The sequence below is a fragment of the Pseudoalteromonas sp. TB64 genome, from assembly GCF_000498095.1.
Lineage (GTDB): Bacteria > Pseudomonadota > Gammaproteobacteria > Enterobacterales > Alteromonadaceae > Pseudoalteromonas.
On sequence record NZ_AUTQ01000209.1, the window covers coordinates 1 to 44,171 of the forward strand.

The window sequence follows — 44,171 nt, forward strand, 5'->3', positions numbered from 1 at the left end:
CCTGCCTATATTGCAAGGTGTTTTACTGGGCGCTATTGTCGGCTCTACAGATGCCGCCGCAGTGTTTGCACTTTTACGAAGTGCGGGTATTCACTTAAATAAAAAGCTTAAATCTACTCTTGAAATTGAAAGTGCATCTAACGATCCAATGGCTATTTTTCTAACGGTTGGCTTGTTAGAAATGCTTGTTAATGACATGCCAATAGGGCTGGGTTTACTACAATTATTTGCTCAACAAATGGGTGTGGGCGCTATTTGTGGTCTTTTAATTGGTAAGGTATCTGTTTGGTTTATTAATCGAATTAAGCTAAATGCATCGGGCTTATATTTAGTGATGGTAACAGCATTTGGACTGCTTTCTTTTGGTCTTTCAGCAACGCTTGGCGGTAGTGGGTTTTTAGCTGTTTTTATAACGGGCGTAATTTTAGGTAACAGTAAGTTTGTATATAAACGCGGTATTTTTCTTTTTCATGACGGTTTAGCATGGCTTGGGCAAATAACCATGTTTGTTGTATTAGGACTTCTTATTAATCCGTCGTCGTTGGTTGATGTATGGCTAGAAGGATTGCTTATTGCACTGGCACTTATTTTTGTTGCTCGCCCATTAGCTGTAGCGCCTATTTTAAAACTATTTGGTTTTAACAATCGCGAAACCTTGTTTGTATCTTGGGTTGGTCTTAGGGGCTCAGTGCCCATTATTTTAGCTATATTTCCATTACTATTTGGCCTTTCAGGGGCTGAGCTTATTTTTAATGTTGTTTTTTTCGTGGTATTAATTTCAGCAACGTTACAGGGCTCAACAATGTCTTGGATGGCTAAAAAACTAAATTTAGTAGAGTCGCCACCTGATTTAGCTGCTGCAACACTCGAAATTACAGCGCTAAACGATATTGATATAGAGATTGTAGAATACACATTAAGTGACGTTTCCCGCGTTTCTGAGCGCAGCTTGTCACATGCGGCACTTCCTGAGAGTGTGGTTGTTGCTATGATTACACGGGGTCCGTCAATCATACCGCCACGAGGCTCAACTAAATTAAAAGCAAACGATCACTTATTTGTTGTTTTAAAACCAGATAACAGACCTTTTGTTGATTTAGTTTTTACAGCAACCGATAAAACAAACCATCAAGATAGCCACTTAGCCCACAACGAGCTTAAAGTGAAAGGGGTAACGTTGGTAGGCGATATATTTTACTCTTATCACATGCAAATAGACGCCCCAGAAGAGATAAGCTTAGAAGAAGTGATTAACCAAAAGCTTTCAGGAGAAGTCAGTAAAGGCTCTATTGTTGTTATTGGTAATGTGCAAATACGCGTTATAACAATGGTACATACGCGCATAGTTACCATTGGCTTAAAGTACTTAAATAAGCCTGAAAAGCGGCTTTTAAAGCAGTAATCATTAACAATGATTTATTTAGCGCTAAGATCACGTTTATAGCTTACGTAGGTTGGGTTGAGTGACACGAAACCCAACGTATCTCCAAAGTAATAAGCACACCCAAAGCTAAGTATGTGTAGTGTTTATTGTAGGCGTACAGCTTGCTGGCGCGTCAGGCGTTAGCCTGAAAAGTTAGGTTCAGCATAGGAACAGTATTCAATGTTTTTTTGCGCTAGCGGCAGCCTCTAAAAATTATATCTCAGGGCGCGCTGGCATATTAATAACCATGCGATTCCTCCGAACATCAATTGACTACTTTTGGGCTAAGGTTTTTCTGCTTTAGGTGGTTTCAGGTAAACTAACTATATGAAATACGCAAAGGAATGTTTATGAGCCAGATTTTTGGTGATACAGATGATAAAAGGGCTTTATATGAAGCTCTAACTAGATACAACTATTTTCCAAATCAACGAGCAAATATAGGTGAGTTACCACCGAGTCTAGATACAAGGCAATTTACACCAGAGGTGGCAGAGGCTATTTCTAAGCTTGAAGAGACTAAAGGTAGATCTGGTTACGACTTAGTTGAATATAAGGCTACAAGATATAATAACGTGCCTAGAGTATTGGGACTTGTTCATCCCAGAGCTTACTCATCACTAGCCAAGTGTATACATGATAATTGGGGTGAGCTGAAATGTGTTACCGAGAACGCAAATAGTATAATTAAGCCTGAGTTTCATCACAGTGAAAAGCGATTGGTTGTAATGAATTATGAAGATCCATTCGTAAAAATTAGCCGCTCCCATAGCTCTTCTTTTGCAAAACGATTTCGAGTTCATACTGATATAGCAAACTGTTTCAATAGTATTTATTCTCATGCTATTGCATGGGCTGCTGTTGGAATTAAAGAGGCTAAAGATCAGCAAGATAATAAACGTACTTGGTTTAACCGTTTAGATACCTACCAGCGAAAAACTAAGCGTAATGAAACTCAAGGAATACCAATAGGTTCGGCAGCCTCTAGTATTGTGAGCGAGTTAATTTTAGGTAAAATTGACGAAGCCTTAATAAGTAAAAATTATGAGTTCCATAGATACATTGATGATTATACTTGCTACTGCGTGACTAGCGAAGACGCTCAAAATTTCATTCAAGATTTATCCAACTCTCTCGCTATTTATAAGCTAACACTAAACTTAAAGAAAACATCAATAATAGAATTACCAGCAGCTTTTGAAGATGAGTGGGTGTTAGATTTAAGAAGTGCATTACCAAGCCGTTTAGGTAACGCAGGAGAAAACGAGCCAAAAATTTCTGCTGACGAAGCACTTACGTTTTTAAATAAAGCTATTGGGATAAATAAAAGTACGCCTGATGGAAGTGTATTAAAGTATGCAATATCATTAATCATTAACTACTTAGATGAAGATGCTAATGTAAGTTTATTGGAAGCTCTTTTGAACCTTGCTTGGCATTATCCAGTTTTACTTCCGCTATTCGATAAGTTATTAGGAAAAGCAGAAATAAATGCAGGAATTTTTGAACAGCAATTAAATGTAATAATAAAAGAAAATGCTGATAAGTTCAGGTCTGATGGAATGTCTTGGTCTCTTCATACAATGCTAAATAATAATGTTATTCCAATGAATAAAACAGCGGAGAAAGTAATTGCTAGTCGAGACTGCATTGCAATTACTTTGTTATTAGAAATGCATGATTTCAACGAAATGGTAATTAAATTTGCGCAAAGCATAATTAATGACGGTGACAATTACGGAAAAGATAATTATTGGTTATTACTTTACCAGCTATACCTAAAGGGTCTAATTGATAATCCGTATGATGATAAAGTGTTTGAGTGTTTGAAAAAATACAAGGTTAATTTTATACCTCGAAATACGCTTACTAAAGCTGAAAAAAATGTGATGAAATTCATAGTGAAATGGGAACTAACGCATTAAAAAAAGTATTCTCAGAAATTAAGGGGATACCGGTTAATGAAAAACCTAATGAGGACTCACCTGCTTTTTAGTTTCTAATAATCAGTTACGATCTAATTCTATTAGGTCGTAAAATTAATTTACCACCTAAGCCCCGCACTGCCTTACCCCAGCGCCCGCATGTTTAAGCGCTATAATTTGCCCTTTACCGTTATGCGCCATAGCGAGCATGTCGCCGGTGTTTATATTACTTTCAATCGCATGTTTACCCTTTAAATCACTCAACAGCGAATGCTTAATTTGCACTAGCACCTCGTCATTACAGCTGGCTATGTACCAGTCGTTATCTACCTTTACGAGCGTGCCGTATTCTATGTGGCGTTGTTGGTGGCGGTGTAAATCGTTAGCTAATTGACTATCAAGCGCATGTTTTTGCTCTGTAATAGCGCTTGCGTAGCTGCCTGCTTGATTTATTTCGTGGGTTTTTATAAATGAATAGTCGTGAATGTCTATGGTGTTAAGTACGGTGTTAAGCGCGGTTTTAGGCGCTGTATTTATTACGTTGTTATTATCAAACACAATAAAGGCAAACACACCAAGCGCGCAGGCTAGGCTCGTTAGTTGTAGCGTAAAGCCTAGCTTTTTAGGCTTTGTTTGCGTGGACTTTTTAAGTAACACTTTTTGCTGATCGCTTGTAAGTGTTGTGCGCGCTTTTCGCTCTTTGTAGTGTTGTGTAAGCTTTTGCTCAAATAGCTCATCAGGCTTATTCATTGTTTGCTCCTAATAAACGTTTAAGATTTTGCTTGGCATAACGCAGCCTTGTTTTAATGGTCTCAAGGCTGCTTTGCGTTATAAGTTCTATGTCGGCGAGCGAAAAGCCTTCTTGTTGCAAAGTAATGGCTTCGCGCTGTACAAAGCTAAGTTGTTTTAGGGCGATGTTGAATGCTTCATAACTTATGTTTGAGCTGCCTATATTTAAGTTATCTATATGCGAGTCTCCACTAGTTAAGCCACCACTATTTAAGTCGCTTTCGCTTTTGTCATTTTGTGCTGATAAGTGCGTGTTTTCGTCAAACTCTACAAAGCGCTGTTGTTTGCGGTATTCGTCAATTAGTGTGTTGCGGGCAAGTTTAAATAACCACGCTTTGGGTGTGGTTTGTGCTTGGTAAAGGTGGCGTTTTTCGATTACTTTTAGCCATGTTTGTTGGCTTACGTCGTATGCTAAATGCGTATTAGATTGCGTAACAAGGTAGTGGTATAAGTCGTTACTGTAGAGGGCAATAAGCTGCTCCAAGTAACGATTGTCGCCACTTTTTTCGTAACTTGCCATGCAGTCCTTGCTTGGCGTTTCAAATAACCATGACTTAATACTTAGTAGCATAGGCGTTTAGTCCGTTAAATAGAGTTATCTAATTTAAAATCGAGCTGTACGGTTTGACCTGTTTGTAATTGTGCCACACCTTCAATTACTTTGGGGCGATATTTCCAGCGTTTAATGGCTCTTATTGCTTCGCGGTCAAAGGTACGTTTTGGCTCGGCGTTAATGACTACAGGGTCGATTACTTCCCCCGTTGGCGAAATGCTAAAGCTTAGTTGCACCCAACCTTCAATACCATCGCGCGCGGCTGTAGTTGGGTATTTGGGGTTTATGCGCACTATGGGTGTTGCATCTCCCGTTGGGCGATTAATGGTGTTGTTAATGTCGCCATCAAAATCATCAATTGTAACCGGCGTAAAGTCGCTAATTGCTAGAACAGGATCGGGCGATGAATCGAGTGGTGGTGCTTTAGGCGGCACTTTAGGCATTGGCGGTGGCGGCTGTATTTTTTGTATATGCCTTAGCTTTGAATCCTCAGGCGCCTGAAAAATCTCTACTATAATATCGTCCACTGGTTTAGCCGGTGCGCGTTGCTCGCCACTTATTAAATATTGCATAAACGCAAAAGCTGTAAAGGTCATAGCGGCGCCGCCAATTATTGCGGTCGATGTTTTAATAAATACTGGGTTGTTAGGTACTTCAAGTGTGTGCATAAGCCGCTCCGAATTTATTGACCACTACAATTAGGGTGTTTTCAAAGCTATAACGGGTGGCAAATAAAAAAGGGGTGAAATATTTTTATAGTGCGAGAGGCTAAATAAGCCTCCCGCTTGTTATTGGTTTAAAAAGCGAATGATACCGAAGCAAATACAGATCTAGGTGTGCCTATATTAATTCTTAAGTCGCCACCACTTGCTGAATAGTACTCTTCGTCTAATAAGTTTTTAACGGCTAATTGAAATCTCACTGTGCCATCGTTTCCCAAACCTGGGGTAGCTAGCGTATACCAAACAGATAAGTCCACTAAGCCATAACTATCTAGCGTATAGCTATTGTCGTCATTACCAAATCGGTCATCAACAAAAAAGTAACCGCCACCTACACCAAAACCTTCTAAGCTACCTTTTTGAAATTCATATGAAGCCCAAAGGTTAAATGTGTTGTCGGCAACATTACGAGGTTTATTACCTGTTACTCCATCAACTTCTATTTCTGCATCGGTATAAGCATATCCAGCAATAAGGTTCATGCCTTCGGTTGGTTGCCCTGAAATTGAAAATTCAATACCTTCAGATGTTTGCCCGTCTCTTAACGTTGTTATACCGTCTTCGGTGCTTAATACATTCGTTTTTTCAATATTGTAAATTGATACGCTTGACTGTAAACGACCGCCAAAAAACTCCGCTTTAATACCTAGCTCTATTTGTTCTGAATCTTCAGGATCAAACTGTTCGCTATTACTCACTTCAGTATTGGCTGTATCAGTATTAGGCGCAAAAGACTCGGAGTAACTTGCAAATAATGATGAGTTTGACGTCATTTTATAGTTAACAGCTACTTGAGGCGAAAACTCTGAAATAGAATCTAACTTAAGATCTGTTCCTGTAGTCTCGCCATTAGTGAATGCGGTTACACCATCATTAAAGCCACTTTTAACTGAATCTAAGCGTCCACCAATTAATACACCAAGATCATCGGTTAACACAATATAATCATTAATGAAAAACCCGTAATCTTCAGAGCTAAATGTACGTCTTGCAAAGTCGTCTGTATTTAAGCCAGTTGGTAAATTTCCGTAAACAGGATTACTAACATCAAATAAAGGGATACCACTAAAACCAAATGCGGCTGGTAAACCATCAGAGTTTGCTGAGTTAACAAAATTGTCTTTGCGTTCAAAATCGCGGTAACTGCCTCCAATAGCTATTTTATGTGTGATATTTCCGGTTTGTACTTCACCTGTGACAATTGCATTTAAATATAAAACATCAACATCGGCATTTTGGTTACCGTCTGTTCTGCGAATAAGAAACACTTGATCTGTTGGATCGTCAAATACACCGGTTAAACCTTCATTTATATTTGCTGAAATATCGGCAGGGCTTTGAAACTCTATAAAGCCGTCTTCGCTAATTGGTCCATCGGCATCAAAAATGGCAACGGCAAGCGGTCTAGCTTGAAGGTCATTTGCTGAACTTACTTCGTAAGCAGTGCTAAAGCGTAGGTTCCAATTATCTCCTAGTTCTTGCTCTAACGTTGCATCAAAAAAGTTAAAGTTACTTTCAAATACTTCGTATTGCTCGCCAAAACGAGTTGATAAAGGTATATCAAGTACTTCGTTAAGCACAGCACGACCATCTGGAGTAGGTACTGTGATAGTTCCTCGGTCAAGCGGTCTTGATTCATCACGGTATTCGTACGATAAATTTAAACGTGTAGTAGGAGCAAGATCAAACGTACCAGAGATTGAAAGTGTGTCTCTATCAATATCGCTAAAGTCACGAAACGATTCGGCATCTTGTATTGAGCCCACAACACGAATAGCGGAACTATCGTTAATAGGCGTTGACCAATCGAGCAGTGCAAATTGGTCATTAAACGATCCTACACGTGCTTCACCAGCAAATCGTTTTTCAGCTAACGGTTTTTTAGTGGCTATATCTACAAGCCCACCAGGCTCAACTTGACCATAAGTTATTGACGCAGGACCTTTAACAACTTGGGTGTATTCTACATTTGATAGATTAGTTTTGAAGTTAGTAGCACGGCGAAAGCCATCTCGGTAAACGGCATTGCGTCTAAACCCGCGAATTAAAAAGTCGTCGTTAGTACCACCAAAACCATCACCTAATGATACTCCAGGGGTGTTGCGTAACGCTTCTGATAAATCGGTAATTTTTTGATCGAGTATTAACTGCTCTGGAATAATATTAACGACACGTGGCAACTCTAAAAAATCTAAAGGAAACCCAGTTAACGATGATGATTCTTTAATTACGTAACGAGATTGAGCTGTGCCTGTCACGCTGATTCTTTCTATTGAGTCTTCTTTTGTTTTACTATTTATTTCATTTTGTGCGTAGGCTAATTGACAGCTACACATAAGTGCAGTTAGTACGAATGTTTTTTGAATGGTTTTCATAAATCTTCCCAGAGATTATTGTTGAGTCGTTTTTGCAGTATTGTTAGTTAAATTAACGATTTGATTTTGTTCTCACGTAAAGCAAACTGTTTTTCCTCACCAGTTAAAAGCGTGACTTTTAAAGTAAGTATTTTATATTGCTCTGTATTTTCACTCGGTAATGGGGTGGTGAAAATGGTTGTTGATGAGAACGTTTTAGGCTTTAATTTGTATGCATTATTTAGCGTATCTACCACGCTTATAGAGTCTATTATTGAGTATCCATTTGGGTGGGTAATATTTACTTGTAGATTGTATTTACCGCTATCCACTTTTTTATATAATGTATTTTTAAAAGTGTAATTTTTATATGATTCAACACTTTGTGTTATTTTTTGAACCGGTTCTGAGTCGCCATTTTGTTTCTTAATATAAAAGAACCCAGCGATCATTACGGCTACAATAATTGGAAATGTTTTAATTTGAGCGGGCGATAAACGTGAAGTTTTTAGCCTACGGTAGGTCATTAACACACCTGTTACTGACATTCCCGTGAGAATAATGCCAAAAATAAACCATATAATTTTTGTGGTGAAATTTCCGATCGTTCCAAAATGAATCGGATCTGCTGTTTCATTTAAGTAGGCAACGGTGCCTATATTTTTGGATTTTTGAACTTTAATAATAGAGCCGTCAACGGGATCAACAAATACCCTGTTGGCTCTAGAACGAACTAATATATCGTTCGTGTAGCCAAGAACTGTTATTGCTTGTGATGCAGACCTAGGGTATTGAATTTGAGCAGGTTCCCAGTTAGGGAAAGCTAATTTTGAATTTTTTATTATTATATCGGCTGGGATTATATTCATTGCATCCCCAAACTCTTGAATTCGTTCAACACTAGGACCCGGTCGAGGGGGCTCGAAGCTATGCTTTGCAACAGCAAAACCAAATTCAATGAGATACCACATTGCCGTTATTACAATAAGAGCAATAAACCAGATTGCCCATATACCAAAAACCTTATGCAAATCGCTTAACATAACGCGAGTGCCTTTATTTTTTCGTAAGCGAAATGCTGATTTTTTTAATCTTCCAGTTGTTTTTAACCCTGTATATAAAGAAATAATAAGCACAATGGCTAAAGAACTCGTGATTGGTAAGCCAACAAAACTAGGCATAAAGAAGTAGCGGTGTAGGTCTCTAAAAAAGCGCTGAACCGTTAAAAATGGAGTTGTACCAGTGACCTCACCGGTCCATTGATTGATATGAATAAAGTAACGAGTTCCATCGGCTCGTAAAAAGGTAGCTCGGTATGCAAAATAATCACTTTCGCCTTGGCTAAATGTTGTCAGCATATCTTGTGCTGGAGCTGCTTTTTTTACGGTAGTTTCTAGCTCACCCCAAGGTACTTTAACCTCAGCAGGCGTTACTCGCATATCGTCTTGTATAAGCCAATCTATTTCGTTTGATAAAGTTGCAATAGTGCCGGTTGCTAATAATAACGTCATTAAAAAAGCAAGGTTGAAACCTAGCCAAATATGTAAATCGTAAAGTTGACGCTTCTTATTTTTTGGCTTGGTGAGGGTGTCTGTTTGAGTAACACTACTGCTAGTATCGTGCATTTTTTACCTTCAGTTAAAACAAAGTGGCTATTGGTTACTTTGGATTAGAGATATCAATAGATTACAGATGTTAATACAAATCTATATCATTATCAATTGTAAAAAATAGAATAGTTCTAATTTAAGAAGACGTTAGTGATGTGTTAATTTTACTTTTTAAAATATAAAGTGTGGAAAATGAAAATGAGTGAAATTTTATAAAAAAGTGCGGGATTTAGTTACATTAGCAAGATCACGAATATTAAAATTTAACTTTTTAAGTTGTTGTGCAACGAATGATATTTGTAAATTACGTTTGTTTAAATGAGCCGGTTTTGACAATAATAAAAGTATTGTTATTTAGCAGAACGATAAAATAAATATAAATTTTAAATATAACGTTTAGATTATATAAGGCTTATAAATGAATTTATTTTTTAATAATATCTACCTTTGCCCTCTTTTTAAGTTTGTGTAATAGCTTAGTTACCCGTAATACATCTTTTGAAAAGGAGGGGATTTTCTTAAAGTTATATAAAAAATCACATTGAGTATTATTTGATTCTTAATAGAAATATTCCGTTTTTATAAAGCTTTGAGGTTTCGATATAGCTCTATTCCCCCTCAATTTAACGTTAAGCGCATTAAAGCCAAATCAAAAAGAGGTGAAATAGTTTTATAAAAAATGCGGGGTTTAGTTACAATAGCCATTCGAAAATATTAAAACTCAAATTTTTAGGCTGTTATGCAACTCATTGAAATAAATAAAGCACGTTACCGTAAACATTTAAACCGTGTTATTGCAGGTTGTGGTGTAGGTTTGGCTGTAGGCAGCTTGGCTATATCGCAAACGTTGATTGCTTTATTTCCTGATGAAAGTGGTAGCCATTTTCATTGGAACTTAATAGGTGTTGCTATTACTAGCGTTGGACTTGCATGGTTACTTCATAAATACCGTACTCATACGTTTATGACTGAAGTTGTTTATGTGTGGGAGCTTAAAAAAGCACTTAATAAAATAACTCGTAAAATGGCTAAGTTAAAAGCCGCTGGTCGTGAAGGTAATGCCGATGCGTTATTAGCGATTCATTATAGCTACGCGGGCTCTCGGTTATTGTGGCAGCTAGACGATAACCTAATCACTATGGACGATTTAGCCATTAAACAAGCTGAGCTTGAATCTGTTGCAGCGCAGCATAACGTAACGCTTAACGTTGAAGATTACGACGCAAGTATTTTAAAACAGTTTTAAAGCTTAGGTTTTTAAATTAGTTAGAGGAGCCTTAATGAAAAAAGTACTCATAGTTTGTTTAGGTAACATTTGCCGCTCGCCTACGGCAGAGGCTGTATTAAAAGCCCGTGCTAAAAAGCTAGGCGTTAACGTTAAAGTCGATTCGGCAGGGACTATTGGTTACCACGAAGGTAAAGCGCCTGATAGTCGCTCAATGGCTGCTGGCGAAAAACGTGGTTATAGTTTTAAAGGTATTTATTCGCGCAAAGTACGCACCAGCGACTTTACTGAGTTTGATTTAATTTTAGCCGCCGATAAGCAAAACTTAACTGATTTAAAAGAGCGTTGCCCAGTGCATTTACAGTATAAATTAGCGTTGTTTTTAGAGTTTGGCGAACAAAGCGTTAGTGCAATTCCTGACCCTTATTACGGCGGAGATGACGGCTTTGAAAATGTACTCAATTTAATTGAAGCGGCGAGTGATAAAATTCTGTCAAAAATTTAATCACCAATAACGGCTAGTTTAAAATATAACTAGGCTTTTTTCGTATTGTATCAAGTTCCTAAAGTGAGTACATTTTATGCTTACTCAAAGGGAACTTAATGAAAACAAAAATATTACTACTCACTTTATCTATTGCTTCTTACTCTAGTGCTGCCAACGATGTTAGTTTTTCGATTGGGGGTGGCTACCCTTATTTGGTTATTCCTGAAGTGTCTTTATCGGCTAACGACGACACACAACGCTGGTATGCAAACTATAAACTAGGCCTTGATGATGGATTTTCTGCGGGTTTTGAACAAGCAGTTAGCGATAATAAAAAGCATGCTTTTGGCGCGCTTTTGGGCGCTATTGGCGCAAGAGATACAGACCAAGAGTGTGAAAGTTTAACAAATGATGTAGCAACTGACTTTGCTAATACGCTAGGTTGTGTAATTGGCGGTATTTTTGATGAAGAAACAACAAACGGCATAGGGCTTACTTACAGCTATAACTTTAATGGATTGAACAGCGCTGGTTTCAGATTAGAGCTAGATGTGGGCTATGGTAAAGCAAGCGACAGCAACGAAAAAAGAGCCGATGGCGGTATTAGCGTAAGTTATGAATTTTAACTACGTAGGATTTGTATTAGTTGGTATTAAAAAAGGCGCATAAAGCGCCTTTTTTAATGAGCCGCTTTTAGTGGCGGTTAATTTTAAAGTCGAGTTTTACCTGAGAAATAGCGCTAACGGGTTTGCCATTTTCAAACTTTGGCGCGTAACGCCATTGCTCAAGCGCTGCTTTGGCTGACTTTTCAAATGCGCTGCCGCCTTCAGAGCTAAGTACTTTTGGGTTTTTTACAAAGCCAGCTGCGTCTACCTCAAACTCCATAACAACGCTACCATCGGTACTAAATCTGGCTTTTTGCACTGGGTATCTAGGATTAACACGATAGAGTGGTGTTTGCTCTTGCGATTCTTTCCACGGCATCATTTTAGCTATAGCTAGGCAGTGCTTTGTTGCTTCTTCGCTTTTACCTTGTTTTTCGTAAAGTTCTATAAGCTTAGAATGTGCACTTAGTTCTGCGCTATGATCAAAATCAAAATTGTTATCAAACACACTAACAACGCGGTTTAATCGGCTAATTGCTTCGTCGTACTTTTTACGACCTTGTGCAAATGAAGCCATTAAAAAATCTGCTTTTATGCGATCCAGTGAGTTTTCGGGTAAGTTTTTTTGATAATACTCGTCGGCTTCTTCCAAGTAGCTTTTAGCTTGGCGGTACTTTTTGCTTACAAATTTTTGAGTCAGTAACGATGCAGCTTCAAATTTCATATCTGCAACAAATTTTGGCTTGTCTTGCTCAAGGGCTATTTCAATCACCTGTTTTAAATGATTATGGGCTGTTCGGGCTGATTGAGTGTTATTTGCCATGCCAAATATTGCATCAATTGTTTCTACTGATTTTTTACCATTGTTTTTAACTAAAATATCGTATGCTTGTTTGTAAAGAGCGTAGCGTTGATCGTAGTTATCACTGATTGCATCAATAGACTTTGCATAGTTAATAGCAAGGCTTGCGATGTTATCGGAGTCTTTTTCGTAATTATCTAAGCCTGTTGTATAAGCAAGTTTAGCTGCTTGTTTTACGTTTTCGTTTGCTTTTACTGCAGCTAAATAATCTTGGTATGCCTGTGAAAAAATAGCTTGAGAGTCTGTTGATTGGCTTGCAAATGTTGTAGTACTGAGAATAGATAAGCTCATACCTACAATTAAGGCGAGTTGTTTGCGTTTCATAATGATCCCTATTATTTATAATTATACTTTTAGGTACATTAGCAAATAGCATTGATTTTGTCATGAAATTGGGTAAATAAAAGTGAGTATAAAGCTGCTTTTATAGACTTATTTATTCGTTATAAGCATTGAAAATAGGGGCTGCCGTCGCCATATATTTGGCATAAATAGTGTTGTACTACGGTGTATTAATCCTATTTTGTGATATTATCACTTTATTGACGTGTCGTAGTTACTTAAATATTTGGATTTGTCGTGGCGCAAGTAAGAGCAAGAGTCCAGCTTAATGTTGGCAAAAATAGTGATATTCCTGCAGAAATAATCTCGTTTAGTGATTTAAAAGATGGCAAAGAACATGTTGCTATGGTGTTTAACAACGCCGATACAGAACAGGATGTTCCACTTATTCGTATGCATTCAGAGTGTTTAACAGGTGATGTGTTTTACTCATCGCGTTGTGATTGCGGCGAGCAGCTAAATGAATGTATTGAAATGATGCACGAGCAAGGCGGTGTTTTGTTGTATTTGCGCCAAGAAGGTCGCGGCATTGGTTTGTACAATAAAATTGACGCTTACGTATTGCAATCGCAAGGGATGAATACTTACGAGGCTAATAATCATTTAGGCTTTGCTGATGATTTGCGCGATTTTTCGGATGCGGTATTAATGCTTAATGCGCTAAATTTAAACCACGTTAAACTAATGACCAATAATCCTAAAAAGCTCAACGCACTAAGAGATGCCGGTATTACGGTTAACTCAGTTGTGGGCACTCATGCGCACATAAAAGCGGGCGTTGCGGGTAATAAAGCGTATTTAGAAACCAAAATTAAGCATGGTGCGCACATGTTAGATATTAAAAAGATTAAAAAACCTTAATATTAATACTCCAACCCTGTGATCCCACTCAGCGCCAAGTTATACTTGGCGTGTTTCGTTATAAATTAAGAGTTAGTATGTCTACACAATTACGCGTTTTTAAAGCCGATGCCGGACTAAAGTGGTTTAAAGCAGGGTGGCTTATTTTTAAAACTCAGCCAGCAACCTTTATTTTTATGCACTTGTTTATTGGCATTGTAGGACTACTGTCGTTATTTTTACCGCTGCTACAAGTGGTTGCGGCTCTTGCGACACCATTTTTAACCGCAGGGTTTTATCAGGCGGTGCTTACAAAGCAGCAAGGCGGAAAAATTATGCTTGCTGATATTCTCAAGCCGTTTACGGCAAAGGGAAATAGATTAGGGCTGTTACGCTTAGCTCTGTATCAAATGGGTGCGGGTATTTTAATGGCGTTACTCGCCAATGGCTTATTTGCCGATGCAGTGGCTATTATGACTCAACCAAATGTTGACCCTAATGTAGCCCTTGAGCAAATGGTTGAGAGTATTTCGGGTGCTAACGTAATTTTATTTTTAATGGCAATGTCGATTTACTTTACGGCGTTTGCTTATGCGGTTCCTCTTGTTTATTTTAATAAAGAGAAACGTATATTAAATGCGCTTAAAGACTCATTTATGGTGTTTTATTATAATATTTTACCACTGAGCGTTTACTGTGTTATTTGCGCAATATTTATGTCGCTTTCGATGTTCTTATCGTTCTTACCACTGTTGATTTTAATGCCGATTTGCTACATTAGCTTTTTTGTATCTTATCAAGCCATTTTTATGCCTGTTGTGCCACCAAGTGACGATAGTAATGTTAAGCCTCTTAGCAGTGAAGAAAGCGGACGTTTTGACGCTTAATGGATGATAAATTAAAGCAAAAACTAAAAAACTATGTACTTTGGTTACTAGGGCGCCAAGAATATTCGCGTCGTGAGTTAACGCTCAAATTACAGCAAAAAGAAGCCACAGAAGAGTTTATTGAAAACTTGCTTGATTGGTGTGAAAAACACAATTTTATTAATGAGCAACGTTACTGTGAAGGCTTTGTAAGAAAGCACATATTTAAATGCCACGGGCTTAAGCGAATACAAAGCGAGGCTATGGGCAAAGGGATTGACCGTTCGCTACTAGGAATAGTAGTTGAAGAGCTTGAAGTAGATTGGTTTGAGCTTGCGCAGGATGCGTACAACAAAAAATATTCGAATACACCGGCCGATCTCGATTACAAAGATAAAGCTAAGCGCGTGCGCTACTTAATGTATCGGGGTTTTAGCTACGATGAAATTAATTTTGCAATGCAAGCACAGTAAATACAGGTGAGACTTTCAAATGCAGCACATGACTACCGCACAAATTAGGCAACAGTTTTTAGACTTTTTTGCCAGTAAACAACATCAAATAGTACCTTCTAGCTCGCTTATTCCGGGTAACGATGCCACGTTGTTATTTAATAACGCCGGCATGGTGCAATTTAAAGATGTATTTTTAGGCGCAGAAAGCCGCCCTTATACACGTGCGACAAGCTCGCAGCGCTGTGTACGTGCTGGTGGTAAGCATAACGATTTAGAAAACGTAGGCTACACTGCTCGCCACCATACATTTTTTGAAATGTTGGGTAACTTCAGCTTTGGTGATTACTTTAAGCAAGACGCGATTAAGTTTGCATGGGAGTTTTTAACTGAGGTAGTAAGCCTACCTAAAGAAAAACTTTTAGTAACTATTTATCACGATGACGAAGAAGCGTTTGGTTACTGGGCTAACGAAATTGGTTTGCCAGAGGATCGTATTATTCGTATTGCGACTTCAGATAACTTTTGGTCTATGGGCGATACTGGTCCGTGTGGTCCTTGCTCTGAAATATTTTATGACCATGGCGAGCATATTTGGGGCGGACCTCCTGGTTCACCTGAAGAAGATGGTGACCGTTTTATCGAAATTTGGAACCTTGTATTTATGCAGTACAACCGTCAAAGCGACGGTACAATGGAACCATTACCTAAGCAGTCTGTTGATACGGGCATGGGTCTTGAACGTATTTCTGCTATTTTGCAGGGCGTGCATTCAAACTACGAAATCGACTTATTTCAAGGCTTAATTGCCGCTGCTGCAAGTGTTACAAATGCACAAGACATGGACGACAAGTCGCTACGCGTAGTGGCGGATCATATTCGTTCGTGTGCGTTTTTAATCTCAGACGGTGTTATGCCATCTAACGAAGGCCGCGGTTATGTATTACGCCGTATTATTCGTCGTGCTGTGCGCCACGGTAACAAGTTAGGTGCACAAGGTTCGTTTTTCTATAAATTAGTTGCTGCGCTAATTGAGCAAATGGGTCAAGCGTACCCAGAGCTTGCTAAGCAACAAGAAATTATCGAAAAAGTATTACGCATTGAAGAAGAACAGTTTGGTAAAACACTTGAACGTGGCTTAGCTATTTTAGAAGAAAGCTTAAGTGACCTTAAAGGCGATATTATACCAGGCGACTTAGTATTTAAACTTTACGATACGTACGGTTTCCCAGCTGATTTAACGGCCGATGTTGCGCGTGAGCGCCAGATGACGATTGATCATCAGGGCTTTGAAGAATGCATGGCTGTACAACGTAAAACAGCGCAGCAAGCAGGTAAATTTGGCGCTGATTACAATGACCAATTAAAATCTGATAAACACACTGACTTTAAAGGTTACGACAGCACACATTACAGCGCGACCGTTATTGAAATTTTTGCCGGTGGCGAAGCTGTACAATTATTAGAAGATGGTCAACAAGGTATTGTAGTACTAGACCGCACACCGTTTTACGCTGAATCAGGTGGTCAAACGGGTGATACTGGTACTATTACGGTTGCTGGTGGCGAATTTAATGTTACTAATACAACTAAGCTTGGTAATGCTTTTGCTCATCACGGTACTGTACAAGGTCGTATTGGTGTTAACGATAAAGTTGACGCAACTATTGATGATACGCGCCGCGATAGTATTAAGAAAAACCACACAGCTACGCATATTTTACACGAAGCATTACGCCAGTTATTGGGCGACCATGTAGGTCAAAAAGGCTCACTTGTTCAACCTGATCGTTTACGTTTTGACTTTTCGCATTTTGAAGCGGTTACAAAAGATGAATTACGTGAAATTGAGCGTGTAGTTAATGACGAAATTCGTCGTAACTTTGCACTTAATACTGAGCTTATGGCTATTGATGATGCTAAAGCGAAAGGTGCTATGGCGTTGTTTGGCGAAAAGTACGATGACGAAGTACGTGTAGTAACCATTGGCGACTACTCTATTGAGCTTTGTGGTGGTACTCACGTTGAGCGCGCAGGCGATATTGGTTTATTCAAAATTGTATCTGAAAGCGGTATTGCCGCTGGCGTTCGCCGTATTGAAGCCGTAACAGGCGCAGATGCAGTTGCTTATGTTAGCGAGCAAGAGCAACAATTACATGATGTAGCTGCTTTAGTTAAAGGCGATAGCGCATCGGTACTTGAAAAAGTAACTGCGTTACTTGAAAAGTCTAAAGGTCTTGAAAAGCAAATTGCGCAACTTAACGATAAGTTAGCAAGTGCAGCGGGTGCGTCTTTACTTGACTCAGTAGTAGAAATTAACGGCGTTAAGCTACTTGTAGCAAACGTTGAAGGTACTGAATCTAAAGCGCTTCGCGGTATGGTTGACGACCTTAAAAACAAAATTGGCTCAGGTGTTATTGCACTGGGTGTTGCCAGTGGCGACAAAGTAAGCCTAATTGCCGGTGTAACTAAAGACTTAACAGGCAAAGTAAAAGCCGGTGAGTTAGTTAACCATATGGCAGGTCAAGTAGGTGGTAAAGGTGGCGGTCGTCCAGATATGGCACAAGCTGGTGGTAGTGAGCCACAAAACCTTGTTGCTGCACTAGATAGCGTAACAGCTTGGTTAACTGAGCGTACTTAAGTTTAAGTGGCACTCATTGTTCAAAAGTTCGGTGGCACTTCGGTTGGCTCAATAGAGCGAATTGAAGCAGTCGCCGACCTTGTTGTTAAAACCAGACAACAAGGACATCAAGTGGTTGTAGTGCTTTCGGCTATGTCGGGAGAAACCAACCGCTTAATTAATCTCGCCAAGCAAATCGATACTCGCCCGAGTAACCGTGAACTAGATGTACTAATTAGCACCGGAGAACAGGTTTCTATTTCTCTATTGGCTATGGCTATTATTAAACGTGGGCATTCAGCTGTAAGCCTATTAGCCGATCAAGTAAATATTCTTACCGACAACATGTTTGGTAAAGCCCGCATAGAAGATGTTGCCGCAACACGTTTAAAGCATGAACTCGAACATAATCGCATTGCTATTATTGCAGGGTTTCAGGGGCGTGATGTAGAAGGTAACATTACAACGCTTGGACGCGGTGGTACTGATACATCGGCTGNGTAGAAATTGCAGCAGCTATAAAAGCTGACGAGTGCCAGATCTACACAGACGTTGACGGCGTATATACTACAGACCCTCGTGTTGAACCTAATGCAAGACGATTAAGCCAGGTTACATTTGCTGAAATGTTAGAGCTGGCAAGTTTAGGGGCAAAAGTTTTGCATATTCGTTCAGTAGAAGCTGCAGGAAAGCATAATATGCCACTTAGGGTACTTTCTAGTTTTAGTCCTGACGATGGCACGTTAATAAGTTTTGAGGAAAGCGATATGCCAAGCAATGTAGTATCAGGAATTGCATTTAATCGTGATGAATGTTTAATTGAAGTAAAAGGTGTGCCAAGTGGTACACAATATATTGCAAAAATTTTGAAACTTTTTGCCGAAAATGGCATCGAAATAGATATGATTAATCAAGTTAATCATAACTTTGAAAAAATAGACTATGCTTTCACTGTGCACCTGAACGATTATCTGCAAGCGCTTGACTTAGTAACTGAGCAAAAAGCTCAGTTAAGTGCTCAACATGTTAGTGGATCAACAACGGTGGCAAAAGTGTCTGCCGTTGGTATGGGTATGAAATCGCATTCTGGTGTCGCTAGTTTATTTTTTGATGCATTAGCGCAAGAAAATATTAACGTAGTTTTGGTTTCTACTTCAGAGATTAAAATTTCAGTTTTGATAGACGAAAAGTACCTAGAGTTGGCAGTTCGTGCATTACATAAGGCATTTTTAACAGAAAATAGATAGTTTGGGAGTTTTTACTTACTTTTCAGTCTAATTTTCATTAAAATGTTTAGCGGAATCTTATAATTTTTACTAGAACATTGGAGCAATAGAATGCTAATACTAACTCGACGAGTAGGTGAAACCCTAATGATTGGTGACGAAGTAACCGTTACTGTTTTAGGCGTAAAAGGAAATCAAGTTCGAATCGGTGTTAATGCACCAAAAGACGTATCAGTGCATCGTGAAGAGATTTATATGCGTATACAAGCTGAAAAGTCTAACCCTAATCCGGGCAATGCTTAATCAACAAGTATAAATAACTGAGTAATTTACTGAGTTATATCAAAAAACCACTCATTGAGTGGTTTTTTTGTTTATAAAAGCGAGTGTTTCTGGACTAAGTATTTGTTTTGAAATGTACTGCATACCACTTTTATTTTTAATAATAATACCTTGCTGCGTATTTATTACTTCGCTTATGTCTTGCCATGTTAATTGAAAGCTTTTGTAATGATTAGCAGACTTAATACCGTCTTCATCAAAAGTAAGTGTTACCTCAGAGCCAGATGCTCTGCTAAGCATTTGCCTAGTTACCCACCAAGGTCTGCGATAGTAAAAAGCGACGCACTCAAGTACACCCAGCATGATCATAAAAGATCCTAAGTAATGATCGTTTAAACCATAAATGCCAAATAAACCAAGCGCAACGAGTAGTACAAGTAAAAAGTACTTAGGTTTTGCGCGCTTACTGTAAGGGAGTGACTCATCAAAGCACTCGTAAAAGTAGGGTTTATCAAGTGTGTAGGTTGTTGTAAATGCCATATTGCCTTACTTTAGGTATCGTTTTTTTTATTTTAACAAGCTAATCTCTAAATGAGCAGCTTTATAGTCAGTGATTTTATTACAGGCACAAAAAAACGGCCCGAAAGCCGTTTTTTTAGCGATACCAGAAGAATTAACAGTTAGTTTCTTCAGCGTTTACGCCTTCTTTAACATTTTCACACGTGTCTTCTACTTTATTTTGCACGTCTGTTACTGCTTCATCAATACGCTCACCTGCATCTTCTGCATGGTTGTCTTCACAACCCATGATGAAAAAACTTGCGAATAGACCGATTAGTGCTGCTTTTACAGTTGTTGAATTCATAATGTGATTCCTTGTAAGTGTTTATTAAATTTCAGTGTTTGTTAGTTGAATGCTTTATCTACCTGGGTGATTTACCACGTAGTGCACCTGAAACTAATGAGATCACTAAAAGTACTATAAAGATAAAAAATATAATTTTTGCTATACCAGCTGCGGCACCTGCGATGCCACCAAAACCTAACACTGCAGCGATTAAAGCAATAACTAAAAATGTAATTGTCCAGCGTAACATTGTTTTCTCCTTGGTTTATCAAATTTGCTCAAATTTATTAATGCGAGTTACATGCCATATTTTATTTTTCTTTTATATCAATTACTTATTCGTTTTAACTGTGTTTTAAGTTAGTGGCTAGTTAGTAACTTTTACGCTTTGTTATGTAAGTTATTCACACTGTTGCAAATTATTGGTAAATATTCATTGAGAATAATATTCTTGGTAAGACCAATTAACAATTGATGTGTGTTTTTATGTTTATTTTGAAGTTTGACGTTTATTTTAATTAAGCTGAATAGTTAATTAACAACTTCCATATAACTAATAGCTATAGTCGTTATTTCTTGTATGTATTGTAGAGCGCATGATTGCTGGGTTATGGCATGTAAATTAGTTGAGTGTTATGTTGTTTATAGTTTAATTGGTTTTACCAATTTACAAGATGTAGACAAAGCGACTAGTTTTGTTATTATTCAGTGAATAAATATTTAATTAAATCGATTTTTTATTTTCGATATGGGTTTCAAGGGGGAGAAAAATGGATATAGGTGCTCTACTCACAACGGCTGGTAGCTTAATGCTAACTGGTATGGTTGGGGTGTTTGTATTTCTGTCGATATTAATTGGTGCAGTAACGCTTATGTCTAATTTGGTGACGCGCTATAGCGAACCAGAGGCATCACCAGCTAAATCACCGTCTTTTAAATCTCAAGGTGTGCCAAATGAGCACATCGCTGCTATTAGTGCTGCCATTGCTCAGTACAAATCAAATAATAAATAAGGGGCACACACATGGCTAAATTAAAATTAACAGAATTGGTATTACGCGATGCGCACCAATCATTACTCGCAACACGTATGCGCCTAGACGATATGCTACCTATTGCTAGCAAGTTAGACGATGCAGGTTATTGGTCTATTGAATCGTGGGGTGGTGCTACATTCGATTCGTGTATTCGTTATTTAGGTGAAGATCCTTGGGAGCGTATTCGTGCGCTTAAAAAAGCGATGCCTAATACTAAACAACAAATGCTATTACGCGGTCAAAACCTATTGGGTTACCGCCATTACGCAGATGACGTAGTTGAAAAATTTGTAGAACGCGCACATAAAAATGGCGTTGACGTATTTCGTATATTCGATGCAATGAACGATGTGCGTAACCTAGAAACAGCGATTAAAGCGGCTATAAAAGTAGGCGCACATGCTCAAGGTACTATTTCGTACACAGTCAGTCCTGTTCATACACTTGATATGTGGCTAACTCTTGCAAAACAGCTTGAGGATTTAGGTTGTCACTCAATTTGTATTAAAGACATGGCGGGTTTATTAAAGCCGTACGATGCTGAAAAACTAATTAAAGCACTTAAAGAAACCGTATCGGTTCCTATTGCTATGCAGTGCCACGCTACAACTGGTTTAAGTACTGCGACTTATCAAAAAGCGATTGATGCAGGCATTGATATGCTTGATACCGCTATTTCATCTATGAGTATGACTTACGGACACACAGCAACTGAAACGATTGTATCGATAGTTGAAGGGACTGAGCGCGATACTGACCTTGATTTAAATCACCTAGAAGAAATTGCGGCTTACTTTAGAGATGTACGTAAAAAATATGCGGCATTTGAAGGTAGCTTAAAAGGGGTTGATGGTCGTATTTTACTCGCTCAAGTACCTGGTGGCATGCTTACAAATATGGAAAACCAGCTTAAAGAGCAGGGCGCAGCCGATAAGCTTAATGAGGTTTTACTTGAGATCCCTCGTGTACGTGAAGATCTTGGCTTTTTACCTTTAGTAACACCCACGTCGCAAATTGTAGGCACTCAAGCTGTACTTAATGTACTTACGGGCGAGCGCTATAAAACAATTACTAAAGAAACTGCTGGCGTATTAAAAGGTGAATATGGCTTAACACCAGCACCAATGAATAAAGAGCTACAAGAGCGTGTGCTTGATGGAGCAGAGGTTATTACTTGTCGCCCTGCAGATAACATTGCACCAGAGCTTGCAACGCTTGAAGCTGAATTATTAAAAGAAGCGCAAGAGCAAGGTTTAACACTTGCTGATGAGCAAATTGATGACGTACTAACTTATGCATTATTTCCACAAGTTGGTTTGAAGTTTATTAAAAATCGTAATAACCCTGATGCATTTGAGCCTATTCCTACTGTTGAAGATAAGAGCAATAAGGTAGCACCAAAATCAGGCTCAAATAATAGTAGCGTTAAAGCTGAGCAATACAGCGTAAAAGTAGACGGTAAAGTTTACGATGTAGTAGTAGCGCAAGGTGGTGAACTCAAAGAAGTAACTTTAAAGGATTCTGAGCACATTCCTCAGTCTGCATCGGTTGCATCGGGCGAAACACTTAATGCGCCGTTAGCAGGTAATATTTTTAAAATTAAAGTAAAAGCTGGGCAAGTTGTTAACGAAGGTGATGTAGTGATTATTATGGAAGCCATGAAAATGGAAACTGAAATACGCGCAATGCATACCGGAACAGTTGCTGAAGTGTTAGTTGGTGAAGGCGATGCTGTATCTACTGGCGACGCTATGATTGCATTAGCTTAGGAGTAAATAGAGGATGGAAGGTATTTTAAACCTCTGGAATGCTACTGGCATTGCTAACTTTACAATCCCATCGTTAATAATGATTGCGGTAGGGTGTTTATTACTGTTTTTAGCGATAGCTAAAGGCTTTGAACCACTATTATTATTACCAATTGGTTTTGGTGCAATTTTAACAAATGTACCTGTGGCAGGATTGTCAGACCCAGGTGGGCTTTTGTATTACGTTTATTACGTGGGTATTGATACGGGGATTTTTCCGCTGCTGATATTTATGGGAGTAGGGGCGCTAACCGACTTTAGCGCACTTATTGCAAACCCACGTATGTTGTTATTAGGTGCGGCCGCACAGTTTGGTATTTTTGCTACACTGTTTGGCGCAATATTATTAAATTATGTACCAGGTTTTGAGTTTACTCTACAGGATGCATCGGCTATTGCCATTATAGGTGGTGCAGATGGACCTACTGCAATATTTTTAGCGTCAAAACTGGCACCCGATTTACTTGGTGCAATAGCGGTAGCTGCATATTCATACATGGCACTTGTGCCAATTATTCAGCCGCCAATTATGCGTGCATTAACAACCCCAGAAGAACGTAAAATAAAGATGCCAGAGCTTCGCAAAGTATCTAAAAAGGAAAAGATTATTTTCCCTCTTATGGTGCTTAGTTTAACGGCTATGTTTTTACCGGCTGCTATACCGCTTGTAGGTATGTTTTGTTTAGGTAACTTAATGCGAGAGTCGGGTGTTGTTGATAGATTAAGTAACAGTGCTCAAAACGAAATCATCAATGTTACAACTATATTTTTAGGTTTAGCTGTAGGTTCAAAGCTTGCTGCAGATAAGTTTTTAACTGTTGAGACGATTGGTATTTTAGTACTTGGCGCACTTGCGTTTGCAATTGGTACGGCATCGGGCGTATTTATGGCAAAAGGGCTTAATCGCATATCTAAAACACCTATAAATCCATTAATTGGTGCGGCGGGTGTGTCTGCTGTGCCAATGGCGGCACGAGTAGTAAATAAAGTAGGCCTTGAAAGTAATCCTCATAACTTTTTACTTATGCATGCAATGGGACCAAATGTTGCCGGCGTCCTTGGTAGTGCCGTAGCTGCAGGTATTTTATTAGCACTTGTTGGCTAATAATTAACTTGGTAGTTTATAAATGATTTAGCGCAGTTTACTGCGCTTTTTTTTGCTTTTTATTTCCATCGCTTAATGGTTTCTTGTTTAGTACTTTTTGTTTACAGTAACAACTCTTCGCAATTTTAAGGATAGTCATAATGCTTCATACACCTTTGGCAAAATATTTACCAAATGTTAGTAAACTAGTATTTGGTTGCATGGGGTTAGGCGGCGGTTGGAATAAAGATGCTATTAATAGCTCTTATATTAAGCAAGCACACGACTGTATAGATCATGCTATTGAAGGCGGTATTAACTTTTTTGATCACGCTGATATTTATACATTTGGCAAAGCCGAACAAGTATTTGGTAAAGCATTAAGTGAGCGACCAGATCTTAGAGAGCATATGTATATTCAATCTAAGTGCGGAATTAAATTTGAAGATGAGCATGGTCCAAAGCGTTATGATTTTTCGGCTGACTGGATTGAGCAATCAGTGGAGGCGTCTCTAAAGCGGTTAAATACAGAGTACTTAGATATACTTATGCTGCACAGACCCGATCCGCTAATGGAAGTAGATGAAATAGCTCAAGTATTTAGCTGCTTAAAAGAAAGCGGTAAAGTGCGTCACTTTGCAGTGTCTAATATGCAGCAACATCAAATGAACTTTTTACAGCACGCACTTGATATGCCAATAGTCGCTAATCAAATTGAAGCGAGCTTACAAAAACATCAGTTTGTTGATGAAGGTGTTTATGCTGGAAATGTCGATGGCAAAAACATTAACTTTACACCAGGTAGTATTGAGTATTGTCGCCACTTTGATATTCAAATTCAAAGCTGGGGGAGTTTATGCCAAGGGCTTTATACTGGTAGTGATTTATCTAATGCGTCGCAGGCAGATATAAATACCAGCCTTTTAGTTAATAAGCTGGCTGCGCTTTATGGCACCTCTGCTGAAGCTATTGTAATTGCTTGGTTGCTTCGCCATCCAGCTTCTATTCAACCAATTATAGGAACGACTAATGCTAAGCGCATTAAAGCCTCTTGTGATGCTGTTAACGTAGAGCTAACTCGTGAGCATTGGTATGCACTTTATGTAAGCGCTAAAGGTCATGAATTACCATAAGTAGGGTATTGATATGAATATATTTGTTATTTTAATAAGCTTGTTTGTAGCACTGGTTATACTTATACCGTTACTTGAAAAGTATCAAAGTAAAATAGGGCTTGATGGGGCAGCTAAATATAGTAAATATATTTGGCCCTTAGTGATGGTGTCTTTAGTGATTCAGCTTATCTATGTACTGTATTAACCCATATAAATTAAAATAATTTAACGGGTTAAGCCGTTACTATATTTAAGCTTATGGGTATTAATAAAGTAGCTAAATAATATATACAAAAAAAGCCTTTGCAGATTAACTCCGCAAAGGCTTTTTTATTTTTTATAAGTGAGCTTTACTTAAGTGCTAATTGTAGCTCGCGATTACGTTCAAGCTGAGCAATAAAGTTATCAGCAATTGGCTTAAACTTAGCAAGTTCTGAGCGCGGTAATGGCTCTGACTTAGGTAGTTTTACTGTTTTAGGGTTGCGATGAACGCCATTTACTAAAAATTCGTAGTGTAAATGTGCGCCTGTAACTCTACCCGTAGATCCTACAGTACCAATTTGTTGACCTTGTTTAACTTTTTGACCTGTTTTAACTAGCTTTTTATTTAAGTGCAAGTACTTAGTTACATACTGCGTACCATGGCTGATAAATACATAGTTGCCATTATATTTACTGTAACCTGCTTTAATTACTTTACCATTTCCCGATGCAACAACTGGTGTGCCTGTGCGAGCTGCAAAATCGATACCACGGTGAGCTCTAACTTGTCCTGTAACTGGATGTAAACGTTTAGGATTAAAGCTTGAGCTTATATATTTAAAATTAACCGGGGCGCGTAAAAACGCTTTTTTCATACTACGGCCTTCAGGGGTATAAAAACTTCCATCTGTATGGCGAATAGCAGCAAAGCGTTGACCTTGGTTAATAAATTCAGCGGCAATAATTTTTCCAGTGCCAATAAATTCACCATCTACGTAATGAGATTCGTAAATTAAACCAAACTGATCACCTTTACGAATGTCGTTCGCAAAATCTACATCCCAGCCAAATATATCAGCAAAGTTCATTATTTGGCGTTCACTTAAACCAGCTGATATAGCTGAGGTCCAAAAATTACTAGAAATTTCGCCACCGGCTGTTTTAGTCAGAGTTTCAATTTCTTTACTATCAATGGCTGTATCATAATTACCTTCATCATTTAAGGTAACAAATAAGGTATCAGTTTTAGATATAACATAACGCAGCTGAGCGAGATCGCCATTTTCAGCTGTTGCAAAACTTAATACTTCACCTGGATGAATTTTGGTGAGTTTGCGCGTTTCTGCATTAGTATTAACTAGTTTATAGAGCGTTTGTGCCGAAAAGCCAGCACGTTTAAAGATAATAGCTAAATTGTCACCATTCTTAACTTGGTGATCGACTAGGTCATATTCTGGTAGCTTTTCTGCCGCTTGTTCTGAATTTAACTCGGTAAGTTTTTCGTTGTTATCAACTTTAACTTGTAAATCATAGCGCTTACCAATTTCTAGTGCGTTAACACTATTGTCTTTGGATGCAGTCGCTTTTTCAGAAGGAAGAAAGGTCAAAGCAGTAATAGCAGAAACCAGACCTAAAATAAGCAATTTGTGTTTTTTGGGGAGCGTGTTAACCACGTGTACCATAAAGTGCCTTTTCCTGCTGTCAACATAATAAATACATAATATCTCAGGATATAACGAATAATGTACGAATACCAGCGTTTTGTAGATTTAAACTGGCGTCAAATTGCGCTAAAATTAGGGTTTGAAAGCCTTTTTTAACTGCATATTAAACTGAGACTGTACTCTTTTTATTAAGTTGCATTAATCGTTTAAAAATTTATTTAAATTAGGTAAAAATTTGTTATGTTAGCAATATATATAAATTCGGTTTAAACCTTTTTAAACCGTGATTGCGCAAGTAACTAGTCGCCCCCTTCGTCGGCAGAATTTTGGAGTAATACACAGTGGATTTACAAACCGCTCTAGCAGAGATAAAACGCGGTGCAGAAGAAATATTAATTGAAGACGAATTAGTTGAAAAACTAAAGTCGGGTAAAAAGCTAAAAATTAAGGCTGGTTTTGATCCAACAGCACCTGATTTACACTTAGGTCACACTGTACTAATTAATAAAATGAAAGCGTTTCAAGACCTAGGACATGAGGTTATTTTCTTAATTGGTGACTTTACCGGAATGATTGGTGACCCTACAGGAAAAAACGTAACGCGTAAGCCACTTACTCGCGAAGACGTACTTGCCAATGCTGAAACGTATAAAGAGCAAGTTTTTAAAATTCTTGATCCGGCTAAAACTACAGTTGCCTTTAACTCTACCTGGATGGAAAAGTTAGGCGCTGCGGGTATGATCAAATTAGCAGCAAATCAAACTGTAGCTAGAATGCTAGAGCGTGATGACTTTAAAAAGCGTTACGGTAGCGGTCAGCCAATTGCAATACATGAATTTTTATATCCATTAGTACAAGGGTGGGATTCTGTTGCACTTGAGTCTGATGTTGAGCTTGGTGGTACTGATCAGCGTTTTAATTTACTTATGGGGCGTGAGCTGCAAAAAGTAGAAGGTCAAAAACCGCAAACAGTATTAATGATGCCATTACTTGAAGGGACTGACGGCGTTCAAAAAATGTCTAAGTCGCTTGGTAACTACATTGGTATTACTGATGCACCGAACGATATGTTTGGTAAAATAATGTCTATTAGTGATGTACTAATGTGGCGTTACTATGACTTGTTAAGTGCACTTTCAATTGAAGAGATTGCAGCTCAAAAAGAGCGTGTTGAGCAAGGTACTAATCCACGCGATATTAAAATTGAACTAGCTAAAGAGTTAATTACTCGTTTTCATAATGCACAAGATGCACAAGCCGCTCATGACGATTTTATTCAACGCTTTCAGAAAAAAGCGTTACCAGATGAAATCCCAGAAGTGACTGTAACGATTGATCAAGACACTATATTAATTGCTAACTTACTTAAAGAAGCAAATTTAGTGGCAAGTACGTCAGAAGCTATGCGCATGATTAAGCAAGGTGCAGTTAAACTTAACGGCGAAGATAAAATTACAGACACCAAACTTGAAGTAGCAAAAGGTACAACGGCTATTTACCAAGTAGGTAAACGTAAGTTTGCAAACATTACCATTGCTTAATACCGCAGGTAATAAACAAAAACCAGCTTAGGCTGGTTTTTTTGTGTTTGTATTTTAGAGGGGTAAATAATTTTTAGAAAATAGGCACTAAACCACTTTTAATATTTCAACAGCCACAATGACTAATAGCCAAAATGCACGAGCTTGATTTAATCTGTTAATTATTACGGGTACATCGTCAGCAGTGGGAAGCCTATCTGTACCAATACGCATTTTATTAAAGCGTGCACCAAAATAGACTGCGGGTCCGCCTAGTTGTACACCAAGTGATGCTGAGCATGCGCTTAGTAGCCAACCAGTATTTTTTTGATAAAAGTGCCTGCCATAATGCTTTATGTAATGCATGCTTTGTTTGGTTGCTTTACTTGCTGCAATAGTCAGGGCAAGTAAGCGCATAGGAATAAGCTCTATAACAAAAAGAATTATTTTCAGTGGTTTTAAAAAAGGGCTATTAGGTGCTATTTCATTTCGCCATGCTTGCTGGATTAAAGTTAGTAATCTATAGGCAAGTGCAGCAATAGGACCCAATATTAAAAATATAAATATAACGACAAAATAGTAACGTGCGGTTCGCAGTATTAAACTCTCTATTAACGCTTTAATAATTCCTGGAGCTGAAAGCTTACTCACATCACGCGCGAGTAAAGGCTTTAATAATTCGCGAGCTGTAGATTTTTGATTTTGCTTAGTTAGTTTTGCAATACGCAGTGCTTTTTTATCAATACTTTTACTCTCTAAACATAAGTATAAAATAAGCCCCGCAAGTAGTTCAGGGTAAAAAGCAAATTCTAATAGTAGAATAATAATAGTGAGGATAACGCTTAAAATAAGTGTGCTTGCCAACAATGAGGATAAGTACTGATAGCTATTGGGTTCTTTGCTTTTATATATTCGTTTGCCAATTGCATTAAAAACAGCAACTAAAGCGGTATTAGGATGATACCAACTTACTAATGGTAAAAAGCGCTCAGCAAGGAGCGCTACAATAAATGCAATAAAGTCCAAATGATTTTGAACAATATTGCTTAGCATTTATAGCTTAACTGCTGTTAACTTTTCAAGAAGTGCTACAACCATTTTAGATGAGTTGATTGACGCGGTTTCTAGGTACTCTTCAAATGATTGTGGTGACTCTTTACCAGCAATATCAGACATAGAGCGAATAACAACAAATGGTGTATTAAGTGCAAAACATGTTTGCGCGATAGATGCGCCTTCCATTTCAACAGCAAGCATTGTTGGGAAATCGCTACGTGCTTTATCAATACGTACAGGGTCACACATAAATGTATCGCCAGTACAAATTAAGCCAACTAAGGTTTTTACTTCACTAATTTGTGCAATTGTTTGCTGCGCGGCTTCAACCAATTTAGGGTGAGCAATAAAAGCAGGTGGCATTTGTGGTACTTGACCTATTTCATAACCAAATGCTGTTACATCTACATCGTGGTGACGAACTTCTGACGAAATTACTACATCGCCTACGCTTAGCGATGGGTCAAACCCACCGGCAGAGCCAGTGTTAATAACACAATCAGGCTTAAAGTTATCGATAAGTAGTGTGGTAGCAATAGTTGAAGCTACTTTACCAATACCAGATTGAACGAGTGTTACTGTATTACCAGCAAGTTCGCCAGTATAAAAAGTAAAACCTGCTTTTGTTAAAATTTGTGGGTTTTGCATTGCTTCACGTAAAATTTTAACTTCTGGCTCCATTGCGCCAATAATACCAACGTTCATAGTTTTAAATTCCTGAGTTTGAATAAATTTATTATACGTGAAGTTAGTAATAAAAAACAAAAAAGCGAGCCGTTTTATGCAGCTCGCTTTGAATACTTTTAGGAGAGTATTTAATTAGGAAACAAAATTGTTAAATTTCAGCTAGGGCAGTTGTATGTGCTTTAGCTTGAGATGGTGAAAGTACGGCCGGTTTGTTTACGCGATTTCGAGCTGGGCGTTGTGCTTGCGAAGGTGCAGGCTTACCAAGTTTAAACATAATGGCATCGCGTACTTCTGAAGGACGGTATCCTGATTTTACTTTCATACGAATATGTGGAATACCCGCAGCTTCTAAAGCACCATTAACAAACCAATCTCGTTGTGCTTTATGTCCATCTTTGTTGGCGTTGTTAACTAAATCAACAGCAGCCACAATCGTCATTTTTTCTTTATCGATTAACACAAAATCAAGTTGTTTGTTTTTTGCTTTAGCAATTGCTGCGCGTTTAGATTTAGGAGATAAGCCTTCTTTACAGTCAATTACATCTATTAGCTTTACACGGCTAACAATTTTATATTGATCGCCTACAGCGCGTTCTAATAAGTTTAAAAAAGCACTTTCTACTTGTGTAAATACGCTTTGTTTGCGCGTAAAAGGATAAGGGTTTCCGCCGTCATCATTAAATTTTGACGCAACAATTGATGCACCTACGACTAATACTAAGATTGATAATAAAGCAAATTCCATACGATAACTCCATAACAACAAATTGACACTGCTTGAGTTAAGCAATTTATATGCCTAAACACAGGTGGTTATGAAATTATTATCGTATGGTTTATTTAAAGGTATTTTACCTATTATGCTTTGTAACCGTTGGTAATTCCTTTAACGGCAATTGCAACTGCATCATGGGCGTGTAGCGACTCATAATGGTTTATTTGCAACCAATAGTCTGCATATTTGTCACGCTCTAAAATTGCCTTTATTTTTCGGGCTGCATCTTCGCAAAACATTAAATTTTGACCATTTAAGCGAGCAAACTCTTGTTCATCTTCGCGCTTTACAGCCGCTTGTACCGGTGTTTTAAGTTCATCTTCAAGAGTATTAATTAAGCTAACAACATCGAATTCATTAATATCGTTATCAAGTTTTACTTTTACATTCGCAATTGAGCGTTGAGAGTGAGGTGTTGCTACAATTCCTTGTGTTGTGCCAAGCCACTCGTGTACATCTTTTTGACTTAATGTTTCTTGATTAAACTTTTCGCTAAATGCATTCTGTATAAGCTGGCGCGCAAGTGCCGCAGAGCATGGGCAAGTTGATGAATAAGTAACATCAACACTCAGCTCATAACTAATAATATTATGCTCAATAGTACTCGTTAATATAATAGGGTAGCTTTTCCAACCTACTTTGCCGCTTAATAGTGATTTACGGCGCAGTGGCAGCTCAAACTTAAACTCAATTTGTGCTTTATCGCTCAAGTTTTCATGGCTGGCAATAAAAGAGTTTAGAGTGCCCGCTAATGTTTGTGGATTAACATGTTGCTCGGTTGATAGCGTATCTAGTGCCAAGTATAAGCGTGACATGTGAATGCCTTTAGCATCTTCTTTGTGTAAGTTAACAAAGGCGCGGGCTTTAGCATTAACAGTAACTGGGGATGTATCACGCGATTCAAAAATAAATGGCAACTCAATTTCAGCCATGCCAACCCAGTCTAATTTACCTGTTTGTAAGGCGGGTGCCGTGTCGGCTATATCGGGCATGTTGATTTGCATGGTATGTTACTCGTTATTGGCAATGATAATGCGCCGCATTTTACACGAAATAATCACTAGCTGAAACGAGGACTTTTACCTGCGTTTACTTTCAAACATGAATTTTTTCTATTTTTATCACACAACATGAAAATAGCTAATAGAAAAATGCTAAAATCTGGCAAAATAGTATGTTTAGTAATTTGTACTGCCTCATTTATATTTAAGCACACAGCTAAGAGATAAACTTAACTATGACCGATTATTCTTTGAGCCCTTGGGTTCGAGTTCTTTCCAGCCTAATAACTCGATTTGGTGAGTTTAAAACTGCCGCTATTTGTTATGCGTTATTGCTAACCGCATCCCTTATTTTATCAAGCATGTTTTATTATGTTGCAGTAGGTGAAATTCATTTAGTTGATATTTTAGCTGTGATATTTTTTACAGCAGTGGTTTCTCCACTAATTATAAGCGTATTATTAAATTCAATTCGTCAATTAGATGCCTCATACGCTTACCTTGATAGCGCAACAAAACAAGAAAAGCTATTAAACCAAACACTTAAAGATAATATCAACCGTTTAAATATGGAGATAGATGAGCGTAAAATGGCATTTCATGCTAAACATCGCGCCATTGAAGAGTTGCGTAAAGAAATTGCTGAACGTAAAAAAACACAACAAGAACTTGCACAGCAAGGTATGTTACTGCGCTCTACTGTCGACTCATCCCCCGATTTATTTTATTACCGCGATAATAATGGTGTGTTTGCTGGTTGTAATAAAATGTTTGAAGAAGTTATGGGTAAAACCAGTGCTGAACTTATTGGTAAAACGGCGGAGCAAATTTTTCCAAGCGAATTTTTGTCTGATGTACTCGAAAGTGATAAAAAAGTAGAGCAGACTCATCAAGGTATTACTATCGACGTTGGGTATGACGTAGATGGTGAAAAGCGTTGGTTTGAGTTACGTAAATTACCTTTTATTAATGATGAAGGTGAATACATAGGCTTACTTGGCTTTGGGCGTGACATTACTAGTCGTAAAGAAGCTGCCCAAGCACTCGAAACTGCCTATAAAGATAAAGGTAAGTTTATTGCAACTCTTAGCCATGAATTGCGCACACCGTTAAATGGTATTGTTGGTTTAACGCGAATGCTGCTTGATACCGAATTAAACAAGCAGCAACGTAGTTGGGGTAATACTATTTTTTCGAGTGCTGAAACATTAGGTAATATTTTCAACGATATTATCGATCTTGATAAAATAGATAGAGATCAGCTCGATATAGCGACTAACCCTATTAATGTATCTGACTTTATTAATGATGTTGTTAACTTTGCAGGTCTGATTGCAGAGCAAAAAGAATTAGAGTTTAATATTGAACGCGATGGTGTGCTTGATGTTTACGCTCAACTCGACCCGACTCGTTTACGCCAAGTGGTTTGGAACCTTATTAATAACGCTGTTAAGTTTACTCAAAATGGCCAAGTTAAACTTGTTTGTAGTCGCGAAAATCGTGTTGAAGGTCCTTGGCTAATAATGAAGGTATCGGATACTGGGCAAGGTATTCCGCAAGAACAACTTCCACGTATATTCGATATGTATTATAAAGCACCTGATTTAAAAGGAACCAATGCAATAGGTTCAGGAATCGGCTTGTCAGTAACTAAAGCATTAGTTAGTGCAATGAAAGGGGTTATTACGGTAGATAGTAAGGAAGGCGAGGGAAGCTGCTTCACTGTGCAAATTCCACTAAACTTATGTATAGCTCCAACAGAGCAAAGCTATGTTGGTCGTGGCTTGTATATTTTATTAGTTGAGGATGTTCCGCTTAATGCTGAGATTGCAACTAACTTACTAGAGCAACGTGGGCACGAAGTGTTATGGGCTGAAACGGGTGAAGACGCACTCTCTTTTGTAGAAACTGAAGATGATTTAGATTTAGTCTTACTCGATATGCAATTGCCTGATATAAACGGCGATGAAGTGGCAAGACAAATTAGGGCTGATAGTCACTTTGATAAACTTCCAATAGTTGCACTTACTGCAAACGTGCGAAGCGCCGAAGAAGACCTTAAAGGTATATCTATACAAGGTGCGTTGGCTAAACCAATCAATACAGTAAAACTAGATAAAATGTTAGCCGACCTATTCGATATCAAAAAAGTTGAATGTGATAAACCACAATTAAAAGTGAGCGAAGAAGCACTTGTTGGAATTAACGCACATTTACTCGATGTTGAAACAATAGAAGACTTTGTTAATTCAATGGGCTTAGTTGTATTTAGACGCAGCAGCCAATTATTTGAAAAACTAAATCCGCAATATCAACAAGAGTTACTTACTTCATTAAATACAGGCGATAGAGAAGAGTATAAGTCTGTTGCGCATAAGCTTAAAGGAGCTGCAGGTTCTGTAGGCTTAAATGATGTGCAATTACATGCAAAAGTAATGGAGTATGGTGCTATTGATGAAACAGATGAAGTACTAAATGAGTGGTTGGAAGTATTAGCGGATAAAATAAATGAAGGACAAGAAGCCCTTCATTTATTTTTACAACAATTAGAGTAACGTAACGTTATTCTAATTTAGCTGTCGATTTTACCAATGAAGCGGTAACCTTCACCATGAATGGTGCTGATTAACTCAGACGTTGAGTTATCGCTTTCAAAGTGTTTACGAATACGGCGTATAGTAACATCAACAGTACGGTCGTTTGCACGAAGCTCACGCCCTGTCATATGTTTGATTAGTTGCTCACGGCTAAAAATACGACCTGGAGAATCAAGCATTAAACGCAATGCTCTGTATTCACCTTTAGGCAAACGCTTAGCATCACCACTTGGAGAAGTAAGGCAACGACTATTTTCGTCTAATTCCCAACCATTAAACGTAATAACACCATTTGTTTCTAATATTGACTCTTCACCACCTAAAGCAGTACGAGTAATTAGATTGCGAGCTCGAATAGTTAGCTCACGTGGGTTAAACGGTTTAGTGATGTAATCATCTGCACCGATTTCAAGACCTAAAATACGATCAACGTCGTTATCACGACCGGTTAAGAAAATAAGGCCTACTTTACGCTTTTGGCGTAATTCACGGGCTAAAATAAGACCGTTTTTACCTGGAAGATTGATGTCCATAACTACAAGATTGACGTCATCGTTATTTGTAAGCTTGTCATGCATATCATCGCCATCAATGGCTTCAATAACTTTGTAACCTTCAGCTTCAAATAAACTAACGAGGTTTAGTCGAGTTACGTCTTCATCCTCTACGATCAGAATGACTGGCGTTTGCATTATTAATTAACCTTTTTGGATTGTTTTACGTACAAAAAAATCGACGTTATTCAATAAAATCGATTACTAGAGATTATAAGATTATATCCAATTGTTAACAAGGAAAACAATTTGGATAAAAATAAAACAGTAGAGGAATCCAAAGTCTACCTAAAAAGGGCTGTGCAAAAGCTACTGTTTAATTGATATATTTACGGATGTAATTATTTGAACTAGGAAGTCGAAGCCATTTCCTTTAAAAATTGATACATCGATCAATCAGGTAAAGGTGCTTAAAATAATCAGACTAATTCAAATCGAAATTATATCATTTTTTAACCTTTCATCAATGTATGTGATATCGCAAAGATAATAAAGTTCATAAATTGCTAAGTATTAATTATTTAATGTAATTAAATAACATTACAAGTTTTATCACATGCCTTCTTAATGAGGTCATAAAATGTTAATTCAAGTATAAACTTAAAGTTTATACTTATTTAATGATATTTATTCAAGGTATTGTAATTATAAAGCGTGCACCGTGTTTTTCTTCCAAATCAAACAGAATTCGTCCGCCTAAAGCCTGAGTCACTAAATTATAGACAAGGTGCATACCAAGACCGCTTGCGCCTTGCCCTCTTTTTGAGGTTACGAAAGGATCAAAAATTCGATGTTTAACATTTTTATCCACGCCTTGACCATTATCACTGTAAATAATTGTTAATTTTTTATCCGTAAGTTCAACATCAATTTTAATTTCATTATTTTCAGTACCAATAAAACCATGCACAACAGAGTTGATTAGTAACTGCTGAAATACTTGCTGCAAAGGGTCTGACTTACTTTGCACTAATAAGTCTGTAGGACAGTTAACGGTTACTATCGGTTTTTTAGTAATAAGCTCTGATTGCACTGATGTTAAAACGTCACTAATGAGTTTATGAAGATTAATGCTTTTCTTAATTCCATCATCTTGAATAACGGCTACCTTTTTAAAGTTAGCTATTAAATCGGCAGCGCGGTTTAAGTTACGATAAATTAAATCTAAATTCTCGATGCCTTCATCTATAAATCGTTTTAATTGATTAGAGGTTAGGTTTTGATCGTTAAAGCTTATTTGAATATCAGCTAACTTATCCCTTAGTAATGTAGAGCCTGTAATCCCAAGTCCAATTGGTGTATTAACTTCGTGAGCAACACCGGCCACCATTTGCCCTAAAGATGCCATTTTTTCGTTTTCAACAATTTGAGTCTGATATTGATGCATTCGCTCTAAGGTCGACAGCAGTTCTTGATTGGCTTCTCTGAGTGCGATTGTGCGTTGATTTACTTTTTCTTCAAGGCTCTGGTTTAGCTGTTTTATTTCTTCTTTGTCTTTTTCGTGACGAGTAAGCTGTTTTTGAGTCCGGGCAAGCATTATATTTAGGCTATTTGAAAGTACCGTAATTTCTTTCACATTTGTTATAGGCGCACGCGCATCATAGTTATGATTTTTTGATACGTCTTGTAATAACATACTTAAATGCTCAATAGGTTTTGCTATTCTTTTTTGTGTTTTTACAGCAATAAAATATACAACAACCAGTATTAATAAAGTTAGTAGCATATCAATTAATATTTTATGTTTTATATAAATATCAAGGCTTTCAAGACTGCCTCGCATGTAAACATAGCCAATTAATTTTTCATTGTGAGAAATAGGGCGTATAAGCTCAATATATTCATTTGTTATATGTGGCTCAGCTAAATCATTAACACTGTCTATTCGAAGAGGAACCGGGGGCGTTTTTTTTGCATTAAAACTAATAAAAAACACTGGCTTCTGTGATGTTTTTTCAATTGTGTAAATATGAATATTTTTTATAAGGGGAATTTTATCAAATGACTTTAGGCGTTTTTCTTCGGTTTTTCTATCATCATCCGCAACAGATTTTCCAGCATCAAAAGCAACAATTACAGAAAGAATAACAAGCTTATTAATTATTAATTGTTTTTGTTCTTTAACGCTTAAGTATGTAGAAATAGAAATAGATAACGACAGGCAAATAGCAGTTATGAGCATAATTAAATTTATTAATGCTTTACGAATGCTACTTTGATGTACTTTTTTAGGCATTATGTCATCGTCGCCTGAGTTATTTTCAATGTTCGAGAGTTTTAGTTTAGCAAAGACAAGAGAAAGTGGAGGAAAAAAACTAAATTAATCTTTATATTTTTCATCAGCTAGGGTGAGTACCTTAAATACTCACCTAATAATCAAAGTTGTTAGATTAAAATTCATTTAAACTAACTAGAGTGTTATTGGCTCAGGGCTCTAAAATAGTATTTTTGCGTATCGGTGTAGTTTGGTATCTATACACTATAATGATTAATTTATAGATATAACGACACTAATTTATCGCCGCTAATTTTTATTTAACTGCTATATACAGCAAATTTATTATTTTTGAACACGGTTTGGTAATTATCAAATTGTGTTTCTAAAATTGGCGGGTATTTTAAGAAGCTATTTGCCACAATATTCAGTTTACCTAATTTAGTTAGATGCTGTTTAGCATTTGATAAAAACGCTTCAGCTACCGTGTAATCAGTAGAGATACCCGTATGAAATGGTGGGTTACTAATTATTAAATCAAACTTTCCTGTAATGCTGTTAAGACCATCACTTAATATAGCTTCACCTTTGATGCTATTGAGCTTTAAAGTTTGCTCAGTGGCGTAGGTAGCTAAAGCACTTACATCACTGCACAGAAAATCTAGTGCTGGATTTTTTAATCCTAAAAATGTAGCAATTAAGCCTGCACCACATCCAAAGTCGAGTACTTTACCTTGATTAAGTGTCGGTGCGTTTTCAAGCAGCACTTTTGTGCCTATGTCTAAACCACCGTGATTAAATACACCAGGTACACTAATAGCTGTAAATTCTGTGTCGGCAACTGTTACTAAAAATTGCTTATGGTACTCAGTAATATCAAAGCTAGAGCGCTGTTTTATTTCAGAAAAAGAGTAAAGAACACAATGCCTTGCTGAATCAATTTTATTACTGTAAACCGTTTTTCCTGCTAATTGTTTTTCAATCGATTTAACACCACTTTTATTTTCACCAACAACAAGTAATTTAGCATCTGGTGTAATAATGGCTCGAATATTATCAAGCGCCATTAGCAGTTCAGGCTTTGATTTAGGGTAATAAAGAATAACTAAATCATAGTCATTACCTGTCATTATGTGATTTACACATATCTCAACATCTTTAGTGTTTTTAGCAAAAACGCCATTAGCGTGGTTGTAACTAAATGCGGTTACTTTACTTTGTGGATTAAGTTTTTTAAGTTCGGTTAAAAAGCCATCCTGAGCAAAGTTGACCACCAAGATAGATTTCCCCGTTAGTTCCTCGCTATTTCGAAGTAACAGTGAACTTGGGTTGGTTAATATGCTCATAAATGACTTTGCCTTACAGTTTTTTTAGTATTATTGATAAATTAAATAACAGTATTAAGTTATTTAGTACGTTCAAACATTAAATCCCATACGCCATGACCTAAACGATGGCCGCGTTGCTCAAATTTAGTGAGCGGACGCAAATCAGGGCGTGGAACATAGTCGTTCGTTTCAGATTGGTTTTTAAAACCAGGCGCTGCCTGCATTACTTCAAGCATATGCTCTGCGTAGTTTTCCCAATCAGTAGCCATATGAAAAACACCGCCCATTTTTAATTGCGAACGTAATTTTTCAACAAAATCGCCTTGTACAATACGACGTTTGTGATGGCGTTTTTTGTGCCAAGGATCTGGGAAAAATAATTGTAATGTTGTTAAGCTTTCTTCAGCGATACAATCGGCAAGTACTTCAACTGCATCGTGCTCAAAAATACGTAGATTAGTAATGCCAGCTTCGTCAGCATCCATTAAACAAGCACCAACACCAGGACGATGTACTTCAATGCCTATAAAGTTTAGATGTGGTGCATTTTTTGCCATCTCTACAAGTGACTTGCCCATACCAAAGCCAATTTCAAGCACTACATCATTGTTGTTGCCAAAAACCTCACTTAAATTAAGCATGCCGTTTTTATGCTCTAAGCCCATAGTTGGCCAGCATTTTTCAATTGCAGCAGCTTGACCTTTGGTCAATCGACCTTCGCGTTTTACAAAACTGCGAATAGTGCGGATGTATTTACCTTCTTGCTTAGCTTGCTCAAGATTACTGTTGGTTGATTCACTCATATTATTGGCCTGACAAAAACAATGTGTTTAAAAATGGTTGAGTATTATCCCTGACCAGCGCACCAATCACAAGGTTTAGCTGATTTAACAGCCCTCATAGCTTGATCTTTTTAATAACTGCAATAGACTGAGCCGCCATTGAGTATTAGTGAAAGTAAAATATTTTGGATTTAAATAAAGAACAATCAAATTGGTTTTCTAACCAAGTTGTTGATTGGTATCACCTTCATGGTCGAAAAACATTACCTTGGCAATTAGCAAAAACACCTTATAAGGTATGGGTGTCTGAAGTGATGCTGCAGCAAACTCAAGTAGTTACTGTAATTCCTTATTTTGAAAAATTTATGGAAAGCTTTCCCGATATTATTGCGTTAGCGAATGCGGATGAAGATCAGGTACTACATCATTGGACTGGTTTAGGTTATTACGCTCGTGCACGTAATCTACATAAAACAGCTAAAATAGTGCGCGATAAATATAATGGACAGTTTCCTACAAGGCTTGAAGAAGTAATTGATTTACCTGGAATAGGGCGCTCAACTGCAGGTGCTGTATTATCGTTATCGCTAGGGCAGCATCATCCAATTTTAGACGGTAATGTTAAGCGAGTGCTAGCTCGTTTTTTTATGGTTGAAGGTTGGTATGGTGTTAAAAAAGTAGAAACTCAGTTATGGCATTTAAGTGAGCAGCTAACACCTAAAAATAATGTTACAGAGTTTAATCAGGCTATGATGGATTTAGGATCAAGCTTATGCTCTCGAAGTCGTTTTGATTGCCAAGCATGCCCGTTAAACTCACGCTGTGGCGCTTATAAAATGGGGGAAGTAAAAACATTTCCGCATTCAAAACCAAAAAAAGCGGTTCCTAAAAAGATCTGCCACCAGTTAATCATTCAATGTGACAACAAAGTATTAATGGAAAAAAGACCAAATTCAGGAATTTGGGGAGGATTATTTGGTTTTTTTGAATTTAACGAACTTAACGAACTTGAAGTATTTATAGCACAGCAAGGGCTAGAAGCTAACTTAAGTGTGCTTGAGCCTTTTACACATGTATTTTCGCATTTTGAGCTGACTATTAATCCGCATGTCCTTAATATTAAAAATATTCCCGATGTAGTTAATGACAGGCCGTTAGTTTGGTATCCGTTAGATCAATCAGTTGAAGTGGGTTTGGCTGCCCCAACTAAAAAGTTGGTTAAACAAATTGCACCAATAGGTTAAACTATTGGCATTTAGCGCTAAAGAGAATCAATCATGGCACGTACCGTATTTTGTCAAAAGTTACAAAAAGAAGCCGAAGGTCTTGGATTTCAACTATATCCAGGTGAAATTGGTGAAAAGATTTTTAACAACATCTCTAAAGAAGCTTTTGCTCAGTGGCAACATAAGCAAACAATGCTTATAAACGAAAAGCATTTAAATATGATGGACCCAGAGCATCGCATATTTTTAGAAGAACAAATGGTTGGCTTTTTGTTTGAAGATAAAGATGTAGAAATTGAAGGTTATAGACCACCAGAAAAGTAATATTTTCTGAATTTTAAAAAAAAGGGCTATATAGCCCTTTTTTTATGCTCATTTATTTAATCAACCAGTTCGTCTTCTTGTTCAGCGATTTTAACTTGCTCTTTTAAAAATTGAGCTGCCTTTGAGTATTCAATTTCTAATTCATCTCTTAAATTAATTAACTCATCAGTTGTAAGTTCATCTTTTTTGCATTTCTCTTCAAAAGTATTGGCAAGGTCGGCAACCATTTGCGCACCAATTGTTTTTGAAATGGATTTTAATTGATGACAACCGTCAACTATTTCGTCTAAATCATTTATCATTACACCCGAGTTAATAGATTTAATTAAACTTTGGCTCTGCTCTAAATACATTTTGAAAAAGCGGACTTGTTTAGCTTTATCGCCATTAACATATTTAGCGACGGCTTCCATATCTATTGGTAGTGCCATATTTTGATGCGCCACTACATTTTGTCCTTGGTTTTGTTTGTTACTCCAGCGCTTCAATGTATCTTCTAAAGAATTTAGCTCTATAGGCTTTGTAATAAAGTCATTAATGCCTACCGCTAAACAGCGCTCTTTCTCGCCTTTTAAAGCATTTGCTGTAACAGCAATAATATGAGGTTGGGCATCAATGGAGTCTAACAGTTCGGCTTCATTACGGATTTTTTCGACCATATCGTAACCCGACATTTTAGGCATATGTAAATCGGTTAAAATAAGTGAGTAGTTACCTTTTCTCCACATATTAAGCCCTTCTTCACCGTCGTTAGCAACTTCGACCCCATAACCTAAAATATGCAGCTGATCAGTTAAAACCTGTTGGTTTAATAGGTTGTCTTCAACAAGTAGTATTAACTTATTAGCTTGACGAGCCTGTTCGGTGCTTAAAAAGTTATTAAGTGTTTTAGCTTTTTTAATTTGTTTTGGTTGATGCAAACCTGCTGCTACCAGTATCGAGAGCATAAAATTAGATTTACATAATGGTGCGGCATTAATATAAAAAATATTTTTATGGTTAATTGCCGCTTCGTCTAATTTACTCAATACGACTGCTTGTTGGTTGTTGTCCTCTAACGAATAAAGTAAACGCCTTAGAAGGGCGTTAATTGCATCCATATTATCTATGCCATCAACTACCCATATTATATCTGTATCATCTTGATGCTCTGCAATTTCTTGTTCATTATGGACATACGTTATTTTAGCGCCCATAAACGAAAGATATCGATACATAATTTTTTCACGTTCAAGATGATTACTCACAACAACAATATGTTTGCCGTTTAATGCGCCTTTGTGAGCGTATTTAATCTTTCCTGAAGTGCTAAATGGCAACTCAACGATAAACTCACTACCAATACCAATATGGCTGGNCCGCCGTATTCTCGAGTAATTGAGTTTTCAGCTTGAATAAAGGGATTAAATATTTCGCGTAGTTGCGCTTGATTCATTCCTTTGCCGTTATCAGTTACACAAAAGCGTAAAGTAAAGTGATCAGCCGTGTTATGCGCCACTTCGACTGATATTTTCACGTGCCCTTGTATTTTTTCATCGGTGCTTGTGAATTTAATCGCATTACTACAAAGGTTATAGAGTACCTGGCGAACTCTTACCGTATCACCAGTAAGATTAATAGGGATATCAGGAGCTATTGATAGCTCTAAATCAAGCTCGCGCTTTTTAGCCACTGAAGAAAGTACTCGAGCAACCTCCTCAATAGTATCTGTTATTGAAAAAGGTGTGGGGTCTATATTTAATTTACCGGCTTCAATTTTAGAAAAATCTAAAATATCATCCAATATACTTAATAAAGAAAAGGCAGACTCACGAATAATGGTACTTAAACGATGTTGTGCGCCATCAAGCTCTGTTTGACGCAATAAATCAATGGTACCAATAACCCCATTCATAGGGGTTCTGATTTCGTGGCTCATGGTCGCTAAGAAGGTTGTTTTGGTATCGTTTGCTCGCTCGGCTTTTAATGTTGCTTGTTCAAGTGCAACTGTACGGTTATGTACTTCTGTTTCTAAACCATTTTGGAGCTTTTGTAATTCTTTTTGTGAAGAGTCATTACTTGCCATTACAGTTTGAACTTTTTGCAGGAGCAAATTAATATTTTGAGCTACTACACCTAAACCAATATCTAAACGTTCGCTTACACTACTATTGTAATTATCCGTTTCGGTTATTTCTTGAAGTTCTTCGCTCAACAACCCAGTACTTTTACGCAAGCGAAAATTAATGTGCATATTAAATAATAAAGCTAATATAAATAGAGAGATTACACTGGCAATTGCAATTATATATGCAATAACTTGAGAATTTTGTGTACTTAATGCTGGTGGCGGCAGGTTTTGTTGAATGATTAACTCACCAATAGGTTGATCATTCAAAGTTAAAATATGATGTAAAATACCTTGTTCGACTAAATGCTCTTTTAATCCAGTTGAAGGGATTGCTGGTTTAGTGCTGCTGTAAACTAATTCTGCTTGTGACGTTGGGCTAAAACGGTACAGAGTATATTCTAAATCATCAGTTAATAACGATGTTAAATCGAGGAGTTGTTTTACTTTTCCCTGTCCATACATCGTTAAAGCATCGACCATCGGCAAGTCGAGTCTTGTTGCAAGCGTTGCTATATCGATAGGAGTTGCTATTTTTTCAGATTGTTCTTCATTTTGTAAGTAAAATGAATAGGCAACAATAGCGAGTGTTGTTACTGCAATGTTCATGATCAAAAAAAGTGGCAGTAAGCCTTTAACCGGTGAAGAGAATTTACTCTGCATTAATTGTTCCCGTTGGTATATGTTGGCTACGATAAGCTATTATCGTATTTTTCAAAGTGATCGTAACATTTACAAATATTAATTCACTACGGTTTTAGTCTGGTTTAATTATATTTATTATAGTTATAGTCTGGTTTTGTAGGAAAAATAAACGTTATTAATAAAAAATAGACTCAACTGGCTGAAAACCGTTCAAACAGTTATAAAGGGTAAAAAAAAAGTTGACTTGTAAGGGCAAAACTCGTTTAATACGCCGCACGCCCAGATAGCTCAGTCGGTAGAGCAGAGGATTGAAAATCCTCGTGTCCGTGGTTCGATTCCGCGTCTGGGCACCATTATTAAATAATAATGTTTGAAATCAATAAGATTTAATATTATTATACGTGCCTTAGCACACAGTTTTGTGTGCCGACTTAGCTCAGCTGGTAGAGCAACTGACTTGTAATCAGTAGGTCAACCGTTCGACTCGGTTAGTCGGCACCATTTTTTAAAGTTAAATGTAGTGTTTTTACAATTAACTAGCACAGTTTATGTGCCTCGATAGCTCAGTCGGTAGAGCAGAGGATTGAAAATCCTCGTGTCCGTGGTTCGATTCCGCGTCGAGGCACCATTTATT

Annotated in this window: 37 protein-coding genes, 3 tRNA genes and 2 pseudogenes; 23 read left to right on the plus strand and 19 right to left on the minus strand. The window is 37.6% G+C overall.

From position 1 onward, the window contains the following. Together L647_RS0117425 and drt4 are read left to right on the plus strand one after the other, a co-directional pair. Nucleotides 1–1,402 (plus strand): potassium/proton antiporter (locus L647_RS0117425; RefSeq protein ID WP_024612184.1); only part of this gene is annotated, 1,402 nt, incomplete at its 5' end. Between the two features lie 371 nt (nucleotides 1,403–1,773). Beyond that, a complete protein-coding gene (gene drt4, locus L647_RS01000000124500; RefSeq protein ID WP_076917063.1) occupies nucleotides 1,774–3,348 on the plus strand; it encodes an antiviral reverse transcriptase Drt4 in 1,575 nt (524 codons plus the stop codon). Nucleotides 3,349–3,474: 126 nt separating this feature from the next. Here the strand turns inward: drt4 and L647_RS0117435 are convergent, their stop codons facing one another. From L647_RS0117435 to L647_RS0117455, 5 genes are all read right to left on the minus strand, one after another. Beyond that, a complete protein-coding gene (locus L647_RS0117435) occupies nucleotides 3,475–4,098 on the minus strand; it encodes a hypothetical protein (protein WP_024612186.1) in 624 nt (207 codons plus the stop codon). Then, nucleotides 4,091–4,708: a sigma-70 family RNA polymerase sigma factor gene (locus L647_RS0117440; protein ID WP_024612187.1), complete on the minus strand. Its 618-nt coding sequence runs from the start codon at nucleotides 4,706–4,708 to the stop codon at nucleotides 4,091–4,093. The genes L647_RS0117435 and L647_RS0117440 overlap by 8 nt, the downstream gene beginning before the upstream one ends. A 14-nt stretch (nucleotides 4,709–4,722) precedes the next feature. After that, the gene (locus tag L647_RS0117445) at nucleotides 4,723–5,358 is read right to left on the minus strand and encodes an energy transducer TonB (RefSeq protein ID WP_024612188.1); all 636 of its coding nucleotides are present in this window, start codon (nucleotides 5,356–5,358) and stop codon (nucleotides 4,723–4,725) included. Nucleotides 5,359–5,486: 128 nt separating this feature from the next. After that, the gene (locus L647_RS0117450; RefSeq protein WP_024612189.1) at nucleotides 5,487–7,787 is read right to left on the minus strand and encodes a TonB-dependent siderophore receptor; all 2,301 of its coding nucleotides are present in this window, start codon (nucleotides 7,785–7,787) and stop codon (nucleotides 5,487–5,489) included. Nucleotides 7,788–7,834: 47 nt separating this feature from the next. Next, nucleotides 7,835–9,391: a PepSY-associated TM helix domain-containing protein gene (locus tag L647_RS0117455; RefSeq protein WP_024612190.1), complete on the minus strand. Its 1,557-nt coding sequence runs from the start codon at nucleotides 9,389–9,391 to the stop codon at nucleotides 7,835–7,837. A gap of 724 nt (nucleotides 9,392–10,115) precedes the next feature. Between L647_RS0117455 and L647_RS0117460 the strand changes: the two genes are divergently transcribed. The 3 genes from L647_RS0117460 (at nucleotide 10,116) to L647_RS0117470 (ending at nucleotide 11,714) form a co-directional block, all read left to right on the plus strand. After that, nucleotides 10,116–10,622 (plus strand): DUF3087 domain-containing protein, encoded by a 507-nt coding sequence (locus L647_RS0117460; protein ID WP_024612191.1) that lies wholly within the window; start codon nucleotides 10,116–10,118, stop codon nucleotides 10,620–10,622. Between the two features lie 34 nt (nucleotides 10,623–10,656). Further along, nucleotides 10,657–11,106 (plus strand): low molecular weight protein-tyrosine-phosphatase, encoded by a 450-nt coding sequence (locus L647_RS0117465; RefSeq protein ID WP_024612192.1) that lies wholly within the window; start codon nucleotides 10,657–10,659, stop codon nucleotides 11,104–11,106. Between the two features lie 98 nt (nucleotides 11,107–11,204). Beyond that, complete coding sequence (locus L647_RS0117470; protein WP_024612193.1) at nucleotides 11,205–11,714, plus strand: hypothetical protein; 510 nt, start codon at nucleotides 11,205–11,207, stop codon at nucleotides 11,712–11,714. Nucleotides 11,715–11,781: 67 nt separating this feature from the next. On the opposite strand, the gene L647_RS0117475 is transcribed toward L647_RS0117470, so the two are convergent. Further along, complete coding sequence (locus tag L647_RS0117475) at nucleotides 11,782–12,879, minus strand: TonB family protein (RefSeq protein WP_024612194.1); 1,098 nt, start codon at nucleotides 12,877–12,879, stop codon at nucleotides 11,782–11,784. Nucleotides 12,880–13,134: 255 nt separating this feature from the next. On the opposite strand from L647_RS0117475, the gene ribA reads away from it, so the two are divergent. The 6 genes and pseudogenes from ribA (at nucleotide 13,135) to csrA (ending at nucleotide 19,204) form a co-directional block, all read left to right on the plus strand. Next, the gene (ribA, locus tag L647_RS0117480) at nucleotides 13,135–13,758 is read left to right on the plus strand and encodes a GTP cyclohydrolase II (protein ID WP_024612195.1); all 624 of its coding nucleotides are present in this window, start codon (nucleotides 13,135–13,137) and stop codon (nucleotides 13,756–13,758) included. 77 nt (nucleotides 13,759–13,835) lie between these two features. Then, on the plus strand, nucleotides 13,836–14,624 hold the full coding sequence (locus L647_RS0117485; protein WP_024612196.1) for a BPSS1780 family membrane protein: 789 nt from the start codon (nucleotides 13,836–13,838) through the stop codon (nucleotides 14,622–14,624). Then, nucleotides 14,624–15,076 carry a regulatory protein RecX gene (locus tag L647_RS0117490; protein WP_024612197.1) on the plus strand — a complete coding sequence of 151 codons (453 nt, stop codon included), beginning with the start codon at nucleotides 14,624–14,626 and terminating at the stop codon, nucleotides 15,074–15,076. The genes L647_RS0117485 and L647_RS0117490 overlap by 1 nt, the downstream gene beginning before the upstream one ends. 19 nt (nucleotides 15,077–15,095) lie before the next feature. After that, the gene (gene alaS, locus L647_RS0117495) at nucleotides 15,096–17,696 is read left to right on the plus strand and encodes an alanine--tRNA ligase (protein WP_024612198.1); all 2,601 of its coding nucleotides are present in this window, start codon (nucleotides 15,096–15,098) and stop codon (nucleotides 17,694–17,696) included. 6 nt (nucleotides 17,697–17,702) lie between these two features. Further along, nucleotides 17,703–18,922: pseudogene (locus L647_RS01000000124505) on the plus strand (aspartate kinase). A 90-nt stretch (nucleotides 18,923–19,012) separates the two neighbouring features. Continuing rightward, nucleotides 19,013–19,204 (plus strand): carbon storage regulator CsrA, encoded by a 192-nt coding sequence (csrA, locus tag L647_RS0117505; RefSeq protein ID WP_004587515.1) that lies wholly within the window; start codon nucleotides 19,013–19,015, stop codon nucleotides 19,202–19,204. Nucleotides 19,205–19,255: 51 nt separating this feature from the next. Here csrA and L647_RS0117510 read toward each other — a convergent pair whose 3' ends face one another. The 3 genes from L647_RS0117510 to L647_RS1000000125425 form a co-directional block, all read right to left on the minus strand. After that, the gene (locus L647_RS0117510; RefSeq protein WP_024612199.1) at nucleotides 19,256–19,723 is read right to left on the minus strand and encodes a YcxB family protein; all 468 of its coding nucleotides are present in this window, start codon (nucleotides 19,721–19,723) and stop codon (nucleotides 19,256–19,258) included. Nucleotides 19,724–19,856: 133 nt separating this feature from the next. Further along, nucleotides 19,857–20,048 carry a hypothetical protein gene (locus L647_RS0117515; RefSeq protein WP_024612200.1) on the minus strand — a complete coding sequence of 64 codons (192 nt, stop codon included), beginning with the start codon at nucleotides 20,046–20,048 and terminating at the stop codon, nucleotides 19,857–19,859. Between the two features lie 58 nt (nucleotides 20,049–20,106). After that, the gene (locus tag L647_RS1000000125425) at nucleotides 20,107–20,280 is read right to left on the minus strand and encodes a DUF1328 family protein (RefSeq protein WP_006794345.1); all 174 of its coding nucleotides are present in this window, start codon (nucleotides 20,278–20,280) and stop codon (nucleotides 20,107–20,109) included. Nucleotides 20,281–20,800: 520 nt separating this feature from the next. Between L647_RS1000000125425 and L647_RS0117530 the strand changes: the two genes are divergently transcribed. The 5 genes from L647_RS0117530 (at nucleotide 20,801) to L647_RS1000000126150 (ending at nucleotide 25,279) form a co-directional block, all read left to right on the plus strand. After that, on the plus strand, nucleotides 20,801–21,043 hold the full coding sequence (locus L647_RS0117530) for an OadG family transporter subunit (RefSeq protein WP_007583814.1): 243 nt from the start codon (nucleotides 20,801–20,803) through the stop codon (nucleotides 21,041–21,043). An 11-nt stretch (nucleotides 21,044–21,054) separates the two neighbouring features. After that, nucleotides 21,055–22,836 carry a sodium-extruding oxaloacetate decarboxylase subunit alpha gene (oadA, locus tag L647_RS0117535; protein ID WP_024612201.1) on the plus strand — a complete coding sequence of 594 codons (1,782 nt, stop codon included), beginning with the start codon at nucleotides 21,055–21,057 and terminating at the stop codon, nucleotides 22,834–22,836. Nucleotides 22,837–22,849: 13 nt separating this feature from the next. Beyond that, nucleotides 22,850–23,980, plus strand: coding sequence for a sodium ion-translocating decarboxylase subunit beta (locus L647_RS0117540; protein WP_002961942.1), 1,131 nt, complete (start codon nucleotides 22,850–22,852; stop codon nucleotides 23,978–23,980). Nucleotides 23,981–24,120: 140 nt separating this feature from the next. After that, complete coding sequence (locus L647_RS0117550; RefSeq protein ID WP_024612202.1) at nucleotides 24,121–25,092, plus strand: aldo/keto reductase; 972 nt, start codon at nucleotides 24,121–24,123, stop codon at nucleotides 25,090–25,092. Between the two features lie 13 nt (nucleotides 25,093–25,105). Then, the gene (locus L647_RS1000000126150; protein WP_166108904.1) at nucleotides 25,106–25,279 is read left to right on the plus strand and encodes a hypothetical protein; all 174 of its coding nucleotides are present in this window, start codon (nucleotides 25,106–25,108) and stop codon (nucleotides 25,277–25,279) included. Between the two features lie 145 nt (nucleotides 25,280–25,424). Here L647_RS1000000126150 and L647_RS0117560 read toward each other — a convergent pair whose 3' ends face one another. Then, on the minus strand, nucleotides 25,425–26,738 hold the full coding sequence (locus L647_RS0117560) for a peptidoglycan DD-metalloendopeptidase family protein (protein ID WP_024612203.1): 1,314 nt from the start codon (nucleotides 26,736–26,738) through the stop codon (nucleotides 25,425–25,427). 323 nt (nucleotides 26,739–27,061) lie between these two features. On the opposite strand from L647_RS0117560, the gene tyrS reads away from it, so the two are divergent. After that, complete coding sequence (tyrS, locus tag L647_RS0117565) at nucleotides 27,062–28,261, plus strand: tyrosine--tRNA ligase (RefSeq protein ID WP_024612204.1); 1,200 nt, start codon at nucleotides 27,062–27,064, stop codon at nucleotides 28,259–28,261. An 87-nt stretch (nucleotides 28,262–28,348) separates the two neighbouring features. On the opposite strand, the gene ampE is transcribed toward tyrS, so the two are convergent. From ampE to folE2, 4 genes are all read right to left on the minus strand, one after another. Next, nucleotides 28,349–29,293, minus strand: coding sequence for a regulatory signaling modulator protein AmpE (gene ampE, locus L647_RS0117570; RefSeq protein ID WP_024612205.1), 945 nt, complete (start codon nucleotides 29,291–29,293; stop codon nucleotides 28,349–28,351). Then, entirely contained in the window at nucleotides 29,294–30,001 is a 708-nt protein-coding gene (mtnN, locus tag L647_RS0117575) for a 5'-methylthioadenosine/S-adenosylhomocysteine nucleosidase (RefSeq protein WP_024612206.1), read from the minus strand. A gap of 130 nt (nucleotides 30,002–30,131) precedes the next feature. Beyond that, nucleotides 30,132–30,728: a DUF2726 domain-containing protein gene (locus L647_RS0117580; protein ID WP_024612207.1), complete on the minus strand. Its 597-nt coding sequence runs from the start codon at nucleotides 30,726–30,728 to the stop codon at nucleotides 30,132–30,134. A gap of 113 nt (nucleotides 30,729–30,841) precedes the next feature. Then, complete coding sequence (gene folE2 / locus L647_RS0117585) at nucleotides 30,842–31,762, minus strand: GTP cyclohydrolase FolE2 (protein WP_024612208.1); 921 nt, start codon at nucleotides 31,760–31,762, stop codon at nucleotides 30,842–30,844. 233 nt (nucleotides 31,763–31,995) lie between these two features. Here folE2 and arcB point away from each other — a divergent pair, with 233 nt between their 5' ends. Beyond that, a complete protein-coding gene (gene arcB, locus L647_RS0117590) occupies nucleotides 31,996–34,314 on the plus strand; it encodes an aerobic respiration two-component sensor histidine kinase ArcB (protein ID WP_024612209.1) in 2,319 nt (772 codons plus the stop codon). Nucleotides 34,315–34,331: 17 nt separating this feature from the next. On the opposite strand, the gene arcA is transcribed toward arcB, so the two are convergent. From arcA to trmB, 4 genes are all read right to left on the minus strand, one after another. Further along, nucleotides 34,332–35,048 (minus strand): two-component system response regulator ArcA, encoded by a 717-nt coding sequence (gene arcA, locus L647_RS0117595; RefSeq protein WP_024612210.1) that lies wholly within the window; start codon nucleotides 35,046–35,048, stop codon nucleotides 34,332–34,334. 493 nt (nucleotides 35,049–35,541) lie between these two features. Next, entirely contained in the window at nucleotides 35,542–37,146 is a 1,605-nt protein-coding gene (locus tag L647_RS0117600) for a HAMP domain-containing sensor histidine kinase (RefSeq protein WP_024612211.1), read from the minus strand. 299 nt (nucleotides 37,147–37,445) lie between these two features. Beyond that, nucleotides 37,446–38,471: a methyltransferase gene (locus tag L647_RS0117605; RefSeq protein ID WP_024612212.1), complete on the minus strand. Its 1,026-nt coding sequence runs from the start codon at nucleotides 38,469–38,471 to the stop codon at nucleotides 37,446–37,448. A 59-nt stretch (nucleotides 38,472–38,530) separates the two neighbouring features. Then, on the minus strand, nucleotides 38,531–39,256 hold the full coding sequence (gene trmB / locus L647_RS0117610) for a tRNA (guanosine(46)-N7)-methyltransferase TrmB (protein WP_024612213.1): 726 nt from the start codon (nucleotides 39,254–39,256) through the stop codon (nucleotides 38,531–38,533). Between the two features lie 161 nt (nucleotides 39,257–39,417). Here trmB and mutY point away from each other — a divergent pair, with 161 nt between their 5' ends. Further along, on the plus strand, nucleotides 39,418–40,479 hold the full coding sequence (mutY, locus tag L647_RS0117615; RefSeq protein ID WP_024612214.1) for an A/G-specific adenine glycosylase: 1,062 nt from the start codon (nucleotides 39,418–39,420) through the stop codon (nucleotides 40,477–40,479). A gap of 33 nt (nucleotides 40,480–40,512) precedes the next feature. Next, nucleotides 40,513–40,785, plus strand: coding sequence for an oxidative damage protection protein (locus L647_RS0117620; protein ID WP_024612215.1), 273 nt, complete (start codon nucleotides 40,513–40,515; stop codon nucleotides 40,783–40,785). A gap of 56 nt (nucleotides 40,786–40,841) precedes the next feature. Here L647_RS0117620 and L647_RS01000000124510 read toward each other — a convergent pair. Continuing rightward, a pseudogene (locus tag L647_RS01000000124510) lies at nucleotides 40,842–43,555 on the minus strand (response regulator). 259 nt (nucleotides 43,556–43,814) lie between these two features. On the opposite strand from L647_RS01000000124510, the gene L647_RS0117630 reads away from it, so the two are divergent. From L647_RS0117630 to L647_RS0117640, 3 genes are all read left to right on the plus strand, one after another. Next, a tRNA-Phe gene (locus L647_RS0117630) sits at nucleotides 43,815–43,890 on the plus strand. Nucleotides 43,891–43,962: 72 nt separating this feature from the next. Further along, nucleotides 43,963–44,038, plus strand: a tRNA-Thr gene (locus tag L647_RS0117635). A gap of 51 nt (nucleotides 44,039–44,089) precedes the next feature. Further along, nucleotides 44,090–44,165: transfer RNA gene (locus L647_RS0117640), tRNA-Phe, on the plus strand. The last annotated feature ends 6 nt before the right edge of the window (nucleotides 44,166–44,171 follow it).

What these genes read in the sequence shown, in the direction of transcription:
- csrA (WP_004587515.1), top strand. Translation starts at nt 19,013, where the DNA reads ATGCTAATACTAACTCGACGAGTAGGTGAAACCCTAATGATTGGTGAC.
- L647_RS0117580 (WP_024612207.1), bottom strand. Translation starts at nt 30,728, where the DNA reads ATGGAATTTGCTTTATTATCAATCTTAGTATTAGTCGTAGGTGCATCA.
- L647_RS0117440 (WP_024612187.1), bottom strand. Translation starts at nt 4,708, where the DNA reads ATGCTACTAAGTATTAAGTCATGGTTATTTGAAACGCCAAGCAAGGAC.
- L647_RS1000000126150 (WP_166108904.1), top strand. Translation starts at nt 25,106, where the DNA reads ATGAATATATTTGTTATTTTAATAAGCTTGTTTGTAGCACTGGTTATA.
- oadA (WP_024612201.1), top strand. Translation starts at nt 21,055, where the DNA reads ATGGCTAAATTAAAATTAACAGAATTGGTATTACGCGATGCGCACCAA.
- ampE (WP_024612205.1), bottom strand. Translation starts at nt 29,293, where the DNA reads ATGCTAAGCAATATTGTTCAAAATCATTTGGACTTTATTGCATTTATT.
- L647_RS0117445 (WP_024612188.1), bottom strand. Translation starts at nt 5,358, where the DNA reads ATGCACACACTTGAAGTACCTAACAACCCAGTATTTATTAAAACATCG.
- L647_RS0117605 (WP_024612212.1), bottom strand. Translation starts at nt 38,471, where the DNA reads ATGAGCATATTAACCAACCCAAGTTCACTGTTACTTCGAAATAGCGAG.
- L647_RS0117560 (WP_024612203.1), bottom strand. Translation starts at nt 26,738, where the DNA reads ATGGTACACGTGGTTAACACGCTCCCCAAAAAACACAAATTGCTTATT.
- L647_RS0117475 (WP_024612194.1), bottom strand. Translation starts at nt 12,879, where the DNA reads ATGAAACGCAAACAACTCGCCTTAATTGTAGGTATGAGCTTATCTATT.
- mtnN (WP_024612206.1), bottom strand. Translation starts at nt 30,001, where the DNA reads ATGAACGTTGGTATTATTGGCGCAATGGAGCCAGAAGTTAAAATTTTA.
- L647_RS1000000125425 (WP_006794345.1), bottom strand. Translation starts at nt 20,280, where the DNA reads ATGTTACGCTGGACAATTACATTTTTAGTTATTGCTTTAATCGCTGCA.
- L647_RS0117490 (WP_024612197.1), top strand. Translation starts at nt 14,624, where the DNA reads ATGGATGATAAATTAAAGCAAAAACTAAAAAACTATGTACTTTGGTTA.
- arcA (WP_024612210.1), bottom strand. Translation starts at nt 35,048, where the DNA reads ATGCAAACGCCAGTCATTCTGATCGTAGAGGATGAAGACGTAACTCGA.
- trmB (WP_024612213.1), bottom strand. Translation starts at nt 39,256, where the DNA reads ATGAGTGAATCAACCAACAGTAATCTTGAGCAAGCTAAGCAAGAAGGT.
- L647_RS0117470 (WP_024612193.1), top strand. Translation starts at nt 11,205, where the DNA reads ATGAAAACAAAAATATTACTACTCACTTTATCTATTGCTTCTTACTCT.
- arcB (WP_024612209.1), top strand. Translation starts at nt 31,996, where the DNA reads ATGACCGATTATTCTTTGAGCCCTTGGGTTCGAGTTCTTTCCAGCCTA.
- L647_RS0117510 (WP_024612199.1), bottom strand. Translation starts at nt 19,723, where the DNA reads ATGGCATTTACAACAACCTACACACTTGATAAACCCTACTTTTACGAG.
- L647_RS0117530 (WP_007583814.1), top strand. Translation starts at nt 20,801, where the DNA reads ATGGATATAGGTGCTCTACTCACAACGGCTGGTAGCTTAATGCTAACT.
- L647_RS0117550 (WP_024612202.1), top strand. Translation starts at nt 24,121, where the DNA reads ATGCTTCATACACCTTTGGCAAAATATTTACCAAATGTTAGTAAACTA.
- L647_RS0117485 (WP_024612196.1), top strand. Translation starts at nt 13,836, where the DNA reads ATGTCTACACAATTACGCGTTTTTAAAGCCGATGCCGGACTAAAGTGG.
- L647_RS0117460 (WP_024612191.1), top strand. Translation starts at nt 10,116, where the DNA reads ATGCAACTCATTGAAATAAATAAAGCACGTTACCGTAAACATTTAAAC.
- L647_RS0117515 (WP_024612200.1), bottom strand. Translation starts at nt 20,048, where the DNA reads ATGAATTCAACAACTGTAAAAGCAGCACTAATCGGTCTATTCGCAAGT.
- L647_RS0117620 (WP_024612215.1), top strand. Translation starts at nt 40,513, where the DNA reads ATGGCACGTACCGTATTTTGTCAAAAGTTACAAAAAGAAGCCGAAGGT.
- L647_RS0117435 (WP_024612186.1), bottom strand. Translation starts at nt 4,098, where the DNA reads ATGAATAAGCCTGATGAGCTATTTGAGCAAAAGCTTACACAACACTAC.
- folE2 (WP_024612208.1), bottom strand. Translation starts at nt 31,762, where the DNA reads ATGCAAATCAACATGCCCGATATAGCCGACACGGCACCCGCCTTACAA.
- drt4 (WP_076917063.1), top strand. Translation starts at nt 1,774, where the DNA reads ATGAGCCAGATTTTTGGTGATACAGATGATAAAAGGGCTTTATATGAA.
- alaS (WP_024612198.1), top strand. Translation starts at nt 15,096, where the DNA reads ATGCAGCACATGACTACCGCACAAATTAGGCAACAGTTTTTAGACTTT.
- L647_RS0117455 (WP_024612190.1), bottom strand. Translation starts at nt 9,391, where the DNA reads ATGCACGATACTAGCAGTAGTGTTACTCAAACAGACACCCTCACCAAG.
- L647_RS0117450 (WP_024612189.1), bottom strand. Translation starts at nt 7,787, where the DNA reads ATGAAAACCATTCAAAAAACATTCGTACTAACTGCACTTATGTGTAGC.
- L647_RS0117540 (WP_002961942.1), top strand. Translation starts at nt 22,850, where the DNA reads ATGGAAGGTATTTTAAACCTCTGGAATGCTACTGGCATTGCTAACTTT.
- L647_RS0117465 (WP_024612192.1), top strand. Translation starts at nt 10,657, where the DNA reads ATGAAAAAAGTACTCATAGTTTGTTTAGGTAACATTTGCCGCTCGCCT.
- L647_RS0117600 (WP_024612211.1), bottom strand. Translation starts at nt 37,146, where the DNA reads ATGCCTAAAAAAGTACATCAAAGTAGCATTCGTAAAGCATTAATAAAT.